The sequence below is a fragment of the Streptococcus koreensis genome, assembly GCF_003627135.1.
Lineage (GTDB): Bacteria > Bacillota > Bacilli > Lactobacillales > Streptococcaceae > Streptococcus > Streptococcus ilei.
In genome coordinates this window covers 1127058-1184728 of the sequence record NZ_CP032620.1, presented here as the reverse complement: position 1 = coordinate 1184728, position 57671 = coordinate 1127058, and the positions used below count along the sequence as shown (strand labels likewise).

The window sequence follows — 57671 nt, the reverse complement described above, 5'->3', positions numbered from 1 at the left end:
TCGTAAGTCTTGCCTTCGAATTCAATCTCTTGTGGACGGTTGTCTACCACTGTATCGTAGTCCTTATCCACCGGTTGAGCTTCTTCATCGATCACATCTGACTTGATGGTCTTGCCTTCTGTATCAACGTAGTGTACATAGACATTACCCTTCACTTCTTTATAGACGTAAGTGATGGTTGATTTTGGTTTGTCAACTTTACCTTTAACTGGATCAGATGATTCCAAGTGTCCATCTTCGTCAACTTTACCTACTGGGTAATCACCTTTCGGTACGATCTTATAGGTCTTACCATCTGGTGTCTTGATAGTATTTGGTTTCTCACCTTCCTCAGTGGTGTTATATGGTGTGTCGTATGGAGAATTTGGTGTATCTTGACGAGGTTTTTCAATTTCCTTACCATTTTCGTCTACGTATGTGATGATGACTTCACCCTTCTTAGGCTCAGCTGGCTCTTCTTTAAGCTTGTAGATATATGTAACATTCTGATCTTTTTCAGCTACTTTACCAGTTGTTGGATCTGATGATGTAAGGTGTCCTTTGTCATCAACTTCACCTACTGTGTAGTTACCCGCTGGAACCAATTCATAAGTCTTACCGTCTTTTTCGATTTCTTTTGGACGGTTGTCTACTACTGTATCGTAATCTTTATCGATTGGTTGTTCATCTTCATCTTTTACTGAATCTTTGATAGTATTACCTTCAGTATCTTTATAGTGAACATAAACATTACCCTTAGGTTCTTCTTTCAATTTGTAGATGTAGGTGACATTCTGATCATCCTTAGCAACTTCTCCAGTTGTAGGATCAGAAGACTTGAGGTGTCCTTGGTCATCTACTTCACCAACTGTGTAGTTACCTGCTGGTACCAATTCATAGGTCTTGCCAGCTTTTTCTATTGTTTGTGGGCGGTTGTCTTCAACTGTGTCATAGTGTTTATTGATTGGTTGTTCATCTTCATCTTTTACTGAATCTTTGATAGTATTACCTTCAGTATCTTTATAGTGAACGAAGACATTTCCTTTAACATCAGACTTGACAAAGTAGTAGTTCACATCAGTTGATGGTTTAATCGCAGTTGGAATTGAGTAGTTGTTTGAGAATGATGAATAACCCTTCAAATCAGAGTATACTTTTCCGTTTGGAGCTGTAGGATCATCCGCTACAGATCCTTCTGCTTGAATCACTGGAACTTTACCAGCAATGACGTTGTAACTGTTATTACCAGCTCCGGCAGGTGTCAATGAAGGATTTGGGGCACCTTTGAATGGACGTGGATAAGTGTGTAGAGTTCCGTCCATTTGTTTATAAGTATCTGTCTCAGTAGAAGACGACCAACCAGTAATAATGAGTGATTTGCTTCCAGCAGTTTCGTTGACTTCAAGATAGTAATCACCATTTTTACTGTTTACTTTTGTAACTTTTGTCTCGTCAGCCTTCCACTCTTCACCAGCCTTATTAACTTTACTTGTGTAGATGAGTGTGTACTTAGATACATCTTCAGTACCAATATCTGATGTAGCAAAATTGTTCACTTGAGATGGATCAAGGGCGTAGAATTTCGTTACAGTTGAGCCATCAGTATCAACGATTTCAGAAATACGTTTCACGTAGTAGTGATTTGCTCCACCTTGAAGTTCGACAAGTTTTTGACCGACAACACCCTTACCAAGGATACCAGATGTTTTTTGAGTGGTATCAGTTGTTGCTGCTACTTGTTTGTAACCAGGGATTTCACGATTTCCTGAAGCTGTGAATTGTTGACCAGCAAGACCTTTTTGAGTATAGCTTGCAAGATCTGTTTCACTTCCAGTTGGTTTGTATGGTTGACCTTCTGTGTACTTGCTGCTATCAACTTCTTTATAATGAGTTGTTTGATCAACTGTTGCATAAGGGACCGAAGTTTGAACGTTTGGTTTGTCTTCGCCTTCGTTACCTGGGAAGTTGGTATCGCGGATTTGAAGTGTTTCATACTCAAGGTTCGCGTTGACCAATGAGAGGGTTACGTTACCTGGATCAGTTCCGTTAGCACCTGTGTAAGTCAAAGTATTGGTTACATCAGAGTTATTGTTTGTGATGTAACTTGGAAGAGAGATATTGCTTTCACCAGCATGAATAGTACGAGTGTAAGCTTCTGTACCATCAGATTTCTTCACGATACGCAAGTAAACATCTGGGTTAGCTGAAAGGCTACCAGTGATGGCAGAACGATCTACTGCAAGAGTAGCATAATAATCAAAGTTTGTTTTAGCTCCAGTAGCGTGGTTCGTTTTAAGGAATTGCCATACACCAAAGGTATAACGATCTGCGTTTGGATCCAAAGCATAACCTGCTTTGTTGAAGGCTGCATCTTCAATCGTTGCACCGTTAGGATCTGTAATGACTGGATTTGTAGTTCCATTAGTGCTTGTTGAGATTGGTGCCAATTGTGCTGAAACTGCTGGTGCGCCATTAACAGTTGTATTCCCATTGAAACCTGCATCCTTCAAGGTTGCCATCATATCATCTACTGACTTGTTCAAGCGTTCTCGTTGTTCAGCATATGATTGTGGTTTTACTTCAGAATTGCTCGAAGCTTCTTTTGTTGGCAATTCAGCTTGAACTTTTGCAACAGCCTCTTTGATAGCAGCTTTCTGCTCTTCATTTTGATGGGTTGAAGCATATTTTTCTGCTATTTGATTCAATAAAGCTGCTTCAGAAGCATTTTGTTCCAAAATCGCTTTATCATCCGATGCTACAGCACTTTCGACCACTTGGGATGAGCTTGCTACTGAAGGTTTTGTTTCTGTAGCAGTTTCATTTTGAGGGGCTGAGACTTCTTTAGAGCCTTCTTCAGTTAATGGAGTAGCTTCACTTGAAACGGATGGAGCACTCACTGCCGTAGAGGAAGAAACGACTTCGTTTCCTACTTCATCCGCAAACGTAGTATTTGCAACTGTAGTAGCACTTAAAACAGCCGCTGCTACTACGATCCCTTTTAAGAAGTGATGGCTCTTAGTAGAAACAGCATCTTCACGCACCTCAGCTACAACTGTCTCTTCGACTTGACCACGAATCACTTTGAGCAAACCAAAGTTTGAAGTGGCCGCACGCAACCAGTTCTTACCTGACTTGATCAATTTGAAACGAGTCACTCGATCAGTTTCACGGAATTCTCCGTTTGAACGTTTAAAAATCATTTGATTCTCCTTTTTTTTGTTTTTCAACTATATTATACCTTTTTTCTGTACTTATGCAAGCGTTTTAATATTCATCGAATTTATCATCAAGGTAGAACTTTCTAAATCATTCAAATAAAGAAAAAAAGCTACCCGAAGGTAGCTTTGATTTCTAATTAAAGTGAGTTAACATCCACTTTGATACCAGGACCTTGAGTAGTAGTCAAAGTCAAGCTAGTTACGTAAGTACCTTTAGCTGTAGCTGGTTTTGCTTTTTGGATAACATCGTTGAAAGCTTTGAAGTTTTCAACCAATTTGTCAGCGTCAAATGACACTTTACCGATAATCGCTTGTACGATACCTGCACGGTCAGCACGGTAAGTGATTTTACCACCTTTAGACTCTTCAACTGCTTTAGCAACATCCATTGTTACAGTACCAGTTTTAGGGTTTGGCATCAAGTTACGTGGTCCAAGGACACGTCCAAGACGTCCAACAAGAGCCATCATGTCAGGTGTAGCGATAACAACGTCGAAGTCCAACCAACCATCGTTGATTTTCGCAACAAGGTCATCTTCACCTACGAAGTCTGCACCAGCAGCTTTTGCTTCTTCAGCTTTTGCACCACGTGCAAATACAAGAACGCGAGCAGTTTTACCAGTTCCGTTTGGCAATACCATTGCACCACGGATTTGTTGGTCAGCTTTTTTCACGTCGATGTTCAAGTTGTAAGCAACTTCTACAGTTGCGTCAAATTTTGCAAAGTTAGTTTCTTTTGCAAGAGCTACAGCTTCTTCTACGCTGTATGCTTTTGTGCTGTCGATTTTTTCAAGTGCAGCACGAAGTTGTTTGCTTTTTTTAGCCATTTTATCTTTCTCCTTGTAATGTGGTCATATCGATTTTCATCTCCCACGTCACTCGTCTCATGATCAAGTGTATTGCGGGCAAATAGGATTGTTACAATTAGTCAGTAACAGTGAATCCCATAGAACGAGCAGTACCTTCGATCATACGCATTGCAGACTCAATGTTTGCAGCGTTCAAATCTGGCATCTTAGTTTCAGCAATTTCTTGTACTTGCGCACGAGTAACTGTTGCAACTTTCGTTTTGTTAGGTGTACCTGATCCTTTTTCAACACCTGCAGCTTTTTTCAAAAGAACAGCAGCTGGTGGTGTTTTTGTAACGAAATCAAATGATTTATCTTCATAAACAGTGATCACAACTGGGATAATCATTCCAGCTTGGTCAGCTGTACGAGCGTTAAACTCTTTAGTGAATCCCATGATGTTGATACCTGCTTGACCAAGTGCTGGTCCAACCGGTGGAGCTGGAGTAGCTTTACCAGCAGGGATTTGCAATTTTACAAGTTTTTCGACTTTTTTAGCCATTTCTTAAATCCTCCTTTGTGGTTTTGGCGGTAATTACAGATTTTTACCTCCCACAAGTATGCTCTGCGCATACCTTTCTATTATACACTATTTTCTTCCGAATGCAAGAAAAAATTTCATTTCCATCACACTTTTTTTACTTTTGTGATAAAATGGAGGTATGTTAATAAAAGTTGCTTCCCTTGTATTTATTTTTTTGACCCTGATTCTCAGTGGGATTATTATTCGAGTCTTTAAACTACGTCGATATGGTTGGAATTTTGCCGATCTGGCTTTTCCTCTGTTCGCGCTTGAATACTATTTAATTTCAGATGCGGCTTACTATCATAATTTGTTGCCGCAATTGTTATTGGCCTTGTCCCTCTTAGCTATCGGCTTGACTATCTATTTCTTGAAAAAGAAACGTAGCTTTTACTATCCGAAATTTTTCAAGTACTTTTGGCGCGCAGGCTTTCTCATTACCTTCTTCCTTTACCTCATTATGACGATTAGCCTCTTTATCTGATTTTAATAATAAAATAACGGTATTAACTAGATCCAAGATGATTTAGCTAATACCGTTTTTTTTATTTGTTTCTGGACTTATGCAGATGGGTCACCAAGGTATAGACAAGACGATTCATCACCCATAAGACTCCTTCCATGACCAGTCCTAGGACAAGAGTCAAAATCCAGCCAGTCAGATGAAGGTGGCTGAGATTAAAAATGGAAGAAAATACAAAGACCGACAGACAAAATCCTGTTACATTAAGAAGAATAATGCCCAATTTTACATGATTGAAGGGAAGGCTGAGTTGGTATACTTTTGTAAAGCCAATCAAAGCCAGCAGGTAAATCGAGATGGTCGAAATATCTCCCTGACTTAATCCAAGGAAAGGACCCAGGACCACAAGAAAAAGGACCGATATGAGATTGGTCAAGGCAGCTGGAAGAGCTTGCTCTATCACGGTTTCAATAAAGTCTCCTTCTATCCGGGATCGATTCTTCTCCAGGGCTAGTAAGAAACCGGGGATTCCGATGGTAAATCCACTGATCAAGGACATTTGAGAAGCTTGAATGGGATATGTGAAAGCAAAGAGAATGGCCAAAATAGCCAATAATATTGAAAAGATATTCTTAACCAAAAAGAGACTAGCCGAACGTTGAATATTGTTGACCACTCGGCGGCCTTCATCTACAATCGAAGGCATGTGGGAGAAGTCTGAATCTAAAAGCACAACCTGAGCTACCTTTTTGGTCGCATCATGCCCCGTATTCATGGCAATACTACAATCAGCTTTTTTCATAGCAAGGATATCATTGACCCCATCTCCTGTCATTCCGACCTTATGACCATCTGCCTGCAAGCTCTCTACGAGGATTTGTTTTTGCTCTGGACTAACCCGTCCAAAGACTGTGTAGGTCCGTGCTGCATCTACTACCTCCTCATACGTCTTAAGCTGACTCGCATCTACCACTTGATCTGCATCAGGAATACCTGCTTTTTGAGCTACAGCGGCAACTGTCAAAGGATGATCCCCTGAAATAACCTTGATGGTCACCCCTTGTTTTTGGAAATAAGCGAAAGTTTCAGGGGCAGTCGATCGTACGGGATTCTCCAAGACCAAAGCTAGGAGGGGAAGGACTGGAGCTTCTAATACTTCCGTCAATTGCTCCCCCTGGTAATTCCCCAAAATAAGGACACGCGCCCCTCGTTCAATCTCTCGCTGCCAGACTTCTTGGTAAGCATCGAGATCATCTCGAAGCAAAATATCCGGTGCCCCTAGTAGGTAAATACCTTGTTGGAACTGAAGGCCCCCAAATTTCTTCTTAGATGAAAAAGGAAGACGGTCTTGAACGGTCCAAACTTCACTTGTTTGGACTGAGTGAAACTGCCGAATGGCCGTAATAGTATCATTCTGATCCTCACTTGCTTGGAGATAGTGACTTAATATTTCTCTGCCTTCTTTTTCATCTAGTGCCAAGGGGAGGAGCTCACTCACCTGCATCCTGTGTTCGGTAATGGTTCCCGTCTTGTCTAGACAAAGGACGTCGATACGAGATAGGGTTTCAATCCCCTTCATACTGTTGAGTAGGACCTTTTGAAGGGCTAAACGGGTTGCCCCAAGCACCAAGGCCAGAGTCATTAAGAGGTAGAGACCTTCTGGAATCATCCCAATGATGGCACCGACCATAGAGGTGATGCTAACTTTGAGGGTTTCGTGATTTCCTAGATAGCTCTGCAAGAACAACAGTAAGCCAATCGGGATGAGAATCATTCCGATCATTCGGACAAGACCGTCCACTGCATGAACCATTTCGGATTCTTCGTGTCCCTTGACTTTTTTTGCAGAGAGACTCAGCTGATTAATATAAGACGCATCGCCTACTTGTTCCAAGACCGCAACTGCCTGGCCTGAAATAACAAAACTTCCTGACATGAGTGTCTGATGCTCAGCTTTAGGGATTTCATCTGCTTCTCCTGTCAATTGAGACTCATCGACCATGATCGAGCCATCTAGAATCTTGGCATCCGCATAGATCTGATCCCCCGCTTGGAACAAGACGACATCTCCCTCTACCACCTGATGAACAGGAAGGTCTAACCGTTCTCCTTCACGAATCACTCGAGCTTTCTCCACTTGAAGGAGACGCATCTTATTCAAAATCCGACGGGACCGCAATTCTTGAACAATCCCGATCAAGGAGTTAACGACGACAATAGGAACAAATAACATATTGTTCCAAGACCGTACTAGTATCAATAAAATAGCTAAAATACCAAAGACTAGGTTGAAATAAGTGAAGACATTTGAATAAACAATCTCTCTCGTCGACTTTTCTGCCGTAATGGTTACTCGATTTTGTTTGCCTTCTCTAATTCGGCTTTGGACTTGCTCATTCGTTAGCCCGCTATAGCGCTTCTCTTCCATATTTTCTTCTTTCTTTTTTCTGTATCTAGTTTAGCAAAAAGAATGTCTTCTTGCTTCAGACTAGAGAACGAAGATTCTGTAGAGCTATTCATGAAGTTCAAGAGGCAAGCCATCTGGATCAAAGAAGAAAGCCATTTTGCGCCCATCAAAATCATCCACCCGTAGCTCTGTATGAGGGATTCCTAATTGATCAAACTCTGTTAGACAGGCTTGAACGTCTTCTACTCGAAAAGCCAGATGACGGAGACCGGTATGCTCTGGATAAGGGAGAAAGGGTCTCTTTGGAGCATCTGGTTTGATAAATATTTCCAAGGTCAGATTTCCCTTTCGAATATTAAAGAGAATATCCTGCTTTTCAGGCCGATGATGTTCGTCTAAAGGTTCAAAGCCTAATTTGTCGACATAAAATTCTCTGGTTTTGTCATAATCATGTCCAATAATGGCAATATGGTGAATAGTATCGAGCTGCATCTGCTCTCCTTTTCTTTTTTTCGTAAACAAAACCTGCCCCTTGTACAGGCAGGCTTTTGCTATTGTCAACTATCTCATTCCTTCTTCATTTAAAGAAAGATTAATTGGTCTGCAAGACCTTTCTTGGCTTGGTTCCTTCAGCTGGTCCGATGACACCTGCTGCTTCCAAGTCTTCCATGAGGCGAGTTGCCCGGTTAAAGCCGACCGATAAGCGACGTTGGATCATTGACGCACTGGCTTTTTGAGTTTCAATCACAAGAGCCTTAGCCTCTTCAAAGAGTGGATCACCCTCGTCAGAGCCGCCCATGCCTCCGTCAAAGTCCGACTCGGATACTTCGCCTGGATCAAAGGCATCATCATAATCCGCTTCTGCTTGTTCCTTGACAAAGTTCACAATCCGCTCGACATCGTCATCTGAGATAAAGGATCCTTGTAGACGAATCGGATGATTTTCATCGATCGGTTTAAAGAGCATGTCTCCACGACCGAGCAATTTCTCTGCCCCATTTTCATCCAAGATGGTCCGTGAGTCAGTCCCAGATGATACCGCAAAAGCGACACGGGAAGGCACATTGGCCTTGATCAAACCTGAAATAACATCAACCGATGGCCGTTGGGTCGCAAGGATCATGTGGATCCCTGCTGCACGCGCCTTCTGTCCAAGACGAATAATAGCATCTTCCACTTCTTTACTTGCAACCATCATCAAGTCTGCCAACTCGTCGACAATGACCACAATCAATGGGAGGGGTACTTGCTTCATCTCTGACTGGGTATTGTACTCAGCAACCTTGGCATTAAAACCAGCAATATTCCGAGCACCCACTTTCGAGAAGAGCTCATAGCGATTTTCCATCTCATCAACAACCTTTTGTAGGGCTCGACTGGCCTTGCGTGGGTTGGTCACAACTGGAATCAAGAGGTGAGGAATATCATTGTAAACAGAAAGTTCCACCATCTTTGGATCGACCATCATAAATTTGACTTCGTCCGGACGGGCCTTCATCAAAATACTCGAAATGATCCCATTGACCGCAACCGACTTACCAGATCCGGTCGAACCCGCGACCAAGAGATGGGGCATCCGGGCCAAATCAAAGGTCCGAGCTGAACCATCTACAGCCTTCCCAAGTGGAATCTCAAGGAGTTTAGCTGGGTCTGTCTTGGATTGCTCCCACAATTCACGGAAGGAAACTGTCGCAATCTCTGAGTTGGGAACTTCAATCCCGACCAGAGACTTCCCTGGAATCGGTGCTTCGATCCGCACATCCTTGGCTGCTAGGGCCAAGGCCAAATCATCTGCTAGGTTAGAGATGCGGTTGACCCGCACACCGACAGCAGGTTTGACTTCATATTTAGTGACAGATGGACCGATTTCCGCCCGCTCCACTGTCGCCTTGATGTTAAAGCTTGCAAAAGTTTCTTCCAGAATGCGGATATTCTGACGAACGATGTTTTTCTCTTTGGATTGATTTTTAGGCTTGTCAGGGGCGAAGAGATCAATGGTTGGAAGTTTGTACTGAAGGAGTTCCTTAGGCGTGAAATCCACAGTGACTTCTTCATCCATATCCTCCTCAGTAAGTTCTTCTATCTCCTCTGGATCGTCTTCTGGCCAGTCTTCCGAATAGCCTTCTTCTTCATTTGGTAGATAGATCTGAGGATAGGCCTCCTCAGCAGGCACTTCTGCTTCGATCTCAGGTTCAATAACCTCACCTGTCTCAAGATCTACAGGATAGCCTTCCGTGCTCATGGGACTAGCTTCTGCAAGTTGCTCGATGCGGGCAGCCTCCTCTGCTTCTGCTTGAAGAGCCTTCTTTTTTTCACGCTCGGCAAAGCGCTCCTGGCGACGAACTTCCCGTTTTTCCATAAAGGAGTGAAAAGCTGCGACAGCTTGCTCATACACGTCATAAACCGAATAAGAACTCATCAAGAGAAGCCCTAATAGGATCAAGAGTCCTCCGATAAAGTAAGTCCCAATGTTAGAGAGCAAGAAAGCAACCGGCGTGTACAAGATTGCACCAAGCAAACCTCCTCCCGCAAAAGAGGAGACACGAAGATGCACGAGGTCTCCTAAGATACGTGATAAGGTTGGTCCCACAGAAGAACCTTCCAGTTTCAAAAGGGAGACAAAGTAAGCTTGATACATGAGTAGTAAGCCTGCAAAAAGACTTAAAAAGCCCGACAAGGTTCCCTCATGCTTCTCAATCCATTTGAAAAAGAAGAGGTAGAAAATAACAGCCGTCATTGCCACATAAGCCAGACTACCTACCAAGAGCCGGATAAGGTTGTAAGTCACTATGCCTAAGGCTCCTAATCGTAAAAAGGCGAAAATGAAGACGAGAGTTAAGACAATCGTCAGGATCATTCGGCGAATTGCTTTTTTTCTTTCTATTTCTGCTTTGGACAGTCGTCTCGTCGACCGTGTTTTTTTTGATTGATTATTGTTTGCCATAACCTTTATTATACCACATTTCTAAACTAGTTCTCTAGTAAAATCCTTTTCTCTCCTGTGCAAAATAAACAAGAAAAACAGTACCTCTCAGGCACTGTTGATGATAGATTTTTCTTTGGATGACGGTCAATGATAGCTTGATAGTCTTTCAGCGCTTGCTTTCCTTTCTCCGTCAACTGATAGCCCCGAACCGTGAACTCTTGTGCTAGCTCTTCTTCTGTAAAGTGATCAGCCAAAGCTTGGTTCAAATCAGCTGCTTTCATCTTGGACAAGCCAGCGACCTCCTTCTTTTTGAGAATGGCTTTTTTCATGATACTCCCTCGTTTTCTATTTTGCTAGGAAGCTTCACCCCCTTTGACAATGACTACTATATCCGAAAAAAAGCCCAAACAATCAGTTTTGCTTATGCGGTAGACTCGACAAACTATGTGGTCAAAATGTTATTAACAAGAAATTTTCAGTGACATTAAAAAAAGCCAGTCCTGAGACAAGGCTTTGGTGTTCTATTATTTACGATCCAGCACTTTCATAGGCATCCAAGCCCCTGTCCCAGAGTTTGAGGGAAATGCTAAAGAAGGTAAGGGAAATCAACATCAAACCACCGATATTAAAGAACCCATTCTTGCCTTGCAAGAAATAGCTAGCAGGATAGTAAGCCGCAAAGGCAAATGGCACGATAAAACTGATCAACCAACGAAGGAGCGAATTGTAAATGGAAATAGGATACTTGGCAAAATCATTGAACATATAGAAAATGTAAATCATGGCGCCTGACTGCTTGGTCCAAAAAGCAATACTGGCTGTCGCGATTTTCAAGGAAGTATAAATCAAGGTCGCAAAAGGAATACAGACTAGAAAAAGTAGGAATTTTGGAAGAGTCCAAGTAATGCTTGATACTGTTGTTCCCAATAGAATGCAACCGACCAAGAGTTCGCCCAAGGCATCAATCTGAAAGGTCTCAACCAGAATATGGAAGAGAGGATTGATGGGGCGAGTCAGGTACTTGTCAAACTCTCCTTTTCGCACTAAACGTTGTCCCAGAGCCCAGAGATTGTCAAAAAAAAGATGGTCCAATCCCTTGGGAATCAAGGAAAAACCATAAATAAAGGCAATTTCTTGAAAGGTCCATCCTTCTAGCGATGGAATGTGTTGAAAGAGTACATTGAGAAACAAGAGGTTCAAGCCTTGAGTCAGGAAAACACCTAAAACACCAACCACAAAATCGACCTTGTACTCCATGATTTGCTTGATGTATTGTCTGATAAAAATCAGATGCATGCGTTGATATTTTTTCATATTAACCTCCCTGAATGGTGATAAATGACTGGACTCGTTTCCAAATCAACTGAGACAAGCCCACCATCACTAAGAGCCAGAAAAACTGCAAAACGAGTGCTTGAAAAATCTGACTAGCATCGTACTTTCCAACAATAATCATAACCGGAGTGTAAATCAAGGATGAAAAAGGCAAAAAGGACAGAATATCTGAAACGATTTTAGGAAAGAAGGTCAAGGGAATCAAACTCCCAGACATAAAGTCAATCAGAGAATTCTTAAGCAGATTAGAGCCCCATAAATTTTTAAACACAAAGGCTGAAAATCCAAAGCAGATATTAAAGAAAAAGTTGATCAGGTAGGCTAGGATTAAGCTAAAGAGATAAAGGATGGTTAATCCTAGCACTTCTACAACCCCTTGCCTAGATAAAATTTTCATCAATACGATGACACTTAAAAATGGCAGTCCAACAGAGATAAAAATCAACCACTTGGATCCGAGTTCCGTAAAGAGGTAAGAAGCTGCAAAATGCACTGGTCTCAACAAACGCATGATAATGGAACCATCCTTGACCTCCTCACCAATCATAAAGGAAGAATCCGACCTAGTCAGAAGATTAGTCAAAAAACTCATGATGATGTAGAGGGTGATATCTGCCATACTGAAACCCTGAATCAAAGACTCTTGCGAGGAATCAAAGACAGCCTTCCAGAGATAAAATTCCACAAAAGCACCCATGACATTGCCAATCCGATAAAGAAGAAAGTTGACTCGATAGGTAATCAACTCCTGAATCCCTGCATTGATAAAGGGTTTATAACGTCGCCACAATTTGACCATCTTAGAGCTCCTTTCGGTAGAAGCGACGGATAATATCCTCAATATCCGTATCCACCATCTTCAAATCGCGAATCTCAAAATCAGACAAGGTTTGCTTGATAATATCAGCTGACTGATAGCGGGAACTATCGTATTGAATGTTGAGGCTATTTCCTTGTCTATCAATGGTCATATCAGGCAAGCCTTCATAGTGAGAGACTAAATGACTTTGACCTGGCATCAGATCGAAGGAAAGAGTCTTCATCTTGCCGAAGGTTTCCTTGAGCTGACTCACCGTTCCATCAAAAATCTCTTGCCCCTTATCAATCATAAAAATCCGATCACAGAGTTGCTCAATATCACTCAGGTCGTGAGTGGTCAAGAGAATAGTGGTCTCTTCCTCCTGATTGATCTGGGTGATAGCCCGACGAATGTTATCCTTGACCGACACATCCAAACCAATAGTTGGCTCATCTAAAAAGAGAACCTTGGGATTGTGGAGCAAGGAAGCCGCAATATCCGCCCGCATCCGTTGACCCAATGAAAGAGTCCGCACAGGATCCTTAATAAATTCCTTCAAATCCAAGACTTCATTCAAAAAATCCATGCGCTTGTGAAAGAGCGAGTCTGGGACATCGTAAATCTCCTTCAAAACCGTGTAAGTCTCTTGCAGGGCCAAATCCCACCATAGCTGAGTTCGTTGTCCGAAGACTACTCCAATATCCTTGACATAATCCTGGCGATTATCCTGTGGAATCTTGCCATTAATCCGACAAAAACCAGATGTCGGTTTTAAAATCCCTGTCAGCATTTTAATGGTGGTCGACTTCCCAGCACCATTTGCCCCGATAAAACCTAGAATCTGCCCCTTGGGCACCTCTAAGGTCAAATCCTTGACCGCTTCAAAGGTCTGCTTTTCAGGATGAATAAAGGAACGCAACGCTCCCTTCAGCCCTGGTTCCTTGACTGTCTTCACAAAATTTTTCTGAAGATGTTCCACTTCTATCATTGCCATATCAATCTCCCTATCGTAAAAAATCAACAAATCGCGTTTTTTAAACACAAAAAGCCAATTTCTCATCTCCTAAAATCTGCCTTCTTTATCACAGCAGAAGGCCACAGTATGACTCTATTATAAAGCAATTAAAAAAGGAAACCAAGATTTTTTCTCGCAAAAGAGAAAATAGTTTTGATACTTGAAAAAACCAAAAAAGACAGACTCAGATTGAAGACAAAGCCCTTAGAACATAGCTTTCAAATTCAGATTTTTGAATAGATAAAAAGACAAACGCCAAAAATGATGTTTGTCTTCGTTCTGAACCCCCTCATAGTTAAATGATACGATAAATAATTAAGGGGAATATTTCTTTTCCAAAATTTTTAAATAGTGTGTTTTCTTAAATTGACAGGATAATGTTAACAGAACAAAGAAATACCTTTCCATCATACGTTATTTTCCATGGACCGGCAAGTTGAATATAGGCCCCTCCTATGACTAGATTTGAATCAAATGAAAAATTAAGGTACAATAGAGGATAGACTAATGTGTTGAAAGGATTAATATGAAAAAATTAATTGCCCTACTTGTATTTTCCGGTTTAGCTTTGGCAGGATGTGGCTCTCATCAATCAGATACAAAGACATCCTCTAGCTCGACTTCAGAAACTAAGCAAACGACTACTTCTAGTCAAGATGCTAGCGAACAAAAGAAATTAGAACAACTGCGCAAAGATTTTAACGATGCCATGACCAATGAAAATGCAGTCTTTCCTCAGCTCTCAAATGAAGTTGCTGAAGATGAAGCGGTCGTGAAAATCACTACGAGCCAAGGAGACATTACAGTCAAACTCTTTCCTAAATACGCTCCTTTAGCCGTTGAGAATTTCTTAACCCACGCTAAGGAAGGTTATTATGACGGCCTCCTCTTCCACCGTGTCATTAACAACTTTATGATCCAAACAGGAGACCCTAAAGGTGATGGTACGGGTGGGGAATCCATCTGGAAGGGCAAAGATAAATCTAAAGATTCAGGTACTGGTTTTGAGAATGAGTATTCTCCATATCTTTACAACATTCGTGGAGCTCTAGCCATGGCCAATTCAGGTCTAAATACAAATGGTAGCCAATTCTACATCAACCAAAATAAGGCAGATATCTCCAGCAAGCTTCCAACAGACCGATTCCCAGCTAAAATCATCGAAGCCTATAAAAACGGAGGAAACCCTACTCTTGATGGTGGCAACTACACCGTCTTTGGACAAGTCATCGACGGCATGGATGTAGTTGACAAAATTGCTGAAGTTGAAACAGACGACAAAGACAAACCAAAAGAAGATGTCAAAATTGAAAAAATGGAAGTCGTTAAAGACTACAACTTTAAAAAATAAACAAAAGAGGCTGGGCATAAAGTGTCCAGCCTTTTATATATGATAGTTATAACTGCAAGACGCAGTAGCTGATTGGCATCTTTGTTCGCCTTTTAAACTCCAAAGATGACCTAATCAGCCTTGCGGGGGTGGGACAACGAACGATTTTTAGTCAAAATTCGTTCTGTCCCACTCCCTTTTATGTTTAAGTCAATTCATTAAAGTCCCAGATCTGGTCCATCCAGCCTTCATAGAAATCTGGCTCGTGACAAACCATCAGGATAGATCCCTTGTACTCTTTAAGAGCCCGTTTCAACTCTTCTTTGGCATCCACATCCAAGTGGTTGGTCGGCTCGTCTAGTACCAAGACATTGTTTTCACGGTTCATCAAGAGACAGAAGCGTACCTTGGCTTGCTCCCCACCGGATAGTACCTGAATTTGGCTCTCGATATGCTTGGTAGTCAAACCACAGCGGGCAAGAGCTGCACGAACTTCTGCTTGATTGAGAGCCGGAAAGGCATTCCAGACTGCCTCTAGCGGTGTCTGACGATTGCCCCCTTCGACCTCTTGCTCGAAGTAGCCCAGCTCAAGATAATCCCCGCGCTCGACTTCACCAGCAATTGGTGGAATAATCCCTAGCAAGCTCTTCAAGAGAGTGGTTTTCCCGATTCCGTTGGCTCCGATAATGGCTACCTTTTGATTGCGCTCGAAGGTCAAGTTCAAAGGCTTAGTCAAAGGACGATCATAGCCAATCTGGAGATCCTTAGCCTGGAAGATAAAACGTCCTGGGGTACGGGCATTTTTAAATTCAAAGGAAGGCTTTGGTTTCTCACTTTGCAATTCAATCAGTTCCATCTTGTCCAGCTTCTTCTGACGAGACATGGCCATATTCCGCGTTGCCACTCGCGCCTTATTTCGGGCTACGAAATCTTTGAGGTCAGCAATCTCTTTTTGCTGGCGCTCATAAGCCGCTTCCAATTGTGATTTCTTCATTTCATAGACTTCGAGGAATTGGTAATAGTCTCCAGAATAGCGGGTCAATTGTTGATTTTCTACATGGTAGACGATGTTGATCACATCATTCAAGAAAGGAATATCGTGGGAAATGAGGACAAAGGCATTTTCATAATTCTGCAAGTAGCGTTTAAGCCAATCGATGTGCTCTGCATCCAAGTAGTTGGTTGGCTCGTCCAAGAGAAGGATATCTGGTTTTTCAAGAAGGAGTTTCGCCAAGAGAACCTTGGTCCGTTGGCCACCTGAAAGGGCTGTGACATCCGTCTCCATCCCAAAATCCATAACGCCAAGAGCCCGTGCCACTTCATCTATCTTGGCATCCAAGGTATAGAAATCCCGACTCTCTAACCGATCCTGGAGCTCTCCGACTTCTTCCATGAGAGCATCCATATCCGCTCCATCTTCAGCCATTTCCATATAGAGGTCATTGATGCGAGCCTCTGCTTTAAAGAGCTCGTCGAAAGCTGTCCGCAAGACATCGCGCACCGTTTGCCCTTCTTTTAGGACAGCATGCTGGTCAAGATAGCCAGCGGTCACATACTTAGACCACTCGACCTTCCCTTCGTCGGGTTGCATCTTGCCCGTCACGATGCTCATGAAGGTGGATTTTCCTTCACCATTGGCCCCTACCAATCCGATATGCTCTCCCTTTAACAAGCGGAAGGACACATCCTCAAAAATAGCCCGGTCTCCAAAGCCGTGGCTTAAATTTTTTACCTCTAAAATACTCATGATTGACTCTCTTTCATTGATTTCACTCGTATGATTATATCATCTTCACAGCAAAATGGGAGTGGGAAAGAACTCTAACTGGTTAAAAAGAGTTCGTTTTCCCACCCCCGCACAGTTGATTAGGTCATCTTTGGAGCTTAAAAAGCGAACGAAGATACCAATCAACCACTGCGTTATACAGTTACGCCTATTAAACATCGAAAGCTGGACAATTTTTGCCCAGAATCTCTTACAAACCTAAGTCCGAGTATGGTTTCCGATAGCCCACTTGAACAATTTTCCCATCCTTCACTAATAGTGGGCGTTTGATCAGCATGCCATCACTAGCTAAAAGATCTGCCGCTTCTTTCACTGTCAGTTGGGCCACCTTGTCTTTCAAGCCCAATTCCCGATACTTCATCCCACTCGTATTAAAGAATGATTTAATTGGTAGGGAAGATTCCGTCATCCAGGTTTGCAATTGCTCACTGGTCGGGGTATCTACCACGATATCTTGGCTATCAAACTCACAACCTAAACTCGTTAACTCCGATTTCGCCTTGCGGCAAGTCGAACATTTTGGGTATTCAATAAATGATAACATTTTTTCTCCTTATTCTTTCCAAGATATGGCCTCATGATTCAACAGCCAACGTTTGCGGTCTAATCCAGCCGCATAGCCAGTCAATTTATTCTCCATCCCCAGCACTCGGTGACATGGGATAAGGAGGATAAAGGGATTCCGTCCTACTGCTTGACCGATTGCTTGGGCCGATCTGCAAGACAGGGCTTGAGCAATCTCTCCGTAAGTCCGACTTTCCCCATAGGGAATCTGAGCTAGGTAGGTCCAAACTCTTTGTTGAAACTCTGTCCCTTGAGGAGACAGGGCAATGGGGATGGGAAGATCTTCCCCTAAAAAGTACTGATCCAGCCATTCAAAGACAGCTTCATGAAGAGGACGACACTTTTCTTCAATGTGATCAATCCCTTGCTCACAATTAGCTTGGTCACAAAACCAGATCCCAACTAAGCTTTCCTCATCCACCACAATAGATAGAGGTCCCAAGGGACTCTGATAGAGTCGCCGATAGAACCTAGTCATTTTGAGATTGCTCCGCACGGTAGTCCCATCGATCATCTTCGCTAATCACTTGGAAAAGGCTAGTTTCTGCCTTCCGTTTAATCTTCTGATAAGCGAGACGAACACCATCAATTGGTACCTTCCCACAGTAATGGAAGCCTAACTTCTCTAAAAGATGCTGCATGACCTTGTTGTCAGGATGGGTATCACAGCGAAAGTCTGGACCTTTCTCTCCTTCGATCAAACCTTGAAGGAAAGTTTGGGCTACGCCTCGACCTGCGGCTTCTTTGGCAACAGCGACTCGGTGGAAACTGATATAGAGATAGTTATCATGTTCCCATTTTCCATCATAAATGTCATTATAGGCAGCTTCATTTCCCTTGTGGAGAGCGGCATAGGCCACGACTTCTTGATTTTCTACAGCCACATAACCACGGCTCTCTAGGATATCCTCAAAAATAATTTCTTGATCCGGATAACCATCCTGCCATTGGTCCACTCCAGCTGCGGCTAAACTGTCCTTAGCATCTTGAATGATTTCCATAATCCGATTGATTTCATTGGGATAGGCCATTCTAATTTCCATCAGCTTCTCCTTTTTCTTCCTCTTGGTGGTAACGGGCATAAAGATCACTCTTTTGTAGCCCAAATTGTTTCGCAACCTGTTTGATTGCCTGATTCTTTTTCATGCCAGACTGGACCAGAAGATCAATCTCTTGGATCAAATCCACTTCTTCTAGATTAGCCTCCTGCTCACTGGCCCCCTCCACAATCAAGAGACACTCTCCCTTCAGGGGATTTTCCTCTAGGTAAGCTACTAACTCCGCAATGGTGCCTCGCGTGTACTCTTCATAGATTTTGGTCAGTTCTCGGACTAGCACAACTGGACGGTCCCCATAGACAGCCAACATATTTTGAAGCGTCGCACGTACCCGGTGCGGTGACTCATAAAAGATTTGGGTCTCAGGATAGTCTCGTTTCTCTTGGAAAAAAGCCTTTTGCTGCCCTTCCTTTCGCGGGAGAAATCCATAAAAGATATGAGGTTGGGGAGCCAATCCACTCGCAATTAGACCCGTAATACCGGCGCTCGGACCAGGAACCGCCACAACGGGAATTTCTCGCTCAATGGCTGCCTTGACCAAGTCATGACCTGGATCCGAAATACTTGGCAATCCAGCATCCGATACCTGAGCCACATTCTTTCCAGATTCTAAATGAGCTAGTAAATCAGGAATTTTCTCCATAGCATTATGCTCATGAAAGCTGACTTGTGGCGTCCTAATCTCAAAATGCTTGAGCAAGAGTCCTGTATTGCGTGTATCTTCCGCAGCGATCAGATCTACCTCTTTTAAGGTTTGGATCATACGATAGCTCATGTCGTCCCGATTGCCAATCGGAGTCGGCACCAAAAAGAGGGTTCCTGTCTCTCTTTGGTCTTTAAAACTTCGTTGAATCTGCATACTTACTCCCTAAATAACAATTCATCACAGAAAATACACTCTTCATCGTTTTCACGGCGTTGACCATAGGAATCTGTACAAACATGAAATCCGTCATTGTAAATTCTTTGCAAATTTTCACGACCGTTTCGATGGAATTTAGGAGAGCTGGTTTTCTCCACTTCTCCTAACCGTTCTCTCAATTTATCATTTTCAAGACGGAGAGCAGTGTTTTCCTCGACAATGAGTTTGAGATTTTTCTTAATGGCTTCAACCTCTGCTAATGTAACCAGCAATTCCTGGGAGAAGCCATCCAAAGCATCAAATAATTCTTTTTTATTCATCTCTTTACCTTCTATTTTTCAACTGCAGGACCATAAACTCAAGAGCATTTTGAAAACTCACATTACGTTCCCACATCTGTTTGGCTAAGACTAATTTTTCTAGATAGTCTCTTCCTAGGGACAGACTGATGGAGCGTGCAAAGAACACTTCCATCAAGCGAAAGGCTTGGGCCTGCTTTTCTTTATCATCCGTCTCTTGGACCAAGCGAGAGACCAACAAGTAAACATGCGGATCTGCTTTTAGACAAGCTGTGACGAAACGCTCACACTCCCTCGCCAGATCGAAAAAGGATGTATTCTGGGCGAGACTTTGGGCCTCATGAAAACCTTGGCTAAAGTTGGCTAACAGATCTGCTTGTTGAAGCAACAAACCTTCCTGAAGGAGATACTCTTTTAGGAAATCTTGGTTTTTCGGGAAATGAACCTGCTGCGCCCGACTTTTAATAGTCGGGAGAACCAACTGCTCATCTGCTGTCAGCAGAAAGATATGTACTTCACTCTGAGGTTCTTCAATCACTTTTAGGAGAGAATTGGCCGCATTGACGTGCATCCGGTCTGCATCGCAAATGATAAAGACTTGCTTAGATCCTTCATAGCCTGACTGAGAAAAATTCTGGATCAAGTCTCGGATCCGATCTGTCTTAATGATGTGATTGACCGGTCGTACAACTGTTACATCTGAGAATTCATCCTCTTCAATCAAGCGACAAGCCCGACAAGTCCCACAGGGCCAGACACCCTTCTTATCCGTACAAAAAAGACTTTGGGACAAGAGCTGGGCCATCTCAAAACTGCCAAAATCACCTGTAAAGAGATAGGCGTGGCTCAATCGTCCCTGTTCTAAAACAGCTTGGAAGCGATCTACTAACTGAGGTTGAAGTTTTTGCACTTGTTCTAACTTCATTCACTGATCTCCAAGACTTCTTTGAGTAGAACCCAAGTATCCTCGACCACCTTGTCAAAACTTTGACTGGCATCAATTTTCACCACACGTTGCGGTTCTTTTTCGAGGATGGCCAGATAGCCTTGACGGACTTTCTGATGAAGACTGAGGCCTTCTAAATCCAAGCGATTGACTTCACGACTAGCACTCTTAGCAATTCGAGCCAATCCTTCTTCTACATCAATGTCAAAATAGAAGGTCCGGTTTGGCTTGAGACCATCGGTCGCAAACTGGTTTAACCATTCAATATCCGCTACTGCTAATCCACGGCCAAAACCTTGATAAGCTACCGAACTGTCGATAAACCGGTCCATAATGACTAGCTTCCCTGCTTCCAAAGCTGGAAGGACGCGTTCTGCCAAGTGTTGGCGACGACTGGCGATATAAAGAAGCAATTCTGTCTTAGGATCCATTTCCGTATGGGATGGATCAAGAATAACTTCGCGTATTTTTTCTGCTATTCCTACGCCACCTGGTTCCCGCGTGGTAATATAGGCAATCCCTGCCTTTTCCAAGCGTGGTAACAAGGCTTCTAAAACGGAGGATTTCCCTGCTCCTTCTGGGCCTTCAATTGAAATTAATGTTCCCTGTTTCATTCTCTTATCTTATCTTTCTATACTCATTTCTCTAACATGCATCACTTCTATTTATTTTACCAAAAATAGGGGTAAAAATCCTGTCCGAATTCGTGAAAATGGATGAAAATTATTTCCTATTTTTCATTTTTTTTGGTAAAATGTATGGTGAAAAACGATTAGGAGAACGAGCATGTTTAAGGCAAAAAATATTCTAGCTATTATTTTTGGGGCTGGCATTTTTTCTTTTGGAATCTTCTTTCTAGTAATTCCATTTCACTTTTATGAAGGAGGGGCTACAGGGATTACCCTGATTACTTACTACCTCTTTAAAATTCCCGTTTCGGTCATGAACTTGGCCATCAATATCCCCCTCTTTTTTCTGGCTTGGAAATTACTTGGCCTCCGCTCTCTCTACCTGAGTTTGATAGGAACCTTCTCTGTTTCTTCTTGGATGGCTATTTTCGAGATGATTCCAGGGAGTCATCATCTCCAGAATGCGATTTACACTGCTTTAGATGGCGATATTCTCCTAGCCTGCATCGGATCAGGGGTTATCCTTGGAACTGGACTAGGGATCATCTTCAACGCAGGCGGTACAACAGGTGGAACCGATATCGTCGCTCGTATCTTTAACAAGTATACGACACTTTCTATGGGACGCCTGATGTTGATTGTGGATGCCATCGTCTTGACAACTGTTTTGATTGTCTTTAAGGACTTCCGAATTGCGGCCTATACCCTCCTCTTTATCCTGATTGACACCGTCGTCATTGATATCGTCGGTGAAGGAGGTTTTGCAGGAAAAGGGTTCCTCGTGGTTACTTCCAAACCGGATGAAATTGCTAAACAAATCACGACTGATTTGGGTCGAGGGGTCACATTCATGAACGGTATGGGCTATTATAGCCAACAAGAAATGAAGATCGTCTACTGCGTCGTCTCTCGGAACGAAATGAAACAAATGAAAGATTTGATTAATAAAATTGATCCATTCGCCTTCATTACCATTACAGAAGCCCACGAAATACTGGGAGAAGGATTTACCTTGGATACCAACAAGCAACCCATTGCTCGCTAAGACAAATAAAGAGCCTGAGAGATTCTCAGGCTCTTTATTTTAGAAGGCTTTTGCAGATGTGCGACTAATTTCGTCCACACGGATACCATTTTCTTCAAACTTCTTCTTGATGGCTTCAGTATCGGTAATCCCATCAATCTGAACTTCAATGACGACATGATCATCTTTGGTTGGGATATTGACTGTATTGGCAATATTGTATCCTTCTTCTACAATTAAATGAATGATTTGCTCTAGGACCCCAACCTTGTCTTCTGTCACGAAACGAACCCGCACTCCTTCTTCTCCATAACCGGATACTTCAAGGAAGGCACGGAAAACATCACGGTCTGTAATCACACCAGAAACTTGATCATTGTCCACGACTGGAAGAATGCCAACCTTGTTCTTATACATGAGGTAGGTCGCGTCTTCTAGGCTAGCAAATTTCGAGACAGTGATTACGTCACGAAGCATGACATCCTTAACTTTGGTTTTGTTGAGTAGGTAATTCATTTCAAAAATGGAAAGACTGGTCGCTTTTGATGGACTAGCTTCTGCAATGGTACCTTCTGTCACCAAGCCGACCAATTTGTCATTTTCAATAACTGGCAAACGGTGCAAACCTTGTTCCCGCATCAAATCTGCCGCATGGGCAATGGTAGTCTCAGGACTAATGTACACTACTTTACGGGTCATAAAATCTTTAACAGCCATAATCATTCTCCTATGCTTTTATTAGTTTTATTATACTTGATTTTATGTTTGATTTCAAACGCTTTCAGCAGTTTTCTCTTGTTTTCAAAATTCAGAATTGCCTAATAATCCTTGCATTCTCCCCATTGAAAACTAGATTTTTCCAATCGAAGCGAAACCATTTTTAAAGAGGCTGGGACAAAAGTCCTAGCCTCTCAATTGTCTTTGGATTGTCGAGCAAGACGCAGTGGTTGAGTGGGCTCTACTACGCTGATTTCATCAGCTTTTACAGCCCCGGAGGTGGGACGACGAAATCGAATTCTAACGAATGACCGATTTCTGTCCCACTCCCTTAACCTATTTATCCACCAAGGTAGGCCTTGCGGACTTCTTCTGAGGCTAAGAGTTCTTTTCCTGTTCCGGACAGAACGACTTTCCCTGTTTCCAAAACATAACCGCGGTCTGCGATAGAAAGGGCCTTGTTGGCATTTTGCTCAATCAAGAGAACCGTTGTTCCTTGTTTTTGAATATCTTGGATGATATCAAAGATTTCCTGGATAAAGATTGGGGCCAATCCCATGGAAGGTTCATCCAGAAGCAAGAGTTTTGGCGTCGACATGAGGGCACGACCCATTGCTAGCATTTGTTGCTCCCCACCAGATAGGGTAGCTGCATCTTGGTTCTTCCGTTCTTCCAAACGTGGGAAACGTGAGAAGACTTTCTTCAAGTTCGCTTGATTTTCTTCTCGATCTTTCTTCAAGAAAGCTCCCATTTCCAAGTTTTCCATAACGGTCAAGCCTGGAAAGACGTGGCGGCCTTCTGGAACTTGAGAGAGCCCAGCAGCTACAATTTTTTGAGCCGGAACCTTTTGAATCTCCTGACCCAAAAACTCGATTTTCCCAGCACTTGGACGCACCAAACCTGAAATGGTACGAAGAATAGATGTTTTCCCAGCGCCATTGGCACCGATCAAGGAAACAACTTCCCCTTCATTGACTTCGAAACTGACATCACGGACAGCCTGGATCATGCCATAGTGTACAGAAAGATTTTCAACTTTTAACATAGACATTAGGCTTCACCTCCTAGATATGCTTCGATTACACGTTTGTTGGACTTGATTTCATCTGGCGTACCATGGGCAATCAAACGACCATATTCCAATACATAAATCCGCTCTGTTACCTCCATGACCAAACTCATATCGTGCTCGATTAACATGATCGTAATATTAAATTCTTTTTGAATGCGACGGATTAGTTGGGTTAATTCTGCAGTTTCTTGAGGGTTCATTCCTGCAGCAGGCTCATCCAAGAAGAGGATTTTTGGCTCTGTAGCAAGGGCACGAACGATTTCTAAGTGACGTTGTTGACCGTAAGCTAAGTTTTTGGCCAAGGTAGCTGCTTCTTTTTCCAAACCAAATATTGCTAACAATTCGAGGGCTTTTACTTTCAATGCTTCTTCATTTTTGTAATAGCTTGGCAAACGGAAAAGACTAGCAAAAACATGTGGTTTGTGGTGATTGGCAAAGGCAATCAAGACATTGTCCAAAACACTCAAATCTTTAAAGAGACGAATATTTTGGAAAGTCCGTCCAAGACCACCAGCAGCGATTTTATAAGGGGCTTTCCCGTTTAAAAGGTGCCCATCTAAAGTAATGGTCCCTTCACTTGGCTCATACACTCCTGTTAGGAGGTTGAAGAGGGTTGTTTTACCGGCACCGTTGGGTCCGATCAAACCAACCAATTCCCCTTCGTTAAGTTCCATGGTCACATCCCCAACGGCTGTCAAACCACCAAAGTTTTTTGTTAAATTTTTTACTTCAAGAAGTGCCATTAGTTAGCCTCCTTTTTTGAGAGTAATTTTTTCAAGCTAAATTCCCATGTTCCAAGAAGACCACCTGGGCGGAAGATCATTACGAGAATCAAGGCTAATGAGTAAATGATCATACGGATGCTTGAGAAGTCTTGAAGCACCATGTTCAAGATCCCCAAGACGATGGCTGCCACAACTGTTCCTGACATCGATCCCAAACCACCGAAAACGACAATGATCAAGACATTAATGGTATTGGTGAAAGAGTAATCTTTCGGAACAACAGAACCGATAAAGCCGGCTTGAAGAGATCCAGCAATCGCCGCTGTGATCGCACCAAATACAAAGGCAATGACTTTAACTTTGGTCGTATTGATCCCAACAGATTCTGCGGCGATTTCATCTTCACGAACAGAAAGGGTAGAACGCCCAATTGGACTGCGTAAGAAGTTGATGGTAAAAATAGTCGTAATGACAACAAAGATGTATACCAATTGCCAGGTTGTAAAAGCTGGTAAACCAAGGATCCCCGCGGCACCATTTGTTAGAGTACCACCATTGACGATCAAGATCCGGATGATTTCTGAAACCCCAAGTGTTGCAATCGCCAGGTAGTCTCCTTTCAAGCGAAGGGTTGGTACCCCAACGATCAAGGCAACGATACCTGCAATCAAGGCACCTAAAACCATAGCGCCAAAGAAAGCGCCGTAGGTTGGTGATTTAGAACCGAGAATAGCTGCAGAATAGGCACCAATCGCCATAAATCCAGCGTGTCCGAGCGAGAATTGACCTGAAAAACCAACGATGAGGTTCAAACCAACCGCAAGAATGATATTAATCCCGATTTGTTCCAAAATTTGGATATAGAAGAGGTTGAGGACACCTGCTGCAACCAAGACTTGGATCAAGGCAAAACCTGCTACCAAAAGACCAAGCCAGACTAAATTCACTTTTAAATTCTGTTTCATGGCTTACACCTTCTCTTTCACATTTTTACCGAGGATACCTGCAGGACGGATGAGCAAGATCACAATCAAGATAGCATACACAATGGCATCACGGAAATCTGAGAGACCGATCGCTGTAGCGAAGGTTTCCAACAAACCGATGACAAATCCACCTAGAGCCGCACCTGGGATGATTCCGATTCCTCCAAGAACGGCTGCGACAAAGGCTTTGATCCCTGGTGTCATCCCCATCAAAGGTTCGATCGAGTTGTAGTACAAACCGATCAAGACACCACCAGCACCCGCTAAGGCTGATCCCAAAGCAAAGGTAAAGCTGATGGTCCGGTTGACGTTAATCCCCATCAATTGAGCAGCATCGCTATCAACGGAAACGGCACGCATGGCTTTCCCCATCTTTGTCTTTTGGATAATAAATTGAAGAGCAACCATCAAGAAAATAGACACTCCTAAGATCATCAACTGAATGTTGGAGATCGAAATAGGACCAAAATTGTACCGAACAGTTTCAATGACTTGTGGGAAGGAACGGGTATTAGCCCCTACAAAGAAGACCATCCCATATTCCAGCAAGAAGGAAACCCCGATAGCTGTGATCAAGGCTGCAATCCTAGTTGAATGACGAAGCGGACGATAAGCCAGGTATTCAATCACAACCCCTAAAATAGCTGTCCCAACCATCGCCAGAAGCAAGGCTACAAAGAAGTTAACTTTCAATGAGTTCAATAAGAAATATCCCATAAAGGCACCTACCATGTAGATATCCCCATGGGCAAAGTTGATCAATTTGATAATTCCATACACCATGGTATAACCAAGGGCTAAGAGTGCATAGACACTTCCCAAGATTAGACCGTTCACTAATTGCTGGAGCATTTGAACCATCCTTTCTAACAATAAAGAGCGAGGCCAGGAATTTTCATTCTCCCAGCCTCTTGTACAAACAACAAATGATAATTAAGGTTTAACCGACTCAACTGACTCAACTTTACCATCTTTTAAGCCAATCATAAGTGCAGATTTAACCGGATTATGGTCTTTGTCAATAGACATTGTACCAGTAACACCTTCCAAGTCTTTCAACTTCGCAAGGTTGTCTTTCAATTCAACAGAGTTCTTAGCACCTTTAGATGCTTCTGCAATCATGTAAACTGAATCATATGCCAAAGCCGCAAACATTGAAGGTTCTTCGTTGTATTTCGCTTTATAAGCTTCTACGAATTTCTTGGCTTTATCAGTCATTTCACCTTCAGTAGAGAATCCAGCTACGTAGTAGATATCTGTAGCTGCAGCAGGTGTTGCTTGTTCAACGAATTTCGCATCACTAAATCCATCACCACCGATGATTGGTTGTTTGATTCCCATACCACGTGCTTGGTTTACGATTTTACCAGTTTCAGTGTAGTACCCTGGAAGAACAATCGCGTCGAAGTCTTTATCTTTGATTTTTGTAAGGGCAGCTTGGAAGTCTGTATCCTTAGATTGGAAAGTTTCTGTCGCTACGATTTCACCTTTATAAGATTTCTTAAAGGCTTCAGCAATCCCTTTCGCATAGTCAGATGAGTTATCATAGTAAAGAACAACTTTCTTCGCTTTCAAGTTCTCAGTTGTGTATTTTGAAATGATTTGTCCTTGGAAGCTATCGATGAAGGTTGCACGGAAAAGGTAATCTTGACCTTTTGTCAAATTATCTTGTGTTGCTGATGGGGTTACCAATGGAACACCTGCTTTACCAGCATTCGCAACCGCTGCGGCAGTGGCACCTGAAGTTGCAGGTCCTACAAGAGCGTTCACTTTTGATTGAGTGACAAGATTTGTAGTGATTGTAGCTGCTTCAGCTGTTTCAGATTTGTTATCTTTGTCTGTGACAACAATCTTCTTACCATCGGCCCCACCATTAGCATTGATTTCATCAACGGCCAATTGAGCACCTTTTTGTTCAGCACTACCATATGCTGCTACTTCACCAGTTTTTTCAAAGTTAAAACCGATTTTTAGTTCTTTGCCGATTTCGTTACCAGTTGTGTTTGAACCTGAAGTTGAAACTTCACCACAGGCAGCAAGAAGAGCGACACTTGCAATTGTTAAAAATGAAAGAGCAAATTTATTCTTCATTTGTAATAATCTCCTTAAATAATTCTTTAAATAAATAGATATTAAGAATATACCGAATTATCTGAAAATTGTCAATATAAAAAACGCAATCCTTTAAATGATTGCGTTTTCTCCTTGTGTTTCATCCTTTTGACGATGCAAACTTCCCACAAAATCACGATCCAATTCTTGAATATGGCAAATTTGTACCTTCTTTACAAAGCGTTCTTTTTTTAATTGTTGCACGATTTCAAGGACTTGAGGACTATCAACATAGACCTGTACATAGCGCATTTTTTTGGAATGATAGATCACATCCCCAATTCCCTGTAATTTTTTTGCATCTCGATTATAATACAATTTTACAATTAAGCCTGTTCTAGCTTGCTTCTCAAACATATACAATCCCTTTCTGCTTCTGTTACAAGTATAGCAAATTTCAGGTAAAAATTCTATCTTTTTCTAGAAAGACTAAAAAAGAGGCTGGGACAAAAGTCCTAGCCTCTCAATTATCTTTGGATTGACGAGCAAGACGCAGTGGTTGAGTGGGCTCTACTACGCTGATCTCATCAGCTTTTACAGCCCTACTCAACTGTGCGGAGGTGGGACGACGAAATCGAATTCTAACGAATTACCGATTTTTGTCCCACTCTCAGCTTTGTGGTTAAGTTTCCTTATCCAAGATTGTTGTTGGCCATGATTTCATCGATGAAACCATAAGCTAAGGTTTCTTCTGCAGTCATCCAATTATCCCGTTCTGCATCAGCGTGGATTTTCTTGATGGTTTGACCTGAATTTTCTGCCAAGATTTTTTCCAATCTGTGACGTGTTTTCAACAAGTGTTCTGCAGCAATCGCCATATCTGTTTGTTGGGTACCGCCACCAGTACCACCCATTGGTTGGTGGATCATGTACTCAGCATTTGGCAACATGAAACGTTTGCCTTTGGCACCACTTGATGCAATCACAGTTCCCATTGAAGCAGCCATCCCCATAACAATAGTTTGGACGTCTGATTTGATAAAGTTCATGGTATCGACGATAGCCAACCCTGCAGAGACAGAGCCTCCTGGCGTATTGATATACATATAGATATCTTTGGTATTATCTTGGGCATCCAAGAAGAGCAATTGGGCAATAATCGAATTGGCCATTTGGTCTTCTACCGGTCCTGTTACCATGATAATACGGTCTTTTAATAAGCGGGAATAGATGTCGTACGAGCGTTCGCCACGACTGGTTTGTTCAATAACTACTGGAATCATTCATTCATCTCCTTTTATCCATTATAACCGGCACCACCTCATGAGTTTCATCCGGTTGATTCGAGAGGCTAGCTCTCCTTCCAATCTTTATAAAAGCTATTATATCCCATTGGTCAACAAAGGTCAATTTTTTACTTTCCCAAAGAAGGATTGGATAGGCGCTTATTTGGTACCAAACAAGCGGTCCCCAGCATCTCCAAGGCCTGGAACAATGTAGCCATGATCATTCAAGTGGTCGTCGAGGGCTGCTGTAAAGATATCAACATCTGGATGAGCTTCTTGAAGTGCTTTCACCCCTTCAGGTGCTGCCACCAAGCAGACAAACTTGATGTGGCTAGCTCCACGTTTTTTCAAAGAATCAATCGCAAGAATAGCTGATCCACCGGTTGCAAGCATTGGATCTACTACAAAGATGCGACGTTGATCAATATCTTCTGGCAATTTCACCAAGTATTCAACTGGCTTCAAGGTTTCTTCATCGCGGTACATTCCAATATGACCAACTTTGGCAGCTGGTACCAAACTCAAGAGCCCATCTACCATCCCGATTCCTGCACGAAGGATTGGGACAATTGCTAGTTTTTTACCAGCAATTTGTTTTTGAACCGTTTTTGTGATAGGTGTTTCGATTTCTACATCTTCAAGAGGAAGTTCGCGCAACACCTCGTATCCCATCAACATAGCAATTTCATCAACTAATTCACGAAAAGCCTTTGTAGAGGTATCAGTCCGACGCAAAATAGACAATTTATGCTGAATAAGTGGATGTTTAATAACTTCAAGTTTTCCCATTGTGGTTCCTTCTTTCTCTATATTCATCTTATTATATCAAAAAGGAAGAAAAAGGCCTACAAATATGCAAACCTTTTCTTTTCTTATTTTAATAGCTATCTTATAGCCACTCCTTGTACTTACCAATATAATAGTGTTTGACCAGGGTGACGCTTGCCATATAAAGGAAGAGAATCCCCGCTAGTAATAGGAAATAGAGAGCATTCAGTGGCGCTACTTTTAACAAGGAAGCCAATGGGCCATATGGTAAGAAGGTAACCAAGAGCGCGCCCAATAGGGTCGTTGCCATGACAGCAAAAGCTGGTCGACTTTGAACAAAGGGCAATTTTGGAGAACGAAGCATGTAGATTACCATGGTTTGGGACCACATGGACTCGATAAACCAGCCTGTTTGAAAGAGCATAATGAAGAGTCCTGCACTATCTGCACCATGGACATAGCCATATCCCGTAATCATTGGTACGATAACAAAGTAGAGAATGATAAAGGTCAGGATGTCAAAGACAGAGGAAATAGGACCGAACCAGGCCATAAAGCGGGTAATGGATTTTGCTTCCCAGATTCTTGGTTTCTTCAAAAAGTCCTTATCCACCCGGTCGAAAGGCAAGGCGATACAGGAAAGGTCGTAAACCAAGTTCAAAACGATGAGATGGATAGGGGCCATCGGAAGGAAAGGAAGGAAAATACTGGCAAAGAGAAGAGAGAAGATATTCCCAAAGTTGGAAGAAACGGTCATCTTGATGTACTTGGTCATGTTGGCATAGACTTTGCGTCCTTCTACCAAGCCTTTTTCAAGGACCATCAAGTCCTTATCCAGAAGGATAACATCTGCTGTTTCTTTAGCAATATCAACGGCTGTATCAACCGAAATCCCCACATCTGCCACCTTCATGGATGGAGCATCGTTGATACCATCTCCCATATAGCCGACCTTGTGGCCATTTGCTTTGAGTTGAAGGATAATGCGTGCTTTTTGATCCGGAGACAATTTTGCAAAGACGGTAGTGGTTTCGACTGCCTGGGCCAACTCTGGATCAGAAAGACTGTCAATATCGCTACCCAGCAAAATGCGGTCCACATCCAGACCCACCTTTTCACAGACTGCTTGGGTCACTTTTTCATTGTCACCCGTAAGGATTTTCGTGGCAACTCCGTATTCAGCAAGGATATTGATGGCTGGTGCGGCAGATGGTTTTGGTGGATCCAAGAAGGCTAGATAGCCCGTCAAGATCATATCCGCTTCATCCGCTACTTCAAAGGCATAGCCTTCCTCAAGGTTTGATTTGTAGCTGACACCTAGCACGCGCAGACCTTGCTCATTAAGCTGAGCTACTTCTGCCAAGACTTCTTCTCGCACTTGGTCTGTTAGGGGAATAATCTCATCCTTGTATTCTACATAACGAGACACTGCTAACATTTCTTCCAAGGCTCCCTTGGTGACCATGCTCACAAGGCCCTGCTCATCCTTGACGATGACACTCATCCGCCGGCGTTCAAAGTCAAAAGGCAGTTCATCAATCTTTTGGAAGCTTTGATCTAAACCTCTGACGATTTCATGTTTCTTAGCTTCTCGTTCTGTCCGACTGATAATGGCCCGGTCCATCAAATTTTTAAGACCCGTTTGGAAGTAAGAGTTGAGATAGGCCCGACGAAGGACGGACAAATCGAGCTCCCCATGAATATCAAGTGGGTATTCGAGTACAATCTCATCTTGAGTCAAGGTTCCCGTCTTATCCGTACAGAGGATATCGATAGCCCCTAAGTCTTGGATGGCGTTGAGCTTTTTGATGACCACTTTTTCTTTGGCCATGATAATGGAGCCCTTGGCCAAGCTAGCGGTGATAATCATAGGAAGCATTTCCGGAGTCAAGCCCACCCCTACACTGAGGGCAAAGACACCCGCTTCTAGCCAGTCCCCATCTGTCAAACCATTGATAAAGAAGACGATGGGCACCATCACCATCATCAGTCGAATCAACAACCAAGAGATGGTGTTCATTTCTCGTTCAAAAGAGGTTGGTTCATCGTAGGTATTGATGGTTTGTTCAATCGCTCCCATCATGGTTTCATCCCCAACGACCAAGACCAAGGCTGTTGCTCGACCTGAGATAACGTTGGTCCCCATGAAAGCTAGACTCTCACTCTCTAGGAGACTGTCTAGATTTTGGCTAGTCGCCTTTCTTAAACAAACTTTTTCGACAGCATCACTCTCACCAGTCAAGCCGGATTGTTGAACGAAAAAGTCTCGTGAATCTAGTAAGACCACATCTGCTGGAATCATGTCACCTGCACTCAGTTTGATCAAGTCGCCCACAACGATTTCATCGATAGGGATTTCTTCTTCCTTGCCTTCTCGAATCACCGTCGCTGTATTGACAATCATTCGAGAGAGGTTGCTAGCAGCCTTGTCACTTCGCAATTCTTGGACAAAGCGAATCCCTCCAGAGAGGAGAACGAGAACGACAATAATGAGAGAAGTCGTTGGGTCTTCCTCTCCTGGTTTGGCTAACCAAACATTGGTCACCAGAGAAACAAGGGCAATGAGAAGCAGGATGACTGTGAAGGGATTAATGATGGATTCAACAATCCGTTTCCAGATAGAGCTTTCCTGTCCCTTTGTGAGGACATTTTCTCCATAGCTATCCCGGTTCTCCTCTACTTGGTCTTCCGTCAAGCCAGACCAGCTAGATTGATAGGTTGCTAAGGTTTTTGTTTCTGCATCTTGTAATGCAGCAATGAGTCTTTCTTTTGTTGTTTGCATTGGAATCTCCTTTTAAATCAGGAGCCAAACGCTTATAGAGTCCCGATGACACAAATCAGCGATTGGCTGGCTATGTGCGGTTCGGGATGATCATCGATTTGTATCATAGTGCTCTCCTTCTCTACTTGATAGGTGAGAGGCTTCTTAAGCATAAGAAAAGAGCCCTCCCCTTTTACAGGTAGGACTCATTAAACTCGTCGTTTATTTTTTAATAAAAATTCTCAAAAAATAGACCGTCCAAGCTTTAGCTCCGCAAGGCAATGAAATGAGCTTAGTCTTGACCTTTGCGATCAGGACTGTTGACCAACGAGTAGTGTCTCCACTGCTTTGCGGTAGTCATCCGTATCCTTGTGGTAGCCTCACCTACCGTTATTCCCCTTGAGTATACTCCTCCCCTATAGAAAAGTCAACCCTTAAAATCAACCTTTTTTAGGAAAATTTGTTACGATCCGATCGACAATCTCTTGGACTAGGGTTTTCGGAGCTGCCACATTCAAACGGGCATGTTGCTTCCCTTCTACTCCAAAGTCTGTCCCTTTATTGAGGATGACCTTGGCCTGGTCATGAAGTCGAGCATGGAGTTCTTCCTCTGACAAACCGTAGGCAGAAAAATCAAGCCAGAGTAGATAGGTCCCTTGCGGTTTCATTACACCAATATCTGTCTGCTCACGCAAAACTTCTACAGTGTAATCGATATTTTCTTCCAAGACTTCCTTTAAGTCCTCTAACCAAGCCTTTCCATTCTGATAGGCTACTTCGGTGGCTATAAAGCCAAGGGCAGAAATTTCATGTTGATTGTTTCGCAACTGCTGAGCTTGGAAGGATTTTCTTAGTGCATCATTTTCGATGATGGCATAGGAATTTTTTGTCCCTGCGATGTTGAAGGTTTTGGTCGCACTCGATAAGACAAGGGTGAAATCCTTAAAGCTTGGATCTACCGTATTAAAACATACGTGTCGATTTCCAAATAGCGCCAAGTCTTGGTGAATTTCATCTGAAACAAGCAAGACTCCATATTTTTTGCAGAGACGACCAATCTTTTCTAGGACTTCTCGCTCCCAAACGCGACCACCTGGATTATGAGGATTGCAGAGGATGTAGAGCTTGACTTGGTGCTCTACAAAGTCTTTTTCCAATTGCTCAAAATCAATTTGGAAGAGGCCACCCTCTTCCACAAGGGAATTGGTCACTAATTTGCGTTGATTGAGACGGACGCTACGGGCAAAAGGTGAATAAACTGGCGTATTGATGAGAACAGAATCCCCTTCCTTGGTGAAAGCTTGAATAGCCGTTGAAATAGAGGGAACAACTCCTTCCATAAAGACAATCGCTTCCTTCTCAAACACATATCCATGTTCTGTCTTTTCCCACTCTTGAACAGCTCGGTAAAGTTCCTCACTAGGATAGGTATAGCCGTAGACTAATTGATCCGCGTAATCTCGAATAGCTTGTCCAACAGCAGGTAAGGATTCAAAATCCATATCGGCAATCCAAGCAGGAAGGAGTTCAGGATCTTGTTCTGACTCCTTCCACTTGCTAGTGTGGTGCCCCAAACGATTAGGGACAGTCAAAAATTGTTCTTTTCCCATGATGGACTCCTATCTAGCCAATGCTTGTTCTAAATCCTCTATCAAATCCCTTGCATCTTCAATTCCGATGGAAAGGCGAAGCAAATCATCCGTTAAACCATAGGAATGACGAACCTCTGCAGGAATATCTGCATGGGTTTGAGTCGTTGGGTAGGTAATCAAACTTTCCACCCCACCTAAGCTTTCTGCAAAGGTAAAGACCTGCAGGTGGTTGAGAATGGTTGGGATTTTTTCTTCCTTCCTTACTTTAAAGGAAACCATGCCTCCCTTGCCAGTATACAAGACTTCCTTAACAGCTGGATGCCCCTTCAAGAACTCTACTACCTTCTGCGCATTTTCGGTAGAACGCTCCATACGAAGAGCCAAGGTTTTTAAACCACGAATCAATTGGTAGCTGTCAAAAGGAGAGAGAACAGCTCCTGTTGTGTTGAGATTATAAAAGAGTTGCTCATAGAGGGATTCATCATCAGTCACAACAACACCAGCCAAAACGTCATTATGCCCCGCTAGATACTTGGTCGCTGAGTGGAGGACGATATCTGCTCCTTCTTCAATTGGACGTTGATAGATAGGACTATAGAAGGTATTGTCTACAATCACTTTTGCCCCTTTTTCATGAGCTAAGGCAGCTAGTTTCTGGATATCAAACTCTAGCATGAGCGGGTTAGTAGGCGTTTCAATATAGAGGATATCCACTTCCTCTTTCAATCCCTCTATCAATTCTGCTTCTGAATTTGCATAGGTAAAGAAAAAGCGTCCTTCTTGTTCCTTCTGGTTGAACCAGCGGAAAGAGCCTCCATAAAGATCCCGTACTGCCAAGACCTTGCTTCCCACAGGAAAAATACTAAAAGCTAAGACAATAGCAGACATACCTGAGCTCGTCACCAAGGCATGCTTTGCACTCTCAATGGCTGCCAAGGTCTTTTCAGCGTTTACCCGAGTCGGATTCTTGGTACGAATATAGTCAAAATCAGTAGATTGACCAAACTCTGGATGCTGGTAAGTGGTTGAAAAATGAAGCGGAGTAATCAAAGCCCCCGTTGCTGGATCCGACTTGATACCCGCTTGAGCTAGGATGGTGTTAATATTCTTTTTGCGACTCATACAAACCTCCAATGGACGTAAATTCAATTGTCTCTATTGTATCACTTCTTTAGAGGATTCGGTTTTTCCTTTTTCAAGAGCTAGATATAGCTTCAAACTATAATGAAAAAAAGAGGTGGGTACGGACCCAACCTCTACTGGTTATGAAATATGAAATTTATTTCGAAGACTAGCCGCCTTGCTACCGATGAAGCGATCTAAGAAACGAAGACGAAGACCGAGGCCACCATAAACGATGATCCCCACACCGCCAATCAGAGCTACATAGATCATACTCGTCACTCGACCGTTAGGTTTAAAGACAAAACCAAGAATCAAGGCTGAAAGTAAAACTACTACTAGCATGATGAAGGTTAAAATAGCTGTTAATAAGCTCCGTTTAAAGACAGTCTTTCGATTAAATTTAGTTACGACATGGATTTCTTTATACATGAGGACGATTGGAATCATTAAACCAATCGTAGTAGAAAGAAGAGGGCCATAGGCTTTAAAGAAATAGATGAAAGGCACTTGTAGAATCAGTTTCACCAACACTCCATAGCCAAAGTAAAGAATCGCCTTCCGATTTTGGAAAAGAGCCTGGATCATAGGAGAAAGTACCGTATACAAGCCTAAAATAATAGTCTGTAGCATCGCTAGGATAAAGAGTCCCAAAGCGAGGGAATCTGGTTTCCCGTAAAAGACAGTATAAAGCGGCTCTGCAATGGCTACTGCTCCAATCGTCGCTGGAAGCAAGAAAGCTACTAACATGGTCAAATTATCTTGAACCAGCTTACCCGCAGCCCGGAAATCTCCCTTGACATAGTTCTCTGTAAGAAGAGGAATCCCCACTCCTCCAATAGAGGTCGCTACCGCAATCAAAATCATGGTGATTTTATTTGGATTTGCTGAAAAGTAGCTGAACTGAACCAAGAGTTCTGAACGACTGAAGTTGGTAAACCAAGACATGACATTGCTATAGGTCATCTGGTCGATAATTTGGAAGAGCTGGATGGCTGATCCTGTTACAATGAACGGAATCGCTTCACGAATGGTATCCCACAAGAGAGCCTTAGTATCGATCTCATTATCAGACTCTGGTCGATGGATAATGTGCTGTAGAAGTCCTGTTTTCCAGAGGTAATAGAGGAGGACAAGGAGACTCGCTCCCATCCCAATAAAGGCTGCAAAAGTGGACTGGGTCACGGCTTCAACGTAATCACCTGAGCCGACCTTCATAATGAAGTAGGCTGTCAAGAGCATCCAGATAACCCGAATCACTTGCTCAGCAATTTGACTGATGGCATAAGGTTTCAGATTGTTATGACCTTGGAAGAAGCCTCGAATAACACTCATGGAAGGGAAAATCAAGACTGCCCAAGAAAGGCTCTGCATGACAGGGATTAAGTCCTTCCCACCTCCAGACAAGTTTGCAAATACTGGAGAAAGCAAATACATGATAATGGCAAAAACCAAGCCCAATAAAGACATGAACTTAAGGAAGCCACGAATCATGGCAAAACTGTGTTCTTCTTTACCCTTTGTATTGTACTTGGCCACTTGCTTAGCAACCGCTACAGGAACTCCTGCTGTTGAAATCAGCAAAAACCAAGCGTAGATATTGTAGCCCATGGTAAAGAGACCGTTTGCCTCTGCACCATGTTTGCCCATCCAGATATACCAAGGGATGATATAGGCCGCTCCTAAGAGACGACTAATGAAATTACTGGCTGTTAACCAGACAGTTCCACGGAGCATTTGGGCCTGTTGATTACTTGTTTCGTTACTCATATGTTTCCTCTGCTTTATAGTCTTCTTTCATTATAAACTTTTCCTTTACACTTGTAAAATAAGGTCTTTCAGTTTAAAATAGGATTATGATAAAGATAGAAACTGTACTAAACATTTTAAAAGAGGATCACAACTTTCGTGAGATCCTACAAGACGGAGAATACCACTATTCAGCAAGTGGTGTTTCTTTTAATCAAATTAGCTACGATAGTCGAAAGGTCAACTCCGAGACCCTCTTTTTTGTCAAGGGGGCAAATTTCAAGAAGGAATTTTTGGAGCAAGCGATCGAGCAAGGTCTCCAGTGGTATGTCGCTGAGCAAGACTTTGAGGTCAGCATCCCAGCCATTATCGTTACGGATATCAAACAGGCTATGAGCTTGATTGCCATGGAATTCTATGGCCACCCTGAGCGCCAGCTAAAACTCTTGGCTTTTACAGGGACCAAAGGCAAAACCACTTCTGCTTACTATGCCTACAAGATTCTTGAGCAAAGCTACCGTCCGGCTATGCTATCCACTATGAATACAACCTTGGATGGCAAGACCTTCTTCAAATCAACCTTGACCACCCCAGAAAGTATCGATCTCTTTGAAATGATGGCCCAGGCAGTTGCCCATGATCGGACTCACCTGATTATGGAGGTCTCTAGTCAGGCCTATCTAGTCAAACGTGTTTACGGACTCACATTCGATGTTGGTGTCTTCCTCAACATCAGCCCTGACCATATTGGACCGATTGAGCATCCAAGCTTCGAAGACTACTTCTACCATAAACGTCTCTTGATGGAAAATAGTCGTGCTGTTGTCGTCAATAGTGATATGGACCATTTTAACATTCTTGCGGAGCAGGTGGCTGAGCAAGACCACGACTTCTACGGTAGTCAATCGACCAACCAAGTCCACAACTCAAAAGCCTTTAGCTTTTCTGTCACTGGCAAGCTGGCAGGGGATTATGATACCCAGCTCATCGGCCACTTCAATCAAGAAAATGCTGTAGCTGCAGGTCTCGCCTGCCTTCGTCTAGGAGCGAGTCTTGAAGACATCAAAAAGGGGATTGCCAAAACCCGTGTTCCTGGCCGGATGGAAGTCTTGACTCAAAAGAATGGGGCAAAAGTTTTTATTGACTATGCCCATAATGGAGATAGCTTGAAAAAACTGCTCTCTGTTGTCGAAACCCATCAGACAGGAACGATTTCACTGGTCCTTGGATCAACTGGGAATAAGGGAGAGAGCCGCCGTAAGGACTTTGGCTTGCTCCTAGAAGACCATCCTGAGATCCAAGTCTTCCTCACAGCGGATGACCCCAACTATGAAGATCCTTTGGCTATCGCTGAAGAGATTAGCAGTTTCATCACGCGCCCTGTCAAAAAAATCGCAGATCGCGAACAAGCCATTCAACTGGCGATGGCAACTACCAGCAAGCCTGAAGATGCTGTCATTATTGCTGGAAAAGGAGCTGACTGCTACCAAATCGTCAATGGCGTAAAAGAAGAATATCCTGGGGATGCTGCTATTGCTGAACGTTATCTCTAATCAAATAAGGCTAGGAAAATTTCCTAGCCTTTTCTAGTGTTTCAAAAATATCAGTCTTTCCTTGTCCAAGTCCACTGCTAATTCATATTTGCCTTCATCATTTTTTCGGATATAGCCTAAGACCTCTAAACTATCGACAAAGATGTCTCTGCGCTTTTGCTGGACTTCATCTTTTTTGAGGAACTTGAGCAAAAAGCTGGTCATATACTTGAGTGCATATTCGGGATTGACATCTCCCAAGATGGCATAGAGTTTCTCTTGACCCTCCGTCAAAGGGTATTGGTGTTTCACCTTGTAAAAGTAATTGGACAGGGTCTGTGCCTTTCGCTCAAAGTCTGTCTCTTCTAAGAGAATCGCTGCATTGGTCGTGTTGCGAAGTTCCGTTTGGAAGACCTTGGCTTTCAGTTCCTGATCAAGTTCACTATCTTCTCGGACGAAGACTTCTTGATCCAAGTCGACTGCTTCAGCAGATTCCAAGAAAGGCAGGCTGAGGGTGTAGCGTTTATTTTCTCGAAGGATGAAGCCCGCTTTGATATATTCTTCCATCAGCTTGTCCACTGGCTGATCTGGAAATTGGGCCTTGATTTGCCGCAGGATCACATCATTCTGCTGATCCAGATAGTTGATCAAATCCTTAAAAAAAGGCTGACGTGTCAAACGTGTGGGATTAATGATTGTAATCATCCGTATATCTTTCTTTAAACTGTAGATGGGGAGACTGGGCTAACTGACTGGGATTAGTACCAGGCTGATTCAGAGGTACAGCTAATCCTAGTTCTCGGTAGTAATCTTCCCAAAACGAACTAATCTCTTGTTCTCCTTCACCAAACTTCATGGGAATGGTCTCAAAGATAGGAAGGAGTTCCGCGATGAACTGGGAACAATAGAAACCATCTCCATTTGGGTAAAAGGAAGCATTGTAGGGAGCACCTAAAAGATTTTCTGCTCGCTTTTTGACTTCTGTGTCATCAATCTCTGCATAGCGGTATAGGTCATATACCTTCTCAGTTTCAAAGAAATCTTCAGGGGACTGGACCAGGACGCCACCTTCCACCGTGGCATGATAGACCCTCCCGTCTAAAAAGATGGCCACATGGCTATAGTTTCCAGTTGATGCCTGGATAGCCTGTCCCATTTCCGTATGATCCCTCACAAATATCAAATCGCCAGATTCTAACATGTTCTCCTCCTAGCAAAAAAGGAGTCGAAACTCCTTTTTTAACAATGGGTTATCCCGTTTATCATTAAGCATTAAAGCTTTCAGTCAATTGTGGTACCACTTGTTTCTTACGAGAAACAGCACCTGGAAGGAAAGCGTGGTTGTTTTCAAGTTTGAAGTTGAAGGCTGCTTCCACCTTGTTCATATTAGCACCAAGAGCTAAAATTTCTGAGTTAGAGTTGACGATATCTGTAATCATCAAGACAAAGTCAGAGTATCCGTTAGTTGCAATTGCGGCTTGGATAGCTGCTTCGATTTCAGCTTGACGTTCCAATACTTCGGCAATATCAACTGTATTGACTTGAGCCACACGGACATTGTTGCCGTTCAATTCAAAAGTCTTAGCATCGATGTCGATCAATTCTTCTGCAGATTTGCTTGCCAAGTTTGTACCAGCCTTGAGCATGGCAAGACCGTATTCTTCCAAGTTAACACCAGCCAATTCAGCCAATTCAGGCGCAATCACTTTATCAGATGGGTGAGTTGTTGGAGATTTCAAAAGAAGGGTATCTGAAATCAAACCTGAAAGCATCAAACCTGCAATTTCTTTTGGAACAGCTACACCGTGTTCTTTGAACATGCGGTAAACGATAGAAGATGTTGATCCAACTGGTTCCAAACGCATGTAAAGTGGGCTTGCAGTTTCAAAGTTAGCCACACGGTGGTGATCTACCACACCGTAAACTTCTACTTCAGCGATATCTGAAACAGATTGTTGGAATTCATTGTGGTCCGTCAAGATGACTTGCTCTACACCTTCTGCTTTAGCTGATGTGATGACGCGTGGTGCTTCCACACCAAAATAGTCCAACACGAAAGCTGTTTCTTCATTTGGAGTTCCAAGAGCCACTGCTTCTGTATCCAAACCGTAAGCTTCTTTTGCAAGATAAGCAAAGGCTACAGATGAACCGATGGCATCTGAGTCAGGATTTTGGTGACCAAAAACGAGAATTTTTGACATGTTTCTACCTCTTCATTTTCATTTGTATATTCACTCTATTTTAGCACGTTTTTCCGTTTAAAGAAAGGGGATAGTTGTTCATTTCATCAGAAAAAGACAGCTGGAAGGACCAACTGTCTCGATCTATTTTATCCTTTAACCCGTTTCAAGTAATCTTGGTAACTTTCCGTTTCCATCAAGTCCTTCGCATTTTGGACCCGTTCTTTTGTCGGTGGTTTCACACCCTCCAACTTGTACGGAATACCCAATTCCCGCCATTTGAATTCACCCATGGTATGGTAGGGTAGAATTTCAAATTTATCAACATTTTTAAGGGTTTTAACAAATTTCCCAAGTTCGATCAGGTCATCATCTCGGTCTGTCAAACCTGGGACCAAAACGTGACGAATCCAGACGGGTTTTCCAATATCAGACAAATACTTGGCACAGGCTAAAATATTCTTGTTCGTTTGACTGGTTACAAATCTGTGCCGCTCATCGTTAATTTCCTTGATATCCAGAAGCACCAAGTCTGTCACTGCCATTAATTTATCAAATTTTTCCAGGTAACGAGGGGTATTGCGGAAAGGTAGAGCACAGGTATCGAGCGTGCAGTGAATGCCCAATTCTTGAGCCTTGGTGAAGAGGGCAATCAAAAAGTCTATCTGCAAGAGGGCTTCTCCACCACTAACCGTGATCCCACCTTTTTGACCCCAAAATCCACGATAGCGGAGGGCTTCTTCTAGGACATCATCCACTGTTCGTTCTCTAGACATGTTGGTTTCCATAGCCCAAGTATCCGGGTTATGGCAATACTGACACCGCATTTGACAGCCTTGAAGAAAGACAATAAAACGGATCCCTGGTCCATCCACTGCACCGAAGCTTTCTGTAGAGTGTACCATTCCTGTTACTTTTCCATAGTCAACTGTTTCATTTTCCATGTCTTGTCCTTCTCTCTTGAAAACGTTTTATGGTTTTATTATACCATGATTCCTTGTGAATAAAAGGATTTTAATGATTTTTTAGAAAATAAACTGTTTTTCAATTTCAACCTATTGTATTAGTACAGGCCCTTCCAGTCGCTGTTACTCTTACCTATTCTCTATGGCAAAAAAAGAAAACGAAGAGCCGTTATCTTTTTTTTAATATCTTAAGAATCATGATCTCACCAATCGATAATCGCGACAAAATCTTACTGGATCTTGGGAAAGACCAACACGTGGTGACGGTCCGCTCGCAAGTTCACCTAGCAGACGTACGACAATTCCAGTTCACCGAAAGTCGACACAAATTAGACAAGTTTCATTTTGTCGACTATGCAAAAAGAAATCAAAAATAAAGTACTCCGCTGACAGTTGAGAATGGACTCAACTGTTTTTTTTACGATATCCGAAAATGAAAACTGTTTTCAGCCCAAAATAATAGCTTATTTATCTCTTATTTCTCCACTATTTCAAGAAATAACACTCTCAAATATGCATCTTACCTAAAAGCTATTGACATTTTCTTGTTTCCCTATTAAATTGGATATGATAGAAATAAATATGAAGGGACTGTCTTTAACTAAAAATGTAAGCGGTCTCAAAAAGCTAGAGGAGAGTTCTATGGACAAAAGATTTTTGGAAAAATCCTGTCGTTATAGTATCCGCAAACTAACTGTTGGTACGGCTTCTGTTTTATTAGGAGCCATTTTTCTCGGCTCACACCAGGTAGGTGCTGATAGTATTGTTGGAAGCCAAAACGAAAGCAACCACCTTGAAGCTACCCCAGCCATAGAGAGCCCGACTGATGGAACTGGAGAAGCCAAACCAGAAAATCCGTATATCGCTCCTATTTCTGAAGAAAAAAGCTCGTCACCTGATACAGAAGTTCAAAGCAAGCATACAGCCACTTCGACTACTTCGATTGAGGCAACTGAAGAAAGGGAAACTATGAAAATTGAGACTCCCGTGGCCAAACAAACAGATTATCATTTAAGCTACAATCAACCTGCTGCTGCTAGCTATGATGGGTGGGAAAAGCAAGCCCTCCCAGTCGGAAATGGAGAAATGGGTGCTAAGGTTTTCGGACTCATCGGCGAGGAAAGAATTCAATACAACGAAAAAACTCTTTGGTCTGGTGGACCACAACCGGATAGCACCGACTACAACGGAGGAAACTACCAAGATCGCTACAAAGTCTTGGCAGAAATCCGTAAGGCCCTTGAAGCTGGAGACCGCCAAAAAGCGAAACAGTTAGCCGAAGAAAATCTAGTAGGCCCAAACAACGCTCAATACGGACGCTACTTATCTTTCGGTGATATCTTTATGGTCTTTAACAACCAAAAGAAAGGTTTGGAGAACGTTACCGACTATCACCGTGACTTAGATATTACCGAAGCTATCACGACTACTTCTTATAGCCAGGATGGAACCACCTTTAAACGCGAAACCTTCTCTAGCTATCCAGATGATGTTACTGTGACCCATTTGAGTAAAAAAGGGGATAAGACCCTCGATTTTACCCTTTGGAATAGCTTGACAGAGGATTTACTTGCGAATGGTGACTACTCTTGGGAATATTCGAATTATAAACAAGGGGCAGTCACGACCGATTCAAATGGTATCTTGCTCAAGGGGACTGTCAAAGACAATGGCCTTCAATTTGCCTCCTATCTTGGAATCAAAACAGATGGACAAGTCACTGCCCAAGATGGCTATTTGACTGTCACCGGAGCCAGCTATGCGACCCTTTTACTCAGTGCCAAGACTAATTATGCTCAAAATCCAAAAACCAATTACCGCAAGGATATTGATGTAGAAGCAACTGTCAAATCGATTGTCGAGGCGGCTAAAGCCAAAGATTATGAAACTCTAAAACATGACCACATCAAGGACTACCAACGTCTCTTCAATCGTGTTCAACTAAATCTTGGCGGTAATAAGTCTAACCAAACGACAAAAGAAGCTCTCCAAACCTATGATCCTACAAAAGGGCAACAACTAGAAGAGCTCTTCTTTCAATACGGACGTTACCTCCTCATCAGTTCGTCTCGTGACCGGACAGATGCCCTTCCTGCCAACTTGCAAGGAGTCTGGAATGCTGTAGACAATCCACCTTGGAACGCTGACTACCACCTAAATGTCAACCTACAAATGAACTACTGGCCTGCCTACATGAATAATCTTGCAGAAACGGCTAGGCCAATGGTCAATTATATTGATGACATGCGCTACTATGGCCGTATCGCCGCTAAAGAGTATGCAGGCATCAAATCCAAAGAAGGACAAGAAAACGGATGGCTGGTTCATACGCAGGCGACACCATTTGGCTGGACAACTCCAGGTTGGAATTATTATTGGGGTTGGTCTCCCGCAGCCAATGCTTGGATGATGCAGAACGTCTATGACTACTACAAATTTACCAAGGATGAAACCTATCTCAAAGAAAAGATTTATCCAATGCTAAAGGAAACAGCCAAGTTCTGGAATTCCTTCTTGCACTACGACAAATCTAGTGACCGTTGGGTATCTTCTCCATCCTATTCACCAGAGCATGGAACCATTACGATTGGAAATACCTTCGACCAATCTCTGGTTTGGCAGCTCTTCCACGACTATATGGAAGCAGCCAATCATCTCAATGTCGACCAAGACTTGGTTACCGAAGTGAAGGCTAAATTTGACAAGCTCAAACCACTTCATATCAACCAAGATGGCCTCATCAAGGAATGGTACGAAGAAGACAGTCCTCAATTCACGAATGAAGGAATTGAAAATCACCACCGTCACGTTTCTCATCTGGTTGGTCTCTTCCCAGGTACTTTATTTGACAAGGATCAGCCTGAATACCTAGAGGCGGCACGCGCAACCTTAAACCACCGTGGAGATGGTGGAACGGGTTGGTCTAAGGCCAATAAGATCAACCTCTGGGCTCGTCTGCTTGATGGAAACCGCGCCCATCGTTTATTGGCAGAACAGCTCAAATCTTCAACCCTAGAAAATCTCTGGGATACCCACGAGCCTTTCCAAATCGATGGTAACTTTGGTGCCACTAGCGGGATGGCAGAAATGCTCCTTCAATCCCACACTGGCTACATTGCCCCATTACCAGCCCTTCCAGATGCCTGGAAAGACGGGCAAGTTTCAGGTCTCGTGGCACGTGGCAACTTTGAAGTCAGCATGAAATGGAAAGAAAAGAATCTTGAGACATTAGCTTTCCTTTCCCATGCAGGTGGAGATCTAGTCGTCGATTATCCAGACATCGAGTCGAGTATTGTCAAGATTAACGGGAAAGAAATCAAACCTACTCTTCTGAAGGGCAATCGGATTCAGATTGCCACTCAAAAAGGGGATCAGGTTACCTTTGAAAAGTTACCAGAGAGGGTCACCCGCCTATCTGCCGTGAGAAAAGATGCTGTAACAGCAGAACTCGATTTCAATCCAGTTAAAGATGCGACTCACTATGTCATTCGTCGAGAAAGCAAAGATGAAAGCAGTGACGCTCCTTCTGTCAAAGAATTCCTAACTAATATTACTCATTTCATTGACCGCTCTATTGATTCTCTTCACAGCTATAGCTATTCTGTTACAGCCATGATTGGGGAGCGCTTAAGGCAAACATCAGAAGCCGCATCAATCCAACCAGTTGTCGAATTGATGGACGATAGAGATCCTCGTGTTCAATACGGTCCTGCCTTCAATAACTGGGAAGATGCTGACTTGTATGCAGGAACTGAAAAATACGCCGACCTATCCCTTGATAGCTACTCTGACAAAGATGCAACTGCTAGCATCTCTTTCAATGGACGAGGAATTGAAATCTATGGTCTCAAATCGTCTGAATTAGGCTTAGCAGAAGTCCAAATCGATGGAAAAAAAGTGGGAGATCTGGATTTCTACACATCTGGAGAAACGGAAAAAAGCGCTCTAATCGGTCGTTTTACAGGACTTCCTGATGGAAATCATATCCTAACTCTGACCGTGAAGAAGGAGCACTTAAACCGTGGGAATGAACGCTCAAAAATTTCCTTGGATTATTTTAAAATCTATCCTGGTCAAGACGCGACTGTTGAAAAGATGGATGACAGAGATCCTCGTATCCACTATGGTTCTTTGTTCAAAGACTGGAATGAATCAGGCTTATATCAAACGACAGAAAAATACGCGACTCTCCAAAACGTAGATCCATCTCAGTATTCTGAGGCCAAGGCAATCATTCCTTTCACTGGTACAGGTATCCGCATCTACGGTTTGAAATCTTCTGGCTATGGAAAAGCCTTAGTAACCCTGGATGGAAAAGAAATGCCAAGTTTGGACTTCTACTCAAGTGCTGACTATGAAAAGAATGTATTGATTGGCGAGTATACAAACTTAAGCAATGGAAATCATATTCTCACCTTGACAGTGGATCCTAACTCTCCAGATGGTAGAAAGATGATTTCTCTGGATTCATTTGACATATTGAAGCCAGCAACAGTATCCCTAGATACTCCAAGTCTAGCCCCAATACAAGCAGGCGATCAAACCATTACCCTCACACTTCCGTCTGGAGAATGGGATGCTATTGCTGTACAATTCCCTGGTACAAAGGATCCTGTTTTCCTCAAGAAAACCGATGACCAACACGTCACCCTATCAGATGGAAATCGAGTGTTGCCGATTAAAAACCAGCAAATTGAACTCCCAATCCCAGAAACTGCTCATCAAAAACAAGATCAGATCATCTCAGCCTATGCCATCCGAGGGAAAACCATCACTAGTCCAGTGGTCTCTCTCTTACCTGCTCTTGTGACAAGTTTGGGAGAGGAAGAACCACCTGTAGTAACCCTTCCTGAGTACACAGACCCAATCGGCACAGCTGGACAAGAAGCACCTATCCTTTCTCTACCTGAATATGTCCTGCGGGTACTGAAAGACCAAGCAAGCCAGGTAGAGGTCATTAGTGGAGAAAATGAGATTGGAACAGAAAGTCATTTAGAGATCCAAAAGGTCCTTGACCAAGGTCTCTTCGGCAAGACCTACGATGCTTTCAACCTTCAACTGAGGGATAAAGAGGGAAATCCAGTTCCAGTGAAGGGAAGTGTATTGGTTCGACTTCCACTATCCAGAGAAGTGAAGCAACTTTATGTCTTGACTCCTGATCAAGGTCTCCAACCATTAGAATTTACACTTCGAGAGGGCATGATTGAATTCATGGTCCAAGAATTAGGAACCTATGCTATTGTCTATAAGACAAAATTAGAAACTGGACCATTCATTTCAAGTCTTCCTGAAAAAGTGGATTCTGCTTTTTCTGGAAGCAAGGGACAATATACTCCTCTTTTAGAGCATCCTAGTCCAACGAATACCAGTGATGCTTTGATGAGTGTTCCAACCTCTAAACAAGATCAGACTTCGCAAGGACAACTTCCAAGAACGAATACAGAACACAGTAGTTCATACCTACTCTTCTTAGCGGGTCTTAACCTTGTTCTCGCAGCTAGCTTCCTAGAGAAAAAGAAACAGGATTAGCTAAATGTGGCTAACAACATCAATACAAAGAGGCTGGGACAAAAGTCCTAGCCTCTCAATTGTTTTTGGATTGTCGAGCAAGACGCAGTGGTTGAGTGGCCTCTACTACGCTGATTTCATCAGCTTTTACAGCCCTACTCGACTGTGCGGAGGTAGGACGACGAAATCGAATTCTAACGAATGACCGATTTCTGTCCCACTATCTTTATTTTATCCCAATACCAATTCGTCACTCACCAAGGTTTCACCACTGTTCTGATGGAAAAGGCGCATCAAGTCTTCAACTGTCAAGTTTTTCTTTTCTTCTCCTTTAACATCGACCACGATTTTCCCTTGATAGAGCATGATCAATCGGTTGCCATATGCGATGGCATGGTTCATATCGTGTGTAATCATCAAGGTTGTCAAATCATGACTTTCCACGATCTTTTGCGTCAATTCCATGACCATTTCACTGGTCTTTGGATCGAGCGCTGCGGTATGTTCATCCAGAAGCAAGAGTTTCGGTTTGACTAAAGCTGCCATGACCAAAGTAAGGGCCTGCCGTTGTCCCCCTGATAAGTATTGCGTATCCACTTTGAGTCGATTCTCCAACCCAATATTGAGTTCCTTCAAAGCAGCTTTAAATTCTTCGCGATCTTTTTCTTTGACCCCCCAACTAAGGCCCCGTTTTGCTCCACGTTTTTTAGCAATGGCCATGTTTTCTTCAATGGTCAAACGGGAAGCCGTCCCCATCTTAGGATCCTGGAAAACACGGGCGATCTCCTTAGCACGCTTCCGAACACTGGTCTGCTTAATAGATTTTCCTTCTAACAGGATATCTCCTTGGTCCACTTGCAAGCCACCTGCCAGAATGTTCATCAATGTCGATTTCCCTGCTCCATTTCCTCCGATGACGGAAATGAAATCTCCTTCTTCTACTGTCAGGTCCAAGCCTTTGAGAACATGGTTTTCATTGACTGTTCCTGCTTCAAATGTCTTATGTATATCTTCGATTTTTAACAATGTTGCCATTTATCTTCTCCTTTTAGTTGCTGGTTAATTTTAATCCACGAATCTTGAGACGTTTCTGGGCTTCTGGTGCAAACAAGACCAAGGCCAAGAGAATAGCATTAAACAAACGGACTAAGTTTTGATCTAAGTTTGGAATTTCATAGATATTGAGGATAATGAGGCGGTAAACAATTGCCCCCACTCCAATCGAAAGTAAGCGTCCTCCAATGGTCAAATCATGGATCAAGACTTCTGCTAGAATAACGGCGCTAAGTCCTACGACGATGGTCCCTGTACCAGAAGTCACGTCTGAGAAGCCATCTGTCTGAGCGAAGAGAGCCCCACACAATGCAACCAGTCCATTAGAAATCATATAACCGAAAATCTTCATGGTGTCCACATTCACCCCATTGGCCTCACTCATTGGGATATTGTCACCCGTTGAACGAAGAACCAAGCCAATCTGAGTTTTCATTAAGAGAGTCAAAATCAGGCAGACCAATAACAAACAAGAAAGACTAACAGCAAAGACAGCAGCCTCATTAGACAAACCCAGCCCCATCACAGACTTGAAGATGGTACTTGAATCTCCAATAGATAAATTAGGAACACCCCCCATGATCTTAATATTGATCGAATAGAGGCCAGTCAGTGTCACAATCCCTGTTAAGAGAGCGGGGATCTTCATCTTAGTATGAAGGAGGCCAGAAACTAGACCTGCTAACATCCCTGCAAAAATAGAAAATAGGGTTGCTAGCCATGGGTTTTGACCCGCTTGAATTTGGGATGCAACGACTGCCGCTCCAAGCGGGAAAGCCCCTTCTGCTGTCATATCCGCTATATCTAAAATGCGGAATGTTAAGAATATACCAATGGCCATAATCGACCACAATAAACCTTCAGATAAACTTGATAATACTAAATCCATCATCCATCTCCTATTTCTTTTCGTTTATACCAGAGAGATCAATTCCTAATTTCTTAGCCATCTCTTTGTTGACATATAATTCTAAATTCTTAGGGGCTTCCACTGCCAGATCGGCTGCCTTTTCCCCTTTCAGAATACGAATCGCCATCCGGGCAGATTGACGACCCAACTCGGTGTAGTCTGTCCCATAGGTATAGAGCCCTCCTACTTGAGCCATTTCAATTGAACCTCCAATGACTGGAACTTTGTGTTTTAAAGAAACTTGTTTGATCGTTTCCATCGTAGAGGAAATAATGTTGTCTGTTGGAATAAATACTAGATCGACCTCTGACATCAAACTATCCGCTGCTGCTTTCACATTATTACTGTCTAAGATGGTTTTCTCTACGACACGGTAGCCTTTAGCCTCAAGGACTTTCTTGGCCTCATCTTTTTGAACGACGGAGTTGGGCTCACTTTGCGTATAGAGAATTCCGATTGTCTTAGCTGTTGGCAAAACCTTTTGAATCAGATCGACTTGTGTAGTAATCGCATCTGAAGATTGGTCACTCGTTCCTGTCACATTGCCACCAGGACGATCCAAGTTCTTGACCAACTTAGCAGCCAGAGGGTCCGTCACTGCAGAAAAGACTACAGGGGTTCTTTTGCTCGTATTGGCAATACTTTGTGCTGATGGAGTCGCAATGGCAAACACAAGGTCACTTTCCTGTGATAATTGATTTGAAATGTTTTTCAAATTTCTCTGCTCCCCTTGAGCATTTTGATAATCAATTTCAATCTCTTCTCCATCTACATAGCCTTGTTTTGCTAACTCTTCCACAAAGCCTTTTCGAGTTGCATCAAGAGACTTATGGGTAATATACTGAGAAATCCCAATCTTAATCTTTTGATGCTTAGAGGTCTTCAAGTGATGGAGGGTCAAGAGGGAGGTCATCAGTAGACCAACTACCAGAACCGGGGCAATTAACTTCTTTACAACTTTCATGAAACATGTCTCCTTCTCTAAAACATTCAAACAGAATACAAAAAACCGTTTAGATGATTCTAAACGGTTGGTATCATTCCTCACAAACTTAAAAGTATGCCAGCATTGCCGTCCATTTAGATATCATCTATATGGACCACAATCAAAAATCTTAGCCACATAGATACAAACAAATTGCTCGTTTCGTTTGCATCCATGAGTTCATGTCTACAAACACTATCTAAAGTAGCTAAAGTAAAAGTTTTGATTCAACAATGTGGAGTTCATGTTTTTCATAAAATTCTGCTTTCGTTTTTTTATGTTGACTATCTTACCGAAATTTTTTAAGGCTGTCAAGTCTAAATTCAGAATTTTTTTAATTATCTTATTTTTTCTTCGTTACCAAACAAAAAAGTGCCCGATGAGAGCACTAAATGAGCGAATATCTTATTTTTTAAAGGTGAATTTAAAATCATCCTCTTCATTCTGATAAACCGTTAAGATTCCGTTTACCAATTTATATTTGAGATTGTATTGCATTACAAAGTTTCCACCACTATCTACAAGAAATTCATGAGTTTTTTCAGATAACTCGCCTTCAAATAACACCATATCTATAGTTCCTTTTTTAACATCAATTTCAACTCCTATTTCCTTCAAGTAACCCCATTTGCTTCGTTCCTCAATGTACTCCAATGCATTTTCCACAGAATTTAAATAACTTTTATCGCCTTCAAGGAGTTTTTTTGCTGCTCCTTTAAAATCAACTTCTCCTGATGTAGAAATTTTTACATTGTTACCCTCTACTTCCACAATCATTTCGACATCTTTAAAAAATTCACCAGAGATATCTAAAGTCGAGGTGAAACTTTCTTTAAAACCAGATGTCATTTCTTTCTTCACTTCAGGAGTAGCTGACCATTTCCCTTGAATACTATTAGGATTTTTAGCAAAAAAGAAAAATGCAAGCACAGATAAAACTGCAACGGCGACAAGACTACATAATCCAATAATCAGCCCTTTCTTAGACTTCTTACCGGGTATTGTGGCTTGTCCCATATATGAGGAATTAGTCTGGTAATTCAGTTGCCCATTGTTTGGATAGCCGCCCTGCATCTGAGCATTGGTATAGGATGTGAAGGGCGCTCCTGCTTGAGCCGACTCCTGAACAGGAGCTTGTGGCTGGATTCCACCTTGACCAAAAGCTTGTCCTTGATGTTGAAACGGACTTGTTGCACCTTGGAATTGATTTGGAGCTGAACTTGCACCTCCAAATGGGGCTTGGGTCGGAGTTGGACCTCCGAACTGTGCTTGTTCTGGTGATGGCGTCGCACCTTCAAATGGAGATTGAATTGGATTTATCAGCGTATCCTGTGTCGCTTGTGTTTCTGGACTTTCAAACTGACCAAAAACCTGTTCGATTTCCTCCTGATTGGCCGGTCGACCATGGACTCTCTCGAACTCTGCTAACCACTCTTCTTGTTTCACTACTATCTCCTTCTGACCTTTACTTATTTTATTATAAAGGAAATTCATAGGAGAAGCAAATCCGACTAAAATGAGCATAAAAAATCAGGGAAAAACCCTGATAAGCGAATGTTTTATTTTTTAAAGGAGTATTCAATTCCATAATCATTTCCATCCACGGAAACTTTCAGGGTTCCATTTTCAATTTTATACTTGAGGTCGTATTTAAGGAAATGACTCGCATCTTCATCCTGAATGAATCGGTGATCTTTTTCATCCACCTCACCTTCAAAGGCTACCATTTTAAGAGTGCCTTTCTTCACATCGATTTCAAGTCCCAAATCCTCTAAATAGGAATTTTCACTGTTTTCCTGGATATAGTCTAAGGCATCCTCAACAGAGTAAAAATCATTGTCCCCATCATCATAGAGTTCCTTTGCAGCTCCCTTGAAATCAATCTTACCAATCACACTAATGGTTACTTTTTTCCCCTCTACCTCTACAATCATATCCATATCTTTTACAAATTCACTAGAAATATCTGATGCAGTAGAGAAAGTGCCTGAAAAAGCAGACTTCATTGTCTTTTTCATTTCAGGGGTTGCTGACCATTTTCCTTGAATATTATTCGAGTTTTTAAAAAATAGGAAAAAGGCAAGTACAGCTAAGATAGCAACTGCAACTAAACTACATAATCCAATAATCAGCCCTTTCTTAGACTTCTTACCGGGTATCGGGGCTTGTCCCATATATGGGGAATTAGTCTGGTAATTCAACTGCCCATTATTTGGATAGCCACCCTGCATCTGAGAATTGTTATAGGGCGAGAAGGTTGCTCCTGCTTGAGCAGACCCCTGAACAGGAGCTTGTGGTTGGACTCCACCTTGACCAAAAGCTTGTCCTTGTTGTTGAAACGGACTTGTTCCACCTTGGAATTGATTTGGAGCTGAACTTGCACCTCCAAATGGGGCTTGGGTCGGAGTTGGACCTCCAAACTGTGTTTGTTCTGGAGTTGGTGTCGCACCTCCAAATGGCGTTTGTTCTGGAGTTGGTGCTGCATCTCCAAATTTCGCTTGTTCTGGAAACGGTAAGGGACCCCCAAATTGTCCTTGATTGGAAACAGGTGCTGCACCTTCAAATGGAGATTGAATTGGATTTACCGGTGTATCCGGAGTCGCTTGTGTTTCTGGACTTCCAAACATACCAAATGCCTCTTGTATCTCCTCTTGAGTGGCCGGTCGACCATGGACTCTCTCAAACTCTGCTAACCATTCTTCTTGATTCATTGCTATCTCCTTCTAACCTGTAGTAATTTTATTATAAAGGAATTTAATGGGATATGCAAATCCGACTAAATTGAGCATAAAAAATCAGGGGAAACCCCTGATTTCATACTCTTATTCTTGAACTTTTGTTACTTGCTCATCTTCATCGACTAGATCACTGACCTCAACCTTCACCTTGGTGACACGACCATTTTTCACCTTATCATTTGTAAGGATCAAATGTTTCTTCATGCTATCTACTTCAAAACTCAAGCGCTCCTTGTGCCCTGGAATTCGTCCGACACCAGTCAGGTAGTAGCCTGCAATGGTATCCACATCATCACTTTCCAGCTTCACATCAAAATACTCATTGAAGTCATTTAAGGTCACAATCCCCTGAACGATATAGAGGTTGGGGGCAATTTCAAACACATCATTTTCAGCCTTATCGGTTTCATCATCAATTTCACCGACAATTTCCTCGAGAAGGTCTTCCAAAGTAACTAGACCAGCCATTCCTCCATACTCATCGAGCAAAATAGCCATCTGATTTTGTGTATTTCGGAGTTCCTTTAAGAGGTCATCCACAAAGATTGTTTCCGGTACAAAGAGAGGTTCCTGAAGGATCTTTCGAAGAGCGATGTTATCAAAGCCATTTACAAAGCCCTCATTGAGGAGGCGTTTGGTATGGATGAGACCAATAACATTGTCTTTGTCATCATCATAGACAGGAATCCGAGAAAAATTCTGTTTTAAAATACTCTCGATGATTTCTCTGGTATCATCTTGGATATCCACCATAAAGGCATCCGTACGAGGAACCATTAGCTCACGCGCCATCAGCTCATCTAGTGAAAAGACTCCTTGCAACATTTCAATCTCGTCAGCATCCAGACTCGTTTCACTCTTAGCCAGCATATAGGCAATCTCATCTCGTGACATCTCTTCGTCTGCATCATCGAATTGCATAGGGGTCAGACGACTAACTAGATTCGTTGATGCCGATAAGAGCCAGACAAAGGGGCTAACGATTTCCCCTAGTAAAATAACAATTGGAGCCGTCCGAACAGCCAAGCTATCTTTCAGATTCATGGCAATCCGCTTGGGATATAACTCACCAAATACAATCGAAATATAGGTCAGAAAAGCCAGTGAGAGGAAACTAGCTATCGCACGCGCTGTCTCCGTATTTCCCATCCAAGAAGCTATTACTTTCCCAAGATTATCAGCTAGACTTGCCCCAGACAAGATGGTAATCAAGGTAATACCAACTTGAATCGTGGATAAAAAGTGGTTTGGATTTTCCAATACCTTTAAGAGACGAATATATTTCTTATCGCCTTCCTCCGCTTTTTGTTCTACCCGAGAACGATTCAGCGATACCATCGACATCTCCGTTGCAGAGAAAAAAGCATTAAATAAGGTCAATACAAATAGTAAAACAAATTGCAGTATTAAATCCTGACTGCCAGGGTCTTCCATGGATATTCTCCTCAATGTATAGTAATAATGCCCATTATATCATATTTTTTAAAATGGTGCATAGTCGTAAAAATTTCCCTCCTAAAAGAGGAGGGAAGGTTTAGTTATACTCCATAACGTGTAAAGTCATAAAAGAGTACATTCAGTTTTTCTACAAGTTCCAAAAGGGTTAAACTACTTGTACAAATAAATTTTTTCCCTTTTATATTCGGAATCATAAAGTTGGCAACAATGACATCATATTCGGTGTGCTCTAGTTCATGAAGATTAAAGTCATGCTTGATGACCTGTGAAAACTCAAAGTTATCCGTACAATAGAATTTTAAGAAATCAATCATGGACTTGGCATGGTGGTCATCGTATCGGCTAATGATTAAGACCTTGACAGCCGTCCGTCTCCTTAATAGTTGAGGCAATAGATTTTCCCAATGTGAAAATACGGTATAAATCTGATGCTTGAGGTTTTCAGGATTTTCATGAAAGCCCATCTCTTTGAGATAGTGATACAAACCCGTTTCAACATCCTGATAAAATTTCGGGAAGAGGGTGCGATAATCCTCATTGGTATAGCTCTTGGTATCATAGAGAAGAAATTCACCAAAGATTTCACGCCGCTCCAAATAGGCGGTATTGTGAATATGCATAATCATCTCTTCATAATTCTCAAGTTCCAAACCATAAGATTTACTCAGGTGATCAAGAAATTGAGAGGCTAGAATATAGGATTTTTTTGTAACAGCATCTTCCTCGGTAGCATCAATCAGATCCTGCGGAGTAAAGTAAAAACGTTTCTGCAGAAAAATGATAAAGAGCTGTTCAATGGTTTCTTCGTTAAATTCTACACCCAGTTGCAGGCCAAAATAACGAAGCATCTCATTGATTTTTGGGAGTTCTTGGTAAAGATAGGCGTATTGTTCAAAATTATTGGCCCCTTCAATCCGATACCCTTGCTTGATCCGGTAAAGATAGACCGTCAGCATAATTTTATAAGAATGAAAGATCGAATAAGTCAGTGGGATTTCCGTCAGTTTATAGAAGAAGGTGATGAAATCAATGATGACTTGTTCTCTGATATCTGGAAATGGCCACTCTAAATAATAATATCGCTCTGCAAAATATTGGGAATAGAAAAAGCGAATATCGACTTCGTCTCCCACGACATTTAGAGGATTCAAGGTGATTCGAATATTGTACTTTTCCTGAATAATTTGGTTGATGTTTCGAATCAAGCGATAAAATGATTGTTGACTGAGATCATATCGTCTACAAATTAAGTCACTGGAAACGTCCTTATGGAAGAACAAGTATTCCAAGAGGGAGAAAGCTGTAGATTCTTTAAAGAAGTGATGGTAGACCACCTCAATCCCAACCGAATCATCATAGCTGATCTTAATGCCATTTGTCGAAGACTCAATCAAGAACTCTTTAAAGACCGTTCGTAAATTTGAAAGATCCTCCTTCAATGACCGTTCTGTACAATCTAACATTTCTGCGAGTTCCTTCAAATGAAACCAGCGCTTCTCTCGAATTAATGTTTCTAGCAAACGCATTTGGCGTCGCTGCTTTTTGGCAAGCAATTCTATCATCTTATAGAAACTCCTTGATTTTCTATCATTACTAATTCATTATAACATATTTTCTTAAAGGAAAGGTAAAAGTTAACGATTCAAGTACTTAGCTTACCCTTTCTTAGTCTATATTCAAAAGAGAGTGGGACAGAAATCGGTCATTCGTTAGAATTCGATTTCGTCGTCCCACCTCCGCACAGTTGAGTAGGATTGTAAAAGCTGATGAAATCAGCGTAGTAGAGCCCACTCAACCACTGCGTCTTGCTCGACATTCCAAAGACACTTAAGAGGCTAGGACTTTTGTCCCAGCCTCTTATTTATTCTGTTAGGATTTATTAATGATTCCAAACTCTTCTTGCTTGCGCTGCTCTTGTGTCTTTTTATGATTTTCATACAAGGCCACCAAGAATTTAACGATTTCTTTACCAATCGAATAAACCGGAATTGCCACGATCATTCCAATGACACCATAGATGTTACTGGATAAAAGCAAAAGAACCATAATGGTAATGGGATGCACCTTCATCACCCCTCCCACAATCCGTGGATAAAGGATATTTCCATCGATTTGTTGAACAATCAACATGAAGATGACTGCTTTGATCATCATATTGAAATCTGTAAAGGCATAGGTAACCACCATAGGAGTCAAGCCAATCGTCGGTCCAATGTAAGGAATGAAGATAGCCAAGGCTGAGAAAATGGCAAAGACCAAGGCATACTTCAAACCGATAAAACTGTAGCCAATAAAGGCTAAAGTCCCGATGATTAAAGCATCGATAGAAATCCCACTAATATAGCGAGAAACTGTTTGGTTGAGACTCACTAAGAGAGAGGTAATATTCCGCCGGTCATTTTTCAGGATCGTCCGCTCTAACATCGGAAGTAACTTCTTCCCATCAATCAAGAAGTAAACCAGGAATATCGGTGTCATCACCAGAATGAAGAGTGTATTGACAATCGTTGACACCACACTACCCAAACTATTGGTCACACTGTTTAGGATATTTTGTAGAATATCCACATAAGATAGGTTTAACTGCTGAATGGTTGATTGGATATTGATACTCTGAAAGGCTGGATTCTTCGATAACTTCGTCACAAAACTTTGCACTTCCCAATACAAGCCTTGGGTTGAATTAATCAAGCTTGTCAACTGGTTGATCAAAATAGGCAGGATATAAACAATCCCATAAATAATCAATCCAAAAAGGGTTACCAAGGTTAATAGAATACCCAAAATTCGATTTAGATGAAATTTCTTTTCCAAAAATTCTACGATTGGATTGGTGATGTAGTACAAGAAACCAGCAATCAAAAATGGAAGAATAATGGTATTCAGAACGGATACAAAGGGAGAGATCAGGCTTCCCATACTTCCCCAAATATAGAATATAATCGTTAATAATAGGACTTCACAGGTCCAGAAAAATAATTTACTTTTATGAAACATCCCTTTCCTCCTATCTGCTATTTTATCATATTTATGGTAAAATAGAAAATATTTTTATGAAGGTTAAAAAGATGAAAGAAAGCTTAATTGAACTGAAAGACGTCACTCTCAGAAAAGAAGGAAAAAATCTCCTTTCCCGTTTGAATTGGACCGTCAATAAGGGGGAAACCTGGGCCATCCTTGGACTGAATGGTGCTGGAAAATCGACCCTCCTTCGTCTCTTAATGGCGGAATATTGGAAAACGGAAGGAGAGGTTTCTGTCCTTGGAACACAATTTGGACAAGGCGACATTCCTGAACTCCGCAAGCGAATTGGAGTGGTTAGCTCCTTTATTTCTGAGCGCATCCCTGAATCTCTATCCCCAGAAGAAATCGTCCTCACTGGTAAATACAAGAGTAGCATCCTCTATACAACTTACGGAGAGAAAGAACTCCAAGAAGCACGGTCCATGTTGCGTCGCATCGGTGCTATTTCTTTGATTGGGCGAAAATACAGGACTCTCT

General features: G+C 42.4%; 48 protein-coding genes, 2 pseudogenes and 1 riboswitch (2 of these 51 cut by a window edge). Of the genes and pseudogenes, 7 read left to right on the top strand and 43 right to left on the bottom strand.

Going from position 1 to position 57671, the window contains the following annotated elements; all coding sequences use genetic code 11:
* From D7D50_RS05995 to rplK, 3 genes are all read right to left on the bottom strand, one after another.
* Positions 1-3179, bottom strand: the 5' portion of a protein-coding gene (locus D7D50_RS05995; RefSeq protein WP_120701726.1) for an accessory Sec-dependent serine-rich glycoprotein adhesin. It extends 1513 nt beyond the left edge of the window; the window shows 3179 of its 4692 coding nt (coding positions 1-3179); it begins with the start codon at positions 3177-3179; the stop codon falls past the left edge of the window.
* Between the two features lie 155 nt (positions 3180-3334).
* Positions 3335-4024: a 50S ribosomal protein L1 gene (gene rplA, locus D7D50_RS05990; RefSeq protein WP_006595851.1), complete on the bottom strand. Its 690-nt coding sequence runs from the start codon at positions 4022-4024 to the stop codon at positions 3335-3337.
* A gap of 97 nt (positions 4025-4121) precedes the next feature.
* Positions 4122-4547, bottom strand: coding sequence for a 50S ribosomal protein L11 (gene rplK / locus D7D50_RS05985; protein WP_006595850.1), 426 nt, complete (start codon positions 4545-4547; stop codon positions 4122-4124).
* A gap of 160 nt (positions 4548-4707) precedes the next feature.
* On the opposite strand from rplK, the gene D7D50_RS05980 reads away from it, so the two are divergent.
* A complete protein-coding gene (locus D7D50_RS05980; RefSeq protein ID WP_048789572.1) occupies positions 4708-5052 on the top strand; it encodes a DUF3397 family protein in 345 nt (114 codons plus the stop codon).
* A gap of 61 nt (positions 5053-5113) precedes the next feature.
* On the opposite strand, the gene D7D50_RS05975 is transcribed toward D7D50_RS05980, so the two are convergent.
* From D7D50_RS05975 to D7D50_RS05945, 7 genes and pseudogenes are all read right to left on the bottom strand, one after another.
* Positions 5114-7459: an HAD-IC family P-type ATPase gene (locus D7D50_RS05975; RefSeq protein ID WP_120701725.1), complete on the bottom strand. Its 2346-nt coding sequence runs from the start codon at positions 7457-7459 to the stop codon at positions 5114-5116.
* Between the two features lie 84 nt (positions 7460-7543).
* Entirely contained in the window at positions 7544-7930 is a 387-nt protein-coding gene (gloA2, locus tag D7D50_RS05970; RefSeq protein ID WP_120701724.1) for an SMU1112c/YaeR family gloxylase I-like metalloprotein, read from the bottom strand.
* 100 nt (positions 7931-8030) lie between these two features.
* Complete coding sequence (locus tag D7D50_RS05965; protein ID WP_120701723.1) at positions 8031-10382, bottom strand: DNA translocase FtsK; 2352 nt, start codon at positions 10380-10382, stop codon at positions 8031-8033.
* Between the two features lie 110 nt (positions 10383-10492).
* A pseudogene (locus tag D7D50_RS05960) lies at positions 10493-10687 on the bottom strand (hypothetical protein); the annotation flags it as partial.
* A 205-nt stretch (positions 10688-10892) separates the two neighbouring features.
* Complete coding sequence (locus D7D50_RS05955) at positions 10893-11678, bottom strand: ABC transporter permease (protein ID WP_023024009.1); 786 nt, start codon at positions 11676-11678, stop codon at positions 10893-10895.
* Between the two features lies 1 nt (position 11679).
* The gene (locus D7D50_RS05950; protein WP_023027121.1) at positions 11680-12498 is read right to left on the bottom strand and encodes an ABC transporter permease; all 819 of its coding nucleotides are present in this window, start codon (positions 12496-12498) and stop codon (positions 11680-11682) included.
* A gap of 1 nt (position 12499) precedes the next feature.
* Positions 12500-13492, bottom strand: a complete 993-nt coding sequence (locus D7D50_RS05945) for an ABC transporter ATP-binding protein (protein WP_120701722.1) — start codon at positions 13490-13492, stop codon at positions 12500-12502.
* Positions 13493-14039: 547 nt separating this feature from the next.
* On the opposite strand from D7D50_RS05945, the gene D7D50_RS05940 reads away from it, so the two are divergent.
* Complete coding sequence (locus D7D50_RS05940; protein WP_120701721.1) at positions 14040-14864, top strand: peptidylprolyl isomerase; 825 nt, start codon at positions 14040-14042, stop codon at positions 14862-14864.
* Between the two features lie 184 nt (positions 14865-15048).
* On the opposite strand, the gene D7D50_RS05935 is transcribed toward D7D50_RS05940, so the two are convergent.
* From D7D50_RS05935 to tmk, 8 genes are all read right to left on the bottom strand, one after another.
* Complete coding sequence (locus D7D50_RS05935; RefSeq protein ID WP_120701720.1) at positions 15049-16590, bottom strand: ABC-F family ATP-binding cassette domain-containing protein; 1542 nt, start codon at positions 16588-16590, stop codon at positions 15049-15051.
* A gap of 229 nt (positions 16591-16819) precedes the next feature.
* Entirely contained in the window at positions 16820-17173 is a 354-nt protein-coding gene (locus D7D50_RS05930) for an arsenate reductase family protein (protein ID WP_023027125.1), read from the bottom strand.
* Between the two features lie 9 nt (positions 17174-17182).
* Positions 17183-17671 (bottom strand): methylated-DNA--[protein]-cysteine S-methyltransferase, encoded by a 489-nt coding sequence (locus D7D50_RS05925; protein WP_023027126.1) that lies wholly within the window; start codon positions 17669-17671, stop codon positions 17183-17185.
* Entirely contained in the window at positions 17664-18236 is a 573-nt protein-coding gene (locus D7D50_RS05920; protein WP_023024022.1) for a GNAT family N-acetyltransferase, read from the bottom strand. The genes D7D50_RS05925 and D7D50_RS05920 overlap by 8 nt, the downstream gene beginning before the upstream one ends.
* Positions 18226-19110 (bottom strand): 16S rRNA (cytidine(1402)-2'-O)-methyltransferase, encoded by an 885-nt coding sequence (rsmI, locus tag D7D50_RS05915; RefSeq protein WP_023024024.1) that lies wholly within the window; start codon positions 19108-19110, stop codon positions 18226-18228. Before rsmI ends, D7D50_RS05920 begins: the two co-directional genes overlap by 11 nt.
* Positions 19111-19112: 2 nt before the next feature.
* Positions 19113-19433, bottom strand: a complete 321-nt coding sequence (gene yabA / locus D7D50_RS05910; protein ID WP_023024026.1) for a DNA replication initiation control protein YabA — start codon at positions 19431-19433, stop codon at positions 19113-19115.
* A 4-nt stretch (positions 19434-19437) separates the two neighbouring features.
* The gene (locus D7D50_RS05905) at positions 19438-20337 is read right to left on the bottom strand and encodes a DNA polymerase III subunit delta' (RefSeq protein ID WP_023024028.1); all 900 of its coding nucleotides are present in this window, start codon (positions 20335-20337) and stop codon (positions 19438-19440) included.
* Positions 20334-20972, bottom strand: a complete 639-nt coding sequence (gene tmk / locus D7D50_RS05900; RefSeq protein WP_023024030.1) for a dTMP kinase — start codon at positions 20970-20972, stop codon at positions 20334-20336. Before tmk ends, D7D50_RS05905 begins: the two co-directional genes overlap by 4 nt.
* 172 nt (positions 20973-21144) lie before the next feature.
* On the opposite strand from tmk, the gene D7D50_RS05895 reads away from it, so the two are divergent.
* Positions 21145-22032 carry a YitT family protein gene (locus D7D50_RS05895; protein ID WP_023024032.1) on the top strand — a complete coding sequence of 296 codons (888 nt, stop codon included), beginning with the start codon at positions 21145-21147 and terminating at the stop codon, positions 22030-22032.
* A gap of 39 nt (positions 22033-22071) precedes the next feature.
* Here D7D50_RS05895 and D7D50_RS05890 read toward each other — a convergent pair whose 3' ends face one another.
* From D7D50_RS05890 to D7D50_RS05825, 13 genes are all read right to left on the bottom strand, one after another.
* On the bottom strand, positions 22072-22728 hold the full coding sequence (locus tag D7D50_RS05890) for a CBS domain-containing protein (protein WP_023024035.1): 657 nt from the start codon (positions 22726-22728) through the stop codon (positions 22072-22074).
* Positions 22729-23068: 340 nt separating this feature from the next.
* The gene (locus D7D50_RS05885; protein WP_120701719.1) at positions 23069-23779 is read right to left on the bottom strand and encodes an ABC transporter ATP-binding protein; all 711 of its coding nucleotides are present in this window, start codon (positions 23777-23779) and stop codon (positions 23069-23071) included.
* Positions 23779-24543, bottom strand: a complete 765-nt coding sequence (locus D7D50_RS05880; protein ID WP_120701718.1) for an ABC transporter ATP-binding protein — start codon at positions 24541-24543, stop codon at positions 23779-23781. Before D7D50_RS05880 ends, D7D50_RS05885 begins: the two co-directional genes overlap by 1 nt.
* On the bottom strand, positions 24543-25490 hold the full coding sequence (locus D7D50_RS05875; protein ID WP_023024038.1) for a branched-chain amino acid ABC transporter permease: 948 nt from the start codon (positions 25488-25490) through the stop codon (positions 24543-24545). The genes D7D50_RS05880 and D7D50_RS05875 overlap by 1 nt, the downstream gene beginning before the upstream one ends.
* Positions 25491-25493: 3 nt before the next feature.
* Positions 25494-26363 (bottom strand): branched-chain amino acid ABC transporter permease, encoded by an 870-nt coding sequence (locus D7D50_RS05870; RefSeq protein ID WP_009731472.1) that lies wholly within the window; start codon positions 26361-26363, stop codon positions 25494-25496.
* 81 nt (positions 26364-26444) lie between these two features.
* A complete protein-coding gene (locus D7D50_RS05865) occupies positions 26445-27602 on the bottom strand; it encodes an ABC transporter substrate-binding protein (RefSeq protein WP_023024042.1) in 1158 nt (385 codons plus the stop codon).
* 93 nt (positions 27603-27695) lie between these two features.
* Positions 27696-27980, bottom strand: a complete 285-nt coding sequence (locus D7D50_RS05860) for a DUF2129 domain-containing protein (protein ID WP_023024043.1) — start codon at positions 27978-27980, stop codon at positions 27696-27698.
* 275 nt (positions 27981-28255) lie between these two features.
* Positions 28256-28846 (bottom strand): ATP-dependent Clp protease proteolytic subunit, encoded by a 591-nt coding sequence (locus D7D50_RS05850; protein ID WP_023024046.1) that lies wholly within the window; start codon positions 28844-28846, stop codon positions 28256-28258.
* A gap of 162 nt (positions 28847-29008) precedes the next feature.
* The gene (upp, locus tag D7D50_RS05845; RefSeq protein WP_023024048.1) at positions 29009-29638 is read right to left on the bottom strand and encodes a uracil phosphoribosyltransferase; all 630 of its coding nucleotides are present in this window, start codon (positions 29636-29638) and stop codon (positions 29009-29011) included.
* A 100-nt stretch (positions 29639-29738) separates the two neighbouring features.
* Complete coding sequence (mgtA, locus tag D7D50_RS05840; protein WP_120701717.1) at positions 29739-32399, bottom strand: magnesium-translocating P-type ATPase; 2661 nt, start codon at positions 32397-32399, stop codon at positions 29739-29741.
* Positions 32400-32622: 223 nt separating this feature from the next.
* A riboswitch (M-box (ykoK) riboswitch) is annotated at positions 32623-32777 on the bottom strand.
* Positions 32778-32818: 41 nt separating this feature from the next.
* Positions 32819-33988: a MalY/PatB family protein gene (locus D7D50_RS05835; RefSeq protein WP_120701716.1), complete on the bottom strand. Its 1170-nt coding sequence runs from the start codon at positions 33986-33988 to the stop codon at positions 32819-32821.
* Between the two features lie 9 nt (positions 33989-33997).
* A complete protein-coding gene (locus tag D7D50_RS05830; protein ID WP_120701715.1) occupies positions 33998-35092 on the bottom strand; it encodes a cystathionine gamma-synthase in 1095 nt (364 codons plus the stop codon).
* Between the two features lie 141 nt (positions 35093-35233).
* Positions 35234-36862 (bottom strand): putative polysaccharide biosynthesis protein, encoded by a 1629-nt coding sequence (locus D7D50_RS05825; RefSeq protein WP_120701714.1) that lies wholly within the window; start codon positions 36860-36862, stop codon positions 35234-35236.
* Positions 36863-36948: 86 nt separating this feature from the next.
* On the opposite strand from D7D50_RS05825, the gene D7D50_RS05820 reads away from it, so the two are divergent.
* Positions 36949-38394 (top strand): UDP-N-acetylmuramoyl-L-alanyl-D-glutamate--L-lysine ligase, encoded by a 1446-nt coding sequence (locus D7D50_RS05820; RefSeq protein ID WP_120701713.1) that lies wholly within the window; start codon positions 36949-36951, stop codon positions 38392-38394.
* Between the two features lie 33 nt (positions 38395-38427).
* On the opposite strand, the gene D7D50_RS05815 is transcribed toward D7D50_RS05820, so the two are convergent.
* The 4 genes from D7D50_RS05815 to pflA all read right to left on the bottom strand — a co-directional run bounded on the left by D7D50_RS05815 (position 38428) and on the right by pflA (position 41497).
* The gene (locus D7D50_RS05815; RefSeq protein ID WP_120701712.1) at positions 38428-39078 is read right to left on the bottom strand and encodes a DUF1803 domain-containing protein; all 651 of its coding nucleotides are present in this window, start codon (positions 39076-39078) and stop codon (positions 38428-38430) included.
* Positions 39062-39574 carry a YiiX/YebB-like N1pC/P60 family cysteine hydrolase gene (locus D7D50_RS05810; protein WP_120701711.1) on the bottom strand — a complete coding sequence of 171 codons (513 nt, stop codon included), beginning with the start codon at positions 39572-39574 and terminating at the stop codon, positions 39062-39064. The genes D7D50_RS05815 and D7D50_RS05810 overlap by 17 nt, the downstream gene beginning before the upstream one ends.
* Before the next feature lie 64 nt (positions 39575-39638).
* Entirely contained in the window at positions 39639-40574 is a 936-nt protein-coding gene (locus D7D50_RS05805) for a manganese-dependent inorganic pyrophosphatase (protein WP_120701710.1), read from the bottom strand.
* A gap of 128 nt (positions 40575-40702) precedes the next feature.
* The gene (pflA, locus tag D7D50_RS05800; protein ID WP_048689741.1) at positions 40703-41497 is read right to left on the bottom strand and encodes a pyruvate formate-lyase-activating protein; all 795 of its coding nucleotides are present in this window, start codon (positions 41495-41497) and stop codon (positions 40703-40705) included.
* Positions 41498-41712: 215 nt separating this feature from the next.
* Here pflA and D7D50_RS05795 point away from each other — a divergent pair.
* Both D7D50_RS05795 and D7D50_RS05790 read left to right on the top strand, forming a co-directional pair.
* Positions 41713-41895, top strand: a pseudogene (locus D7D50_RS05795) (UTRA domain-containing protein); the annotation flags it as partial.
* 265 nt (positions 41896-42160) lie between these two features.
* The gene (locus D7D50_RS05790) at positions 42161-47047 is read left to right on the top strand and encodes a glycosyl hydrolase family 95 catalytic domain-containing protein (RefSeq protein ID WP_120701709.1); all 4887 of its coding nucleotides are present in this window, start codon (positions 42161-42163) and stop codon (positions 47045-47047) included.
* Between the two features lie 210 nt (positions 47048-47257).
* Here the strand turns inward: D7D50_RS05790 and D7D50_RS05785 are convergent, their stop codons facing one another.
* The 8 genes from D7D50_RS05785 to D7D50_RS05745 form a co-directional block, all read right to left on the bottom strand.
* Positions 47258-48061 carry an ABC transporter ATP-binding protein gene (locus D7D50_RS05785; RefSeq protein ID WP_023024060.1) on the bottom strand — a complete coding sequence of 268 codons (804 nt, stop codon included), beginning with the start codon at positions 48059-48061 and terminating at the stop codon, positions 47258-47260.
* A gap of 13 nt (positions 48062-48074) precedes the next feature.
* Positions 48075-48968 carry an ABC transporter permease gene (locus D7D50_RS05780; protein ID WP_023024061.1) on the bottom strand — a complete coding sequence of 298 codons (894 nt, stop codon included), beginning with the start codon at positions 48966-48968 and terminating at the stop codon, positions 48075-48077.
* A 10-nt stretch (positions 48969-48978) separates the two neighbouring features.
* Positions 48979-49953, bottom strand: coding sequence for an ABC transporter substrate-binding protein (locus tag D7D50_RS05775; protein ID WP_023024062.1), 975 nt, complete (start codon positions 49951-49953; stop codon positions 48979-48981).
* Positions 49954-50379: 426 nt separating this feature from the next.
* Positions 50380-51420 (bottom strand): hypothetical protein, encoded by a 1041-nt coding sequence (locus tag D7D50_RS05770; RefSeq protein WP_023024063.1) that lies wholly within the window; start codon positions 51418-51420, stop codon positions 50380-50382.
* A gap of 113 nt (positions 51421-51533) precedes the next feature.
* Entirely contained in the window at positions 51534-52685 is a 1152-nt protein-coding gene (locus D7D50_RS05765; protein WP_023024064.1) for a hypothetical protein, read from the bottom strand.
* A 111-nt stretch (positions 52686-52796) separates the two neighbouring features.
* Positions 52797-54146, bottom strand: a complete 1350-nt coding sequence (locus D7D50_RS05760) for a hemolysin family protein (protein WP_023024065.1) — start codon at positions 54144-54146, stop codon at positions 52797-52799.
* A 104-nt stretch (positions 54147-54250) separates the two neighbouring features.
* Positions 54251-55732, bottom strand: a complete 1482-nt coding sequence (locus D7D50_RS05755; protein ID WP_023024066.1) for a M protein trans-acting positive regulator PRD domain-containing protein — start codon at positions 55730-55732, stop codon at positions 54251-54253.
* Between the two features lie 307 nt (positions 55733-56039).
* Positions 56040-57167: an AI-2E family transporter gene (locus tag D7D50_RS05745; RefSeq protein ID WP_023027142.1), complete on the bottom strand. Its 1128-nt coding sequence runs from the start codon at positions 57165-57167 to the stop codon at positions 56040-56042.
* 56 nt (positions 57168-57223) lie between these two features.
* Here D7D50_RS05745 and D7D50_RS05740 point away from each other — a divergent pair, with 56 nt between their 5' ends.
* Positions 57224-57671, top strand: the 5' portion of a protein-coding gene (locus tag D7D50_RS05740; protein WP_120701708.1) for an ABC transporter ATP-binding protein. 356 nt of this gene lie beyond the right edge of the window; only the first 448 of its 804 coding nucleotides appear in the window; it begins with the start codon at positions 57224-57226; its stop codon lies off the right edge, out of view.

Bases quoted from the DNA above. Each gene is read 5' to 3' on its own strand.
- D7D50_RS05975 (WP_120701725.1), bottom strand. From the start codon at position 7,459: ATGGAAGAGAAGCGCTATAGCGGGCTAACGAATGAGCAAGTCCAAAGC.
- D7D50_RS05945 (WP_120701722.1), bottom strand. From the start codon at position 13,492: ATGGCAATGATAGAAGTGGAACATCTTCAGAAAAATTTTGTGAAGACA.
- D7D50_RS05755 (WP_023024066.1), bottom strand. From the start codon at position 55,732: ATGATAGAATTGCTTGCCAAAAAGCAGCGACGCCAAATGCGTTTGCTA.
- D7D50_RS05825 (WP_120701714.1), bottom strand. From the start codon at position 36,862: ATGAGTAACGAAACAAGTAATCAACAGGCCCAAATGCTCCGTGGAACT.
- D7D50_RS05745 (WP_023027142.1), bottom strand. From the start codon at position 57,167: ATGTTTCATAAAAGTAAATTATTTTTCTGGACCTGTGAAGTCCTATTA.
- tmk (WP_023024030.1), bottom strand. From the start codon at position 20,972: ATGAAACAGGGAACATTAATTTCAATTGAAGGCCCAGAAGGAGCAGGG.
- D7D50_RS05930 (WP_023027125.1), bottom strand. From the start codon at position 17,173: ATGTTATCATTTATTGAATACCCAAAATGTTCGACTTGCCGCAAGGCG.
- D7D50_RS05875 (WP_023024038.1), bottom strand. From the start codon at position 25,490: ATGAAACAGAATTTAAAAGTGAATTTAGTCTGGCTTGGTCTTTTGGTA.
- D7D50_RS05775 (WP_023024062.1), bottom strand. From the start codon at position 49,953: ATGAAAGTTGTAAAGAAGTTAATTGCCCCGGTTCTGGTAGTTGGTCTA.
- D7D50_RS05860 (WP_023024043.1), bottom strand. From the start codon at position 27,980: ATGTTTGAGAAGCAAGCTAGAACAGGCTTAATTGTAAAATTGTATTAT.
- D7D50_RS05925 (WP_023027126.1), bottom strand. From the start codon at position 17,671: ATGACTAGGTTCTATCGGCGACTCTATCAGAGTCCCTTGGGACCTCTA.
- D7D50_RS05835 (WP_120701716.1), bottom strand. From the start codon at position 33,988: ATGGGAAAAGAACAATTTTTGACTGTCCCTAATCGTTTGGGGCACCAC.
- mgtA (WP_120701717.1), bottom strand. From the start codon at position 32,399: ATGCAAACAACAAAAGAAAGACTCATTGCTGCATTACAAGATGCAGAA.
- D7D50_RS05905 (WP_023024028.1), bottom strand. From the start codon at position 20,337: ATGAAGTTAGAACAAGTGCAAAAACTTCAACCTCAGTTAGTAGATCGC.
- gloA2 (WP_120701724.1), bottom strand. From the start codon at position 7,930: ATGCAGCTCGATACTATTCACCATATTGCCATTATTGGACATGATTAT.
- D7D50_RS05765 (WP_023024064.1), bottom strand. From the start codon at position 52,685: ATGAATCAAGAAGAATGGTTAGCAGAGTTTGAGAGAGTCCATGGTCGA.
- D7D50_RS05980 (WP_048789572.1), top strand. From the start codon at position 4,708: ATGTTAATAAAAGTTGCTTCCCTTGTATTTATTTTTTTGACCCTGATT.
- D7D50_RS05850 (WP_023024046.1), bottom strand. From the start codon at position 28,846: ATGATTCCAGTAGTTATTGAACAAACCAGTCGTGGCGAACGCTCGTAC.
- yabA (WP_023024026.1), bottom strand. From the start codon at position 19,433: ATGAATAAAAAAGAATTATTTGATGCTTTGGATGGCTTCTCCCAGGAA.
- D7D50_RS05760 (WP_023024065.1), bottom strand. From the start codon at position 54,146: ATGGAAGACCCTGGCAGTCAGGATTTAATACTGCAATTTGTTTTACTA.
- D7D50_RS05920 (WP_023024022.1), bottom strand. From the start codon at position 18,236: ATGGAAATTAGAATGGCCTATCCCAATGAAATCAATCGGATTATGGAA.
- D7D50_RS05965 (WP_120701723.1), bottom strand. From the start codon at position 10,382: ATGGCAAACAATAATCAATCAAAAAAAACACGGTCGACGAGACGACTG.
- D7D50_RS05880 (WP_120701718.1), bottom strand. From the start codon at position 24,543: ATGGCACTTCTTGAAGTAAAAAATTTAACAAAAAACTTTGGTGGTTTG.
- D7D50_RS05940 (WP_120701721.1), top strand. From the start codon at position 14,040: ATGAAAAAATTAATTGCCCTACTTGTATTTTCCGGTTTAGCTTTGGCA.
- rsmI (WP_023024024.1), bottom strand. From the start codon at position 19,110: ATGCAGATTCAACGAAGTTTTAAAGACCAAAGAGAGACAGGAACCCTC.
- D7D50_RS05955 (WP_023024009.1), bottom strand. From the start codon at position 11,678: ATGAAAAAATATCAACGCATGCATCTGATTTTTATCAGACAATACATC.
- D7D50_RS05780 (WP_023024061.1), bottom strand. From the start codon at position 48,968: ATGGATTTAGTATTATCAAGTTTATCTGAAGGTTTATTGTGGTCGATT.
- D7D50_RS05820 (WP_120701713.1), top strand. From the start codon at position 36,949: ATGATAAAGATAGAAACTGTACTAAACATTTTAAAAGAGGATCACAAC.
- D7D50_RS05865 (WP_023024042.1), bottom strand. From the start codon at position 27,602: ATGAAGAATAAATTTGCTCTTTCATTTTTAACAATTGCAAGTGTCGCT.
- D7D50_RS05805 (WP_120701710.1), bottom strand. From the start codon at position 40,574: ATGTCAAAAATTCTCGTTTTTGGTCACCAAAATCCTGACTCAGATGCC.
- D7D50_RS05935 (WP_120701720.1), bottom strand. From the start codon at position 16,590: ATGAGTATTTTAGAGGTAAAAAATTTAAGCCACGGCTTTGGAGACCGG.
- D7D50_RS05890 (WP_023024035.1), bottom strand. From the start codon at position 22,728: ATGGCTGTTAAAGATTTTATGACCCGTAAAGTAGTGTACATTAGTCCT.
- D7D50_RS05815 (WP_120701712.1), bottom strand. From the start codon at position 39,078: ATGATTACAATCATTAATCCCACACGTTTGACACGTCAGCCTTTTTTT.
- upp (WP_023024048.1), bottom strand. From the start codon at position 29,638: ATGGGAAAACTTGAAGTTATTAAACATCCACTTATTCAGCATAAATTG.
- rplK (WP_006595850.1), bottom strand. From the start codon at position 4,547: ATGGCTAAAAAAGTCGAAAAACTTGTAAAATTGCAAATCCCTGCTGGT.
- D7D50_RS05790 (WP_120701709.1), top strand. From the start codon at position 42,161: ATGGACAAAAGATTTTTGGAAAAATCCTGTCGTTATAGTATCCGCAAA.
- D7D50_RS05885 (WP_120701719.1), bottom strand. From the start codon at position 23,779: ATGTCTATGTTAAAAGTTGAAAATCTTTCTGTACACTATGGCATGATC.
- D7D50_RS05810 (WP_120701711.1), bottom strand. From the start codon at position 39,574: ATGTTAGAATCTGGCGATTTGATATTTGTGAGGGATCATACGGAAATG.
- D7D50_RS05950 (WP_023027121.1), bottom strand. From the start codon at position 12,498: ATGGTCAAATTGTGGCGACGTTATAAACCCTTTATCAATGCAGGGATT.
- D7D50_RS05785 (WP_023024060.1), bottom strand. From the start codon at position 48,061: ATGGCAACATTGTTAAAAATCGAAGATATACATAAGACATTTGAAGCA.
- pflA (WP_048689741.1), bottom strand. From the start codon at position 41,497: ATGGAAAATGAAACAGTTGACTATGGAAAAGTAACAGGAATGGTACAC.
- D7D50_RS05830 (WP_120701715.1), bottom strand. From the start codon at position 35,092: ATGAGTCGCAAAAAGAATATTAACACCATCCTAGCTCAAGCGGGTATC.
- D7D50_RS05870 (WP_009731472.1), bottom strand. From the start codon at position 26,363: ATGCTCCAGCAATTAGTGAACGGTCTAATCTTGGGAAGTGTCTATGCA.
- D7D50_RS05895 (WP_023024032.1), top strand. From the start codon at position 21,145: ATGTTTAAGGCAAAAAATATTCTAGCTATTATTTTTGGGGCTGGCATT.
- rplA (WP_006595851.1), bottom strand. From the start codon at position 4,024: ATGGCTAAAAAAAGCAAACAACTTCGTGCTGCACTTGAAAAAATCGAC.